58 protein-coding genes (1 of these 58 only partly in view) are annotated in these 53,972 nt (G+C 72.4%); 17 read left to right on the forward strand and 41 right to left on the reverse strand.

What is annotated here, in order from left to right; genetic code table 11:
- Nucleotides 1-21: 21 nt before the first annotated feature.
- On the reverse strand, nucleotides 22-1,518 hold the full coding sequence (gene guaB, locus AB0C78_RS14330) for an IMP dehydrogenase (protein ID WP_360746924.1): 1,497 nt from the start codon (nucleotides 1,516-1,518) through the stop codon (nucleotides 22-24).
- A gap of 275 nt (nucleotides 1,519-1,793) precedes the next feature.
- Here guaB and AB0C78_RS14335 point away from each other — a divergent pair, with 275 nt between their 5' ends.
- Complete coding sequence (locus AB0C78_RS14335) at nucleotides 1,794-2,183, forward strand: DUF5319 domain-containing protein (RefSeq protein WP_151545009.1); 390 nt, start codon at nucleotides 1,794-1,796, stop codon at nucleotides 2,181-2,183.
- Between the two features lie 181 nt (nucleotides 2,184-2,364).
- Here the strand turns inward: AB0C78_RS14335 and AB0C78_RS14340 are convergent, their stop codons facing one another.
- From AB0C78_RS14340 to groES, 4 genes are all read right to left on the reverse strand, one after another.
- The gene (locus tag AB0C78_RS14340) at nucleotides 2,365-3,339 is read right to left on the reverse strand and encodes a hypothetical protein (protein ID WP_360746928.1); all 975 of its coding nucleotides are present in this window, start codon (nucleotides 3,337-3,339) and stop codon (nucleotides 2,365-2,367) included.
- Nucleotides 3,336-3,923 (reverse strand): sigma-70 family RNA polymerase sigma factor, encoded by a 588-nt coding sequence (locus AB0C78_RS14345; protein ID WP_151542703.1) that lies wholly within the window; start codon nucleotides 3,921-3,923, stop codon nucleotides 3,336-3,338. The genes AB0C78_RS14340 and AB0C78_RS14345 overlap by 4 nt, the downstream gene beginning before the upstream one ends.
- A gap of 417 nt (nucleotides 3,924-4,340) precedes the next feature.
- On the reverse strand, nucleotides 4,341-5,966 hold the full coding sequence (gene groL / locus AB0C78_RS14350) for a chaperonin GroEL (protein ID WP_151542704.1): 1,626 nt from the start codon (nucleotides 5,964-5,966) through the stop codon (nucleotides 4,341-4,343).
- A gap of 87 nt (nucleotides 5,967-6,053) precedes the next feature.
- Nucleotides 6,054-6,365, reverse strand: coding sequence for a co-chaperone GroES (groES, locus tag AB0C78_RS14355; RefSeq protein ID WP_208247813.1), 312 nt, complete (start codon nucleotides 6,363-6,365; stop codon nucleotides 6,054-6,056).
- 261 nt (nucleotides 6,366-6,626) lie between these two features.
- Here groES and AB0C78_RS14360 point away from each other — a divergent pair, with 261 nt between their 5' ends.
- The 3 genes from AB0C78_RS14360 (at nucleotide 6,627) to AB0C78_RS14370 (ending at nucleotide 11,435) form a co-directional block, all read left to right on the forward strand.
- Complete coding sequence (locus AB0C78_RS14360) at nucleotides 6,627-7,955, forward strand: SAM-dependent methyltransferase (RefSeq protein ID WP_360746931.1); 1,329 nt, start codon at nucleotides 6,627-6,629, stop codon at nucleotides 7,953-7,955.
- A 611-nt stretch (nucleotides 7,956-8,566) separates the two neighbouring features.
- Nucleotides 8,567-10,216 (forward strand): apolipoprotein A1/A4/E domain-containing protein, encoded by a 1,650-nt coding sequence (locus AB0C78_RS14365; protein WP_151542707.1) that lies wholly within the window; start codon nucleotides 8,567-8,569, stop codon nucleotides 10,214-10,216.
- A gap of 265 nt (nucleotides 10,217-10,481) precedes the next feature.
- Nucleotides 10,482-11,435 carry an aminoglycoside phosphotransferase family protein gene (locus AB0C78_RS14370; protein WP_360746934.1) on the forward strand — a complete coding sequence of 318 codons (954 nt, stop codon included), beginning with the start codon at nucleotides 10,482-10,484 and terminating at the stop codon, nucleotides 11,433-11,435.
- 166 nt (nucleotides 11,436-11,601) lie between these two features.
- Here AB0C78_RS14370 and tsaD read toward each other — a convergent pair whose 3' ends face one another.
- The 8 genes from tsaD to AB0C78_RS14410 all read right to left on the reverse strand — a co-directional run bounded on the left by tsaD (nucleotide 11,602) and on the right by AB0C78_RS14410 (nucleotide 19,999).
- Nucleotides 11,602-12,636, reverse strand: coding sequence for a tRNA (adenosine(37)-N6)-threonylcarbamoyltransferase complex transferase subunit TsaD (tsaD, locus tag AB0C78_RS14375; RefSeq protein ID WP_360746937.1), 1,035 nt, complete (start codon nucleotides 12,634-12,636; stop codon nucleotides 11,602-11,604).
- Nucleotides 12,636-13,127: a ribosomal protein S18-alanine N-acetyltransferase gene (rimI, locus tag AB0C78_RS14380; protein WP_360747068.1), complete on the reverse strand. Its 492-nt coding sequence runs from the start codon at nucleotides 13,125-13,127 to the stop codon at nucleotides 12,636-12,638. The genes tsaD and rimI overlap by 1 nt, the downstream gene beginning before the upstream one ends.
- A 5-nt stretch (nucleotides 13,128-13,132) precedes the next feature.
- Nucleotides 13,133-13,813: a tRNA (adenosine(37)-N6)-threonylcarbamoyltransferase complex dimerization subunit type 1 TsaB gene (gene tsaB, locus AB0C78_RS14385; protein ID WP_360746940.1), complete on the reverse strand. Its 681-nt coding sequence runs from the start codon at nucleotides 13,811-13,813 to the stop codon at nucleotides 13,133-13,135.
- A 105-nt stretch (nucleotides 13,814-13,918) separates the two neighbouring features.
- Complete coding sequence (locus tag AB0C78_RS14390; RefSeq protein ID WP_360746943.1) at nucleotides 13,919-15,412, reverse strand: hypothetical protein; 1,494 nt, start codon at nucleotides 15,410-15,412, stop codon at nucleotides 13,919-13,921.
- 134 nt (nucleotides 15,413-15,546) lie between these two features.
- A complete protein-coding gene (gene tsaE, locus AB0C78_RS14395; RefSeq protein ID WP_151542735.1) occupies nucleotides 15,547-16,008 on the reverse strand; it encodes a tRNA (adenosine(37)-N6)-threonylcarbamoyltransferase complex ATPase subunit type 1 TsaE in 462 nt (153 codons plus the stop codon).
- Nucleotides 16,009-16,013: 5 nt separating this feature from the next.
- Complete coding sequence (locus tag AB0C78_RS14400) at nucleotides 16,014-17,096, reverse strand: alpha/beta hydrolase (protein ID WP_360746946.1); 1,083 nt, start codon at nucleotides 17,094-17,096, stop codon at nucleotides 16,014-16,016.
- 2 nt (nucleotides 17,097-17,098) lie between these two features.
- Nucleotides 17,099-18,226, reverse strand: coding sequence for an alanine racemase (alr, locus tag AB0C78_RS14405; RefSeq protein ID WP_360746949.1), 1,128 nt, complete (start codon nucleotides 18,224-18,226; stop codon nucleotides 17,099-17,101).
- Nucleotides 18,227-18,526: 300 nt separating this feature from the next.
- Nucleotides 18,527-19,999: an NAD(P)H-hydrate dehydratase gene (locus tag AB0C78_RS14410; RefSeq protein ID WP_360746952.1), complete on the reverse strand. Its 1,473-nt coding sequence runs from the start codon at nucleotides 19,997-19,999 to the stop codon at nucleotides 18,527-18,529.
- A gap of 330 nt (nucleotides 20,000-20,329) precedes the next feature.
- Between AB0C78_RS14410 and AB0C78_RS14415 the strand changes: the two genes are divergently transcribed.
- From AB0C78_RS14415 to AB0C78_RS14425, 3 genes are all read left to right on the forward strand, one after another.
- Nucleotides 20,330-21,193 carry a helix-turn-helix transcriptional regulator gene (locus tag AB0C78_RS14415; protein WP_151542714.1) on the forward strand — a complete coding sequence of 288 codons (864 nt, stop codon included), beginning with the start codon at nucleotides 20,330-20,332 and terminating at the stop codon, nucleotides 21,191-21,193.
- Nucleotides 21,194-21,251: 58 nt separating this feature from the next.
- A complete protein-coding gene (locus AB0C78_RS14420; RefSeq protein WP_360746955.1) occupies nucleotides 21,252-21,494 on the forward strand; it encodes a DUF397 domain-containing protein in 243 nt (80 codons plus the stop codon).
- Nucleotides 21,495-21,690: 196 nt separating this feature from the next.
- A complete protein-coding gene (locus AB0C78_RS14425) occupies nucleotides 21,691-21,897 on the forward strand; it encodes a DUF397 domain-containing protein (RefSeq protein WP_360746958.1) in 207 nt (68 codons plus the stop codon).
- 126 nt (nucleotides 21,898-22,023) lie between these two features.
- Here AB0C78_RS14425 and glmS read toward each other — a convergent pair whose 3' ends face one another.
- Nucleotides 22,024-23,883 carry a glutamine--fructose-6-phosphate transaminase (isomerizing) gene (gene glmS, locus AB0C78_RS14430; protein ID WP_151542717.1) on the reverse strand — a complete coding sequence of 620 codons (1,860 nt, stop codon included), beginning with the start codon at nucleotides 23,881-23,883 and terminating at the stop codon, nucleotides 22,024-22,026.
- A 124-nt stretch (nucleotides 23,884-24,007) separates the two neighbouring features.
- On the opposite strand from glmS, the gene coaA reads away from it, so the two are divergent.
- Nucleotides 24,008-24,949 (forward strand): type I pantothenate kinase, encoded by a 942-nt coding sequence (gene coaA / locus AB0C78_RS14435; RefSeq protein ID WP_151542718.1) that lies wholly within the window; start codon nucleotides 24,008-24,010, stop codon nucleotides 24,947-24,949.
- On the opposite strand, the gene AB0C78_RS14440 is transcribed toward coaA, so the two are convergent.
- The gene (locus tag AB0C78_RS14440; RefSeq protein WP_360747072.1) at nucleotides 24,935-25,648 is read right to left on the reverse strand and encodes a DUF4328 domain-containing protein; all 714 of its coding nucleotides are present in this window, start codon (nucleotides 25,646-25,648) and stop codon (nucleotides 24,935-24,937) included. The genes coaA and AB0C78_RS14440 overlap by 15 nt on opposite strands.
- Here AB0C78_RS14440 and AB0C78_RS14445 point away from each other — a divergent pair.
- A complete protein-coding gene (locus tag AB0C78_RS14445) occupies nucleotides 25,529-26,113 on the forward strand; it encodes a cadmium resistance transporter (RefSeq protein ID WP_360746963.1) in 585 nt (194 codons plus the stop codon). The two genes, AB0C78_RS14440 and AB0C78_RS14445, sit on opposite strands and share 120 nt — an antisense overlap.
- Before the next feature lie 110 nt (nucleotides 26,114-26,223).
- On the forward strand, nucleotides 26,224-27,336 hold the full coding sequence (locus AB0C78_RS14450) for a polysaccharide pyruvyl transferase family protein (protein WP_360746966.1): 1,113 nt from the start codon (nucleotides 26,224-26,226) through the stop codon (nucleotides 27,334-27,336).
- A 46-nt stretch (nucleotides 27,337-27,382) separates the two neighbouring features.
- Here the strand turns inward: AB0C78_RS14450 and AB0C78_RS14455 are convergent, their stop codons facing one another.
- The 5 genes from AB0C78_RS14455 to AB0C78_RS14475 form a co-directional block, all read right to left on the reverse strand.
- Nucleotides 27,383-28,099 carry an ABC transporter permease gene (locus tag AB0C78_RS14455; RefSeq protein WP_360746969.1) on the reverse strand — a complete coding sequence of 239 codons (717 nt, stop codon included), beginning with the start codon at nucleotides 28,097-28,099 and terminating at the stop codon, nucleotides 27,383-27,385.
- A complete protein-coding gene (locus tag AB0C78_RS14460) occupies nucleotides 28,096-29,007 on the reverse strand; it encodes an ABC transporter ATP-binding protein (RefSeq protein ID WP_360746972.1) in 912 nt (303 codons plus the stop codon). The genes AB0C78_RS14455 and AB0C78_RS14460 overlap by 4 nt, the downstream gene beginning before the upstream one ends.
- A gap of 52 nt (nucleotides 29,008-29,059) precedes the next feature.
- The gene (locus tag AB0C78_RS14465) at nucleotides 29,060-29,938 is read right to left on the reverse strand and encodes an ABC transporter permease (protein WP_360746975.1); all 879 of its coding nucleotides are present in this window, start codon (nucleotides 29,936-29,938) and stop codon (nucleotides 29,060-29,062) included.
- On the reverse strand, nucleotides 29,935-30,993 hold the full coding sequence (locus AB0C78_RS14470; RefSeq protein WP_360746978.1) for an ABC transporter ATP-binding protein: 1,059 nt from the start codon (nucleotides 30,991-30,993) through the stop codon (nucleotides 29,935-29,937). Before AB0C78_RS14470 ends, AB0C78_RS14465 begins: the two co-directional genes overlap by 4 nt.
- 63 nt (nucleotides 30,994-31,056) lie before the next feature.
- Complete coding sequence (locus AB0C78_RS14475) at nucleotides 31,057-32,013, reverse strand: DUF389 domain-containing protein (protein ID WP_360746981.1); 957 nt, start codon at nucleotides 32,011-32,013, stop codon at nucleotides 31,057-31,059.
- A gap of 119 nt (nucleotides 32,014-32,132) precedes the next feature.
- Between AB0C78_RS14475 and AB0C78_RS14480 the strand changes: the two genes are divergently transcribed.
- Nucleotides 32,133-32,981, forward strand: coding sequence for an HNH endonuclease family protein (locus tag AB0C78_RS14480; RefSeq protein WP_360746984.1), 849 nt, complete (start codon nucleotides 32,133-32,135; stop codon nucleotides 32,979-32,981).
- A gap of 28 nt (nucleotides 32,982-33,009) precedes the next feature.
- A complete protein-coding gene (locus AB0C78_RS14485) occupies nucleotides 33,010-33,366 on the forward strand; it encodes a hypothetical protein (protein WP_360746987.1) in 357 nt (118 codons plus the stop codon).
- A 78-nt stretch (nucleotides 33,367-33,444) separates the two neighbouring features.
- Here AB0C78_RS14485 and glmM read toward each other — a convergent pair whose 3' ends face one another.
- The 3 genes from glmM to rplM form a co-directional block, all read right to left on the reverse strand.
- Nucleotides 33,445-34,788, reverse strand: a complete 1,344-nt coding sequence (gene glmM, locus AB0C78_RS14490; RefSeq protein WP_151542728.1) for a phosphoglucosamine mutase — start codon at nucleotides 34,786-34,788, stop codon at nucleotides 33,445-33,447.
- Nucleotides 34,789-34,975: 187 nt separating this feature from the next.
- Nucleotides 34,976-35,488 carry a 30S ribosomal protein S9 gene (gene rpsI, locus AB0C78_RS14495; protein ID WP_151542729.1) on the reverse strand — a complete coding sequence of 171 codons (513 nt, stop codon included), beginning with the start codon at nucleotides 35,486-35,488 and terminating at the stop codon, nucleotides 34,976-34,978.
- Between the two features lie 91 nt (nucleotides 35,489-35,579).
- Entirely contained in the window at nucleotides 35,580-36,032 is a 453-nt protein-coding gene (gene rplM / locus AB0C78_RS14500; protein ID WP_151542730.1) for a 50S ribosomal protein L13, read from the reverse strand.
- A gap of 652 nt (nucleotides 36,033-36,684) precedes the next feature.
- On the opposite strand from rplM, the gene AB0C78_RS14505 reads away from it, so the two are divergent.
- From AB0C78_RS14505 to AB0C78_RS14515, 3 genes are all read left to right on the forward strand, one after another.
- Nucleotides 36,685-37,419, forward strand: a complete 735-nt coding sequence (locus AB0C78_RS14505) for a CAP domain-containing protein (protein WP_360746992.1) — start codon at nucleotides 36,685-36,687, stop codon at nucleotides 37,417-37,419.
- Between the two features lie 117 nt (nucleotides 37,420-37,536).
- On the forward strand, nucleotides 37,537-38,904 hold the full coding sequence (locus tag AB0C78_RS14510; protein ID WP_360746995.1) for a hypothetical protein: 1,368 nt from the start codon (nucleotides 37,537-37,539) through the stop codon (nucleotides 38,902-38,904).
- A 24-nt stretch (nucleotides 38,905-38,928) separates the two neighbouring features.
- Entirely contained in the window at nucleotides 38,929-40,728 is a 1,800-nt protein-coding gene (locus tag AB0C78_RS14515) for a hypothetical protein (protein WP_360746998.1), read from the forward strand.
- A gap of 94 nt (nucleotides 40,729-40,822) precedes the next feature.
- Here the strand turns inward: AB0C78_RS14515 and truA are convergent, their stop codons facing one another.
- From truA to infA, 8 genes are all read right to left on the reverse strand, one after another.
- The gene (gene truA, locus AB0C78_RS14520; protein WP_360747001.1) at nucleotides 40,823-41,770 is read right to left on the reverse strand and encodes a tRNA pseudouridine(38-40) synthase TruA; all 948 of its coding nucleotides are present in this window, start codon (nucleotides 41,768-41,770) and stop codon (nucleotides 40,823-40,825) included.
- A 203-nt stretch (nucleotides 41,771-41,973) separates the two neighbouring features.
- The gene (gene rplQ, locus AB0C78_RS14525) at nucleotides 41,974-42,483 is read right to left on the reverse strand and encodes a 50S ribosomal protein L17 (RefSeq protein WP_360747004.1); all 510 of its coding nucleotides are present in this window, start codon (nucleotides 42,481-42,483) and stop codon (nucleotides 41,974-41,976) included.
- 94 nt (nucleotides 42,484-42,577) lie between these two features.
- Nucleotides 42,578-43,591 carry a DNA-directed RNA polymerase subunit alpha gene (locus AB0C78_RS14530; protein ID WP_131741171.1) on the reverse strand — a complete coding sequence of 338 codons (1,014 nt, stop codon included), beginning with the start codon at nucleotides 43,589-43,591 and terminating at the stop codon, nucleotides 42,578-42,580.
- Between the two features lie 128 nt (nucleotides 43,592-43,719).
- Nucleotides 43,720-44,346 carry a 30S ribosomal protein S4 gene (gene rpsD / locus AB0C78_RS14535; RefSeq protein WP_151545520.1) on the reverse strand — a complete coding sequence of 209 codons (627 nt, stop codon included), beginning with the start codon at nucleotides 44,344-44,346 and terminating at the stop codon, nucleotides 43,720-43,722.
- A gap of 23 nt (nucleotides 44,347-44,369) precedes the next feature.
- Nucleotides 44,370-44,771 (reverse strand): 30S ribosomal protein S11, encoded by a 402-nt coding sequence (gene rpsK, locus AB0C78_RS14540; RefSeq protein ID WP_021596710.1) that lies wholly within the window; start codon nucleotides 44,769-44,771, stop codon nucleotides 44,370-44,372.
- Between the two features lie 48 nt (nucleotides 44,772-44,819).
- Nucleotides 44,820-45,200, reverse strand: a complete 381-nt coding sequence (gene rpsM / locus AB0C78_RS14545; protein ID WP_151545521.1) for a 30S ribosomal protein S13 — start codon at nucleotides 45,198-45,200, stop codon at nucleotides 44,820-44,822.
- Nucleotides 45,201-45,402: 202 nt separating this feature from the next.
- The gene (rpmJ, locus tag AB0C78_RS14550) at nucleotides 45,403-45,516 is read right to left on the reverse strand and encodes a 50S ribosomal protein L36 (RefSeq protein WP_021596712.1); all 114 of its coding nucleotides are present in this window, start codon (nucleotides 45,514-45,516) and stop codon (nucleotides 45,403-45,405) included.
- A gap of 65 nt (nucleotides 45,517-45,581) precedes the next feature.
- Nucleotides 45,582-45,803: a translation initiation factor IF-1 gene (gene infA, locus AB0C78_RS14555; RefSeq protein ID WP_018657567.1), complete on the reverse strand. Its 222-nt coding sequence runs from the start codon at nucleotides 45,801-45,803 to the stop codon at nucleotides 45,582-45,584.
- 261 nt (nucleotides 45,804-46,064) lie between these two features.
- Here infA and AB0C78_RS14560 point away from each other — a divergent pair, with 261 nt between their 5' ends.
- Nucleotides 46,065-46,622, forward strand: a complete 558-nt coding sequence (locus tag AB0C78_RS14560) for a hypothetical protein (RefSeq protein WP_151545522.1) — start codon at nucleotides 46,065-46,067, stop codon at nucleotides 46,620-46,622.
- A 19-nt stretch (nucleotides 46,623-46,641) separates the two neighbouring features.
- Here the strand turns inward: AB0C78_RS14560 and AB0C78_RS14565 are convergent, their stop codons facing one another.
- Nucleotides 46,642-47,334, reverse strand: coding sequence for a GNAT family protein (locus tag AB0C78_RS14565; protein ID WP_360747010.1), 693 nt, complete (start codon nucleotides 47,332-47,334; stop codon nucleotides 46,642-46,644).
- Between the two features lie 167 nt (nucleotides 47,335-47,501).
- Between AB0C78_RS14565 and AB0C78_RS14570 the strand changes: the two genes are divergently transcribed.
- Nucleotides 47,502-48,317 carry a phosphodiesterase gene (locus AB0C78_RS14570; RefSeq protein ID WP_151545523.1) on the forward strand — a complete coding sequence of 272 codons (816 nt, stop codon included), beginning with the start codon at nucleotides 47,502-47,504 and terminating at the stop codon, nucleotides 48,315-48,317.
- Nucleotides 48,318-48,327: 10 nt separating this feature from the next.
- On the opposite strand, the gene AB0C78_RS14575 is transcribed toward AB0C78_RS14570, so the two are convergent.
- The 9 genes from AB0C78_RS14575 to rplF all read right to left on the reverse strand — a co-directional run.
- Nucleotides 48,328-48,774: a DUF1707 domain-containing protein gene (locus AB0C78_RS14575; RefSeq protein WP_151545524.1), complete on the reverse strand. Its 447-nt coding sequence runs from the start codon at nucleotides 48,772-48,774 to the stop codon at nucleotides 48,328-48,330.
- A gap of 39 nt (nucleotides 48,775-48,813) precedes the next feature.
- A complete protein-coding gene (gene map, locus AB0C78_RS14580) occupies nucleotides 48,814-49,626 on the reverse strand; it encodes a type I methionyl aminopeptidase (RefSeq protein ID WP_360747014.1) in 813 nt (270 codons plus the stop codon).
- Nucleotides 49,627-49,743: 117 nt separating this feature from the next.
- Nucleotides 49,744-50,397, reverse strand: coding sequence for an adenylate kinase (locus tag AB0C78_RS14585; protein ID WP_151545526.1), 654 nt, complete (start codon nucleotides 50,395-50,397; stop codon nucleotides 49,744-49,746).
- Nucleotides 50,397-51,692 (reverse strand): preprotein translocase subunit SecY, encoded by a 1,296-nt coding sequence (gene secY / locus AB0C78_RS14590; RefSeq protein ID WP_360747075.1) that lies wholly within the window; start codon nucleotides 51,690-51,692, stop codon nucleotides 50,397-50,399. Before secY ends, AB0C78_RS14585 begins: the two co-directional genes overlap by 1 nt.
- Nucleotides 51,693-51,908: 216 nt before the next feature.
- Entirely contained in the window at nucleotides 51,909-52,376 is a 468-nt protein-coding gene (gene rplO, locus AB0C78_RS14595; RefSeq protein ID WP_151545527.1) for a 50S ribosomal protein L15, read from the reverse strand.
- A gap of 1 nt (nucleotide 52,377) precedes the next feature.
- The gene (rpmD, locus tag AB0C78_RS14600; protein WP_021596720.1) at nucleotides 52,378-52,560 is read right to left on the reverse strand and encodes a 50S ribosomal protein L30; all 183 of its coding nucleotides are present in this window, start codon (nucleotides 52,558-52,560) and stop codon (nucleotides 52,378-52,380) included.
- Nucleotides 52,557-53,183, reverse strand: a complete 627-nt coding sequence (rpsE, locus tag AB0C78_RS14605; RefSeq protein WP_151545537.1) for a 30S ribosomal protein S5 — start codon at nucleotides 53,181-53,183, stop codon at nucleotides 52,557-52,559. Before rpsE ends, rpmD begins: the two co-directional genes overlap by 4 nt.
- A gap of 31 nt (nucleotides 53,184-53,214) precedes the next feature.
- Nucleotides 53,215-53,601 carry a 50S ribosomal protein L18 gene (gene rplR / locus AB0C78_RS14610; protein ID WP_151545528.1) on the reverse strand — a complete coding sequence of 129 codons (387 nt, stop codon included), beginning with the start codon at nucleotides 53,599-53,601 and terminating at the stop codon, nucleotides 53,215-53,217.
- 2 nt (nucleotides 53,602-53,603) lie between these two features.
- A protein-coding gene (gene rplF, locus AB0C78_RS14615; protein WP_151545529.1) for a 50S ribosomal protein L6 crosses the window boundary here: on the reverse strand, nucleotides 53,604-53,972 show its 3' portion. Its footprint extends 168 nt past the window's final position; only the last 369 of its 537 coding nucleotides appear in the window; the start codon falls outside the window, past its right edge; the stop codon is at nucleotides 53,604-53,606.

A 53,972-nucleotide genomic window follows, 5' to 3' on the forward strand; every position in this document is an offset into this window, starting at 1 on the left:
GTGCGGTGGGGTGGGTGGGGGTTAGCGGCCCTGGTAGTTGGGGGCTTCTACGGTCATCTGGATGTCGTGGGGGTGGCTCTCGCGCAGGCCGGCGGGGCTGATGCGCATGAGCTGGCCGCGTTCCTGCAGCTCCGGGATGGTGCGGGTGCCCGCATACCACATCGACTGGTGCAGGCCGCCGACGAGCTGGTGCGCGACGTTGGCGAGCGGGCCGCGGTAGGGCACCTGGCCCTCGACGCCCTCGGGGATCAGCTTCTCCTCGGCGGAGACGTCGGCCTGGGCGTAGCGGTCCTTGGAGTAGGACGCGCCGCGCTCGCGGTTGCGCATCGCGCCGAGCGAGCCCATCCCGCGGTACGACTTGTACTGCTTGCCGTGCACGAAGATCAGCTCGCCGGGGGACTCCTCGACGCCGGCGAGGAGGCTGCCGAGCATCACGGTGTCGGCGCCCGCGACGAGGGCCTTGGCGATGTCGCCGGAGTACTGCAGGCCGCCGTCGCCGATCACCGGTACGCCGGCCTCCTTGGCGGCGCGGGCCGCCTCGAAGATCGCGGTGAGCTGCGGGACGCCGACGCCGGCCACGATCCGGGTGGTGCAGATCGAGCCGGGCCCGACGCCGACCTTGATCGCGTCCGCGCCCGCGTCGACCAGCAGCTTCGCGCCCGCGTACGTCGCGACGTTCCCGCCGACGACCTGGACGGACGCGTTCGACTTGATCGCGGCGATGGTGTCGGCGACGCCCTTGGAGTGGCCGTGCGCCGTGTCCACGATGATCACGTCGGTGCCGGCGTCGATGAGGGCCTGCGCCCGCTTGATCGCGTCCTCGCCGACGCCGACCGCGGCGGCGACGAGCAGGCGGCCGTCCGCGTCCTTGGTGGAGTCGGGGTACTGCTCGCTCTTGGTGAAGTCCTTGGTGGTGATCAGGCCCTTGAGCCGGCCCTCCGCGTCCACCAGCGGGAGCTTCTCCACCTTGTTGCCCGCCAGCAGCCGGAACGCCTCGTCCTTCGACACGTCCACCGGCGCGGTGACCAGCGGCATCGGGGTCATGACCTCGCGCACCGGACGGGACAGGTCGGACTCGAAGCGCATGTCGCGGTTCGTCACAATGCCGACCAGGACGCCCCGTACGTCCGTCACCGGGACGCCGGAGATCCGGTACCGGGCGCACAGCTCCTCGACGTCGGCAAGGGTCGCGTCGGGCAGGCACGTCACCGGGTTGGTGATCATTCCGGCCTCGGAGCGCTTCACCCGGTCGGCCTGGCCGGCCTGCTCCTCGATCGACATGTTGCGGTGCAGCACGCCGATGCCGCCCTGCCGCGCCATCGCGACCGCCGTGCGGGCCTCGGTCACCGTGTCCATCGCCGCCGACACCAGCGGGATCCGCAGCGAGATCTCGCGGGTCAGCCGGGTCGTGGTGTCGGCCTCCCCCGGCTGCAGGTCCGAGTAGCCCGGAAGCAGCAGCACGTCGTCGAAGGTCAGGCCCTGCGGGAGGAATTTGGCGGGCTCGGCGGCGGGGTTCATGGTTGCCTTCCGTAGTGGTGGCGGTATCCGGCCAGGTCACGGCGACCCTGTCCCCATGTTAGGCCGTCGTCCCGCGCCGGGACGGGCTGTTGCGGACACCGGGCACGTGGCCTTGATGACACCCCGTAACGCGCGCCGGACGCGCCCGCATTCCCTGCGGGGCGGGCGCTGAGGGCCTCCGCGCGGACCTCGCCACGGACACGCAGAGTGATTGTTCGCGCACAGAGGAGACCGGGGGGTGCACCTGGCAGGGCGGCGCGCAGTAGCGTAAGAGTGTGCACGACGATGCCCCGCTCGACCCGTTCGCCGGAGACCCGGAGGATCCGGCGGCGTCGCTCGGCGACCCCGGCGAGGACGCCGCGCCGCTGAGCGTCGCCGAGCGCGAGGACGTGCTGGCCGACCTCGCCGACCTCGAGGTCTTCCGGGCGCTGCTGGAACCGCTCGGGGTCCGCGGCCTCACCGTCGACTGCGCCGACTGCGGCAAGCTGCACTACATCGACTGGGAGCTGCTGCACGGCAACCTGCGGCACCTGCTCGACCAGGGCCTGCCGCGCGTGCACGAGCCCGCCCTCTCCCCCGACCCCGTCGACTACGTGAGCTGGGAGTACGCGCGCGGGTACGTCGACGGCGTGATCGACAGCGAAGAGGGCCGCGACGAGAACTGACCGCCGACCGGAGCGATCCCAGCGCGAAGCAGGGTGAAGCGGGGTGGGGCCGTTGCGGGGGCCTGCGTTAGGGACCTTGCTGAGGTTCCGTGGACCTTGCTGAGGTTCCGTGGTCGACCGCGGAAACGGCACGCGGGGCGGTGGTCGGTCGGCTGCGTCCAGACGTCCGGGGTGCGGCGGGTCAGCCCGGGTCGGGGGTCTCGTACTGGTCGAGGCGCTGCTGGGTGCGCTTGCGGATGTCGTCGATGGTGCGGCGGGTGTCGTCGTCGGGCGGGGCCGACGGGAGGCCCGGGCGGATCGCCGGGGCCGAGCGCGGCGTGTCGGGCCGGCGCGGCGCGGGCCGGTGGGGGCGGTCGGCTTCGCGGATGAGCTGCTCCAGGCGGCGCTTGATGCGGTCGTAGTCCTGGCGTCCGGGGTCCTCGGTGGCGGGGGCCTTGGCGGCGGGACGGGCCGGGACGGGCGCGGGCGCCGCCGGAGCGGCGGGCGATGTGCGCGGGCCCGCGTGGGTGCCCGCGTCGGTGTCCTTGGCGCGCGGTTCGGCGGGGCCGGACACGCCGGCGCCGGCGGGCGGGGACGCCGCGGCGCGCTCGGTGATGCCGCTGCCGGCGGCGGCGACGCCGGTGCTGGCCAGCACGGCGCCGGCGACGCCGAGCGCGACGATGGTGCGGGGGCCGCGGCGGCGCGGGCCGGGTCCGGGGGCGGACGGGGGCGTGCCGGGGCCGGGGTCGGGCGGGCCGGCGGCGTCGCGTCCGGCGTCCTGGTCGTCGACGTCGGCGATCAGCGCGCGCAGCAGCCGGACGGCGGGGTCGGCCGCGCCCTCGTCACCGTCGGCGCCGCGCGCGCACTCACCGGCACCGGCACCGGCACCAGCGGCAGAGCGGTCGGCGGCGGGGCCGGGGCGGTCGGTCGCCGAGCGGTCGGTCGCCGGACGGTCGGCGGCCATCCGGTCGGTGGCGCGGTCAGCCGCGGGGCGGGTGGTGGAGCCGGCAGCGCGCCGCGCCGCCAGCGCGTCGATGATCGCGTCGGTACGGCGCACCGCGCCGAGGTCGGCGAGCAGGGTGACCGCCGGGGCCAGCGGCCGGCTCCCCGGCTCGCGGGTCGCGCCGGAGTTCGAAGGCCCGACCGGATCCGGGGCGCCAGGGCTCCGCTCCGTCAAGCGATCGACTCCTCTCTGGCCATCGCGCGGAGCCGGGCCAGGGCCCGGTGCTGCGCGACCCGTACCGCCCCCGCGGACATGCCCAGCACATTACCGGTCTCCTCCGCCGACAGGCCCGCCACCACGCGCAGCAGCACCAGCTCGCGCTGGTGGTCGGGAAGCCGCGTGAGCAGGTCGCGGGCGCGCTGCGCCTCGATGTAGCGGACCACGGTCTCCTCGGGTCCCGGACGGTCGTCCGGGCCGTCGGGCAGGTCCTCGGTGGGCACGGCCGCGCGGACCGCGCTGCGCAGCGCGTCGGCGATCTTGTGCGACGCGATGCCGAAGACGAAGGACGCGAAGGGGCGTCCCATGTCGCGGTAGCGGGGCAGCGCCGACAGCACCGCGATGCAGACCTCCTGGGCCACGTCGTCGGCGATGTGGTACTGCCCGGAGACCCGGCCGAGACGGGCGCGGCAGTAGCGCACGATCATCGGGCGGACCTCGCCGATGAGCACCTCGATCGCGCCCGGGTCGCCCTGGACGGCGAGGTTGGCGAGTTCCCGGAGGTCGCCGTCGCCCTCGTTCGCCGCGCGGAGCACGCGCATGCGGCGGCCGGTGTCGTGGCGCGGCGGAGGGGCCGGTCCCCCCGAGGGTTCGACAGCGCGCGCGGTCATGGTCCCGGCGTAGCTTCCCTCGGTCACGTCAAGCATGATGCCCAGCACCGCCGGGCGTGTCGCCACTGTCGTCGGCAACGGAATGGTCACAGTGCGAGGACGACCCCGGAAATACCACGCATTGCTGTCATCTGAGTGCCCAGAGTGCCGGTCCGGTCCTCCCGGAGCCGCGGAATCGGCGGAACGGCGAACCCCCAGAGCGGCGGGACGGCGAAACAGCGAAGACCCCCGCCCGGTGTCGGGCGGGGGGCTCGGTGGTCTCCACGGCGGAGGCCCCCGCCCGGTGAGGGGCGGGGGCCTCGGTGATCTCCGCGGCGGGCGAGCCGCTCGCCCGCCGAGACCGGATGATCAGTGGCCGTGACCGTGGCCGTGCCCGTGGCCGCCGGCCGCCGGCTCCTCCTCCTCGGGCTTGTCCACGACGAGCGCCTCGGTGGTGAGCAGCATGCCCGCGATCGACGCGGCGTTGGTGACGGCGGAACGGGTCACCTTGACCGGGTCGATGACGCCCTGGGCGATCAGGTCGCCGTACTCGCCGGTGGCGGCGTTGTAGCCGTGCCCGGCCTGCAGGTCCTGGACCTTGGAGACGACGACGTAGCCCTCCTGGCCGGCGTTCTCGGAGATCCAGCGCAGCGGCTCGACCAGCGCGCGGCGCACCGCGTCCGCGCCGGTGGCCTCGTCGCCGGACAGGCCGAGGGTGTCGAAGCCCTCCTTGGCCACGTGCACCAGCGCGCTGCCGCCGCCGGACACGATGCCCTCCTCGATCGCCGCGCGGGTCGCCGAGATGGCGTCCTCCAGGCGGTGCTTCTTCTCCTTCAGCTCCACCTCGGTGGCGGCGCCGACGCGCAGCACGCAGACCCCGCCGGCCAGCTTGGCCAGGCGCTCCTGCAGCTTCTCGCGGTCCCAGTCGGAGTCGGAGTTCTCGATCTCGACCTTGATCTGGTTGACCCGCGCGGTGATCTCGTCCGCGGAGCCCTCACCGTCGACGATGGTGGTGGCGTCCTTGGTGACGGTGATGCGGCGGGCGCGGCCGAGGTCCTCCAGCCCGATCGAGTCGAGCTTGAGGCCGATGGCCTCGCTGACGACCTGGCCGCCGGTGAGGGTGGCCATGTCGCCCAGCATCGCCTTGCGGCGGTCGCCGAAGCCCGGCGCCTTGACGGCGACGGAGGTGAAGGTGCCGCGGATCTTGTTGGCGACGAGCAGCGCGAGGGCCTCGCCCTCGACGTCCTCGGCGACGACCAGCAGCGGCTTCTTGGTCTGGGCGACCTTCTCCGCCAGCGGCAGGAACTCCTGCACGTTGGAGATCTTGCCGTCCACGATGAGCACGTAGGCGTCCTCGAGGACGGCCTCCATGCGCTCGGGGTCGGTGACCATGTGCGGCGACAGGTAGCCCTTGTCGAACTGGAGGCCCTCGGTGAACTCCAGCTCGAGGCCCATGGTGTGGGCCTCCTCGACGGTGATGACGCCGTCCTTGCCGACCTTGTCGAACGCCTCGGCGATCAGCTCGCCGATCTGCGCGTCCTGGGCGGAGATGGTGGCGACGTGCGCGATCTCGCCCTTCTCGTCGACCTCGCGGGCCGACTTCAGGAGCTGGTCGGACACGTACTGGGCGGCCGCGTCGATGCCGCGCTTGAGGCCGAGCGGCGAGGCGCCGGCGGCCACGTTGCGGATGCCCTCGCGGACCAGGGCCTGGGCGAGGACGGTCGCCGTGGTGGTGCCGTCGCCCGCGATGTCGTTGGTCTTGGTCGCCACTTCCTTGGCGAGCTGGGCCCCGAGGTTCTCGTAGGGGTCCTCCAGCTCCACCTCGCGGGCGATGGTGACGCCGTCGTTGGTGATGGTCGGCGCGCCGAACTTCTTGTCGATGACGACGTTGCGGCCGCGCGGGCCGATCGTCACCTTGACGGCGTCCGCGAGAGCGTTGACGCCGCGCTCAAGAGCCCGGCGAGCGTCCTCCTCGAACTCCAGGATCTTCGCCATGGGGTTATCTCCTATGTCACGCGATCCGCCCCGGCCGCCCCGCCGGTGGGCGGCGCGGGCCGGGGCGGGCGCATCACGTCTCGGTGATTACTTCTCGATGACCGCGAGCACGTCGCGGGCCGAGAGGACGAGGTAGTCCTCGCCGTTGTACTTGACCTCGGTGCCGCCGTACTTGCTGTAGAGCACGACCTCGCCGACCTTGACGTCGACGGGGACGCGGTCGCCCTTGTCGTCGACGCGGCCCGGGCCGACGGCCAGGACGGTGCCCTCCTGCGGCTTCTCCTTGGCGGTGTCCGGGATCACCAGGCCGGAGGCGGTGGTGGTCTCGGCCTCAAGCGGCTGGACGACGATGCGGTCCTCGAGCGGCTTGAGAACAACCTTGGTGGCGGTCGTCACGATCTGACCTCCCCTTCGATTGGTCCTCGGCGGCCATGGCCGGCCGCCGGCACATGTGACAGAGAGGCGACCCTGGACCGGCCTGTCGTCGCGGGTGCCAGACCGACCTTGTCGCTGTGTTGGCACTCTCGCGGGGAGAGTGCCAGTCAGTGAGACTATGCCGTGCCCGTTGGCCCGTCAACACGGACACGGAGGCACGGCCCGCGCCGTTCCCGCCCGTTCACCCGCGGATCACCGGCGCGCCGCGGTCGGTACGGTCCAGGCATGGACATCGCGTCGTTCCGGGAGCTGCTCACCCCCGCCGGCCAGGCACTTCTCGCGGAGGCGGGCGAAGCGGACATCTCGGAGGCCGGGTTGCTGGGGACGGCGTCGCGGTTGCGCGAGCGGTACGGGGCGGACCTGGTGGCGGCGGCACTGACGCAAGTGCGGTTGCGGCGGCGCGGCGAGACGAAATTCGGTTCCGACGCGAGCCGCATGTACTTCACCCAGGCGGGCTTGGAGCAGTCGACGCGTGCGAGCGTGGCGGCGCATCGCGCGCGACGCTTCGCCTCCGGGCTTTCCGCGGGCGCGCGTGTACTGGAACTGGGGTGCGGCATCGGTGCCGACCTTATGGCGCGTTCACGGATGGGTCTGACGGGCGACGGCGTCGAACGCGATCCGCTGACGGCCGAGGTGGCGAAAGCCAATGTGACCGCGTTCGGGTTGGACGACCTCGCGCGCGTGCGCGTAGGCGACGCCCTGGAGGAGGACCCGGACGGATACGCCGCCGTGTTCGCCGACCCCGGACGCCGGACGGCACGGGGCCGCGTCTTCGACCCGCGCTCCTACGAGCCGCCGCTCGACGCCGTCCTCGCACTCGCCGGACGGGCACCGGCCGCGTGCGTGAAGGTCGCGCCCGGCATCCCGCACGAGGCCGTGCCGGAAGGCGCGGAGGCGGAGTGGGTGTCGGTCGCCGGCGACGTGAAGGAGGCCGCGCTGTGGCTCGGCGATCTCGCCGGTGACGTCGGACGCCGCGCCACCCTCCTGCCGCCCGGCGGCGCGTCCGGCGGCCCCGGCGGCGCGTCCGGCGAACCGGGTGGCGGGCACGGGCACGGCGGGGAGGCGGTCACGTTGGTGCCCGGCGGGCTGGGCGACCCGGACGTCCGCCCCTGGGGCCGCTACCTCTACGAACCGGACGGGGCGGTGATCCGAGCGCATCTCGTCGCGGAGGTCGCGGACCTGGTCGGCGGCGGGCTCGCGGACCCGCACATCGCCTACGTCACGTCCGACGAGCTGCGCCCGACGCCGTTCGCGTCCGCCTACGAGATCGACGGGGTGCTGCCGTTCTCGGTGAAGCGGCTCAAGGCCGAGCTGCGGCGCCTCGGGACCGGCGTGTTGACGATCAAGAAGCGGGGGTCGGCGGTCGACGTGGACCGGCTCCGCCGCGACCTCGGCTTCGGCGGGCGGCGGGCCGGGTTCGGCGCCGCCGAGACCACGGTGGTGGTGACGCGGGTCGGCCGGGACCCGGTCGCGCTGCTCGCCCGCCCCGTCCCGCGCCCCGAGCGGCGGGGCGAGGCGGACGCCGACCCGCCCACGGCGGGCCGCGCCCGTTAAACGGTCCAAAGATCTTCCGCGCGGCGCCGCAACGCCAAGGACGTCCGCGCGACGCACCATGGCCGTGCAAATCATTCGCGCTTTCCGGCATTGCGTTCACCAGGGATTCCGGGCGCCCGGCAAGGCGGGCGCGGCGGCCGGTGAATCGGCGCGGCGAGATCAACGGGCGGCGAAACACCAAGGCAGGTTCAGCGATCGGGTTCCGGCCTCCCACGAATGCCGGTCCGGAATGGCGGCGGGCCGGGCGGGGGCGCGGCCGACGGAGCCGCCGGCCGCCTGGGCGCCGCGCCGGAGGGCCGGCTCGGGAACTGCCGATGTTGGACGAGATGTACGGACAGAGTCCCCGCCGCGGGGGCTCCGGCGGCGTCCGGGCGCCGGCCCGGCGGCGGAACCGACCGCCACAATCGCCCCAGATCCCTCGAATCACGGAAATCACCTTATGGACGGTGATCATCGTCAATTCGAACCATCGGGATAACAGGCGCATTCCGCAGAACCCGCGACGTTCCCTGCTACCCGTTATAGCGGCGCTTCACACGCACTACAGTGGCGACTTCACGATTCATTGCCGTGCGCCATTTCGACGCGTCCGGCACACGAAGGAGCATCGGGTGGAAACGAATCACAACTTCCTGCAGACGGGGGGTCAACCGGTCTCGGATCGGATGCGGGAGTTGCTCGCCCGTGCGGCGCAGGACCACGTCTATGAACAGCGCTCACAGGGTCAGGTCCTGGACGAGATCCGCCAGCGGCTGGAGGGTATGGAGTGGCTGCTCCGCGAGGTCCGCGAGCGCGAGCTCAGCGGGCTGACCGGGCAGCTCGACAGCGTGCGGGGCCAGGTCGACGAGCTGGTCGGCAAGCCCCCCGAATGGGCCGAGGGGCTGGCCGAGCACATCGACGGCCTCGGCGAGCGGGTCAAGCCGGTCGCCGAGCTGCCCGCGCTGTGGGCCGACGTCGGCGTCGTCGCCGAGAACGTCGACGAGGGCCTGACCCGCATCCAGGCCGTCCTCGACTCCGCGCAGCACATCACCGACGCCACCCAGCAGGCGTCGCAGCGCATGGAGGAGATGACCAAGCGGCTGGACAAGCTCCAGGGCAGCATGGAGGCCGCGTCCGTCCGCTTCAACCGGCTGGACAAGTCGCTGGCCGAGCTCGGGCACCGGTCCGAGCGGCTGGAGCACTCGATCAACGGCGTCACAGCGCGGGTCGACCAGGCGCTCGGCGAGATGGCCGAGCGGATGGAGCAGGGGCTTGAGGCGGTCAACGGCCGGGTCGAGGGCGTCGGCGGCCGCCTCGACGGGCTGGACGGCCGGCTGGACGGGGTCGACGGGCGCCTCGAGGGCCTGTCGGGCAAGCTGGAGGGCCTGGACGGCCGCTTCGAGAGCATCGAGGGCCGCATCGACGGCGTGGGCGAGCGGATCGGCCGGCTCCCGGCCACGCTGGAGATCGCCGAGATGCACCGGGTGCTGGGCGAGCTGGCGCGGCGGCCGCCGGTGGACCACAGCGACCGGTTCGACGCGCTGGAGAAGCACCTGGCCGACGCGGTCGACCCGCTGATCGAGGAGCTGCGCGCCCGGCCGGACCGCGACGAGGTCAAGGCCACGATGTCGCAGATCGCCGAGACGGCCTACAGCGACGTCGCCAGGCGCATGGACGAGTTCTCCCGCCGGTTCGAGGACGTGCACGAGGACGTCAGCAAGCGGATCGAGGGCATCCACGAGGAGGTCGCCAAGCGCGTCGACGTGGCGCTGGAGGAGTTCACCGCGCAGATCGACCTCGTGTCCCGCCGGGTGGAGTCGGTGCACACCGACGTCACCAAGCAGGTCGAGTCCGTGCACAGCGAGGTGGCGCGGCAGGTCAGCGGGGTGCACGACGACTTCGGCAAGCGGATCGGGGACATCCACGAGGACGTCAGCCGGCAGGTCGGCGCCATCCACGAGGGCGTCGCCAAGCAGGTCGCCGGGATGCAGGAGGACGTGGCGCGGCAGGTCGGCGGTGCGCAGGAGGAGTTCGGGCGCCGGGTGGACGGGGTGCAGGACGAGGTGACGCGCCGGGCGGAGGCGGTGCAGGCCGAGTTCGCCAAGCGGTTCTCCCGCGTGGAGGACGAGGTCGGCCGGAAGGTCGACGGCGTCCACGACGATGTGTCCAAGCAGGTCAACGCGGTGCACGAGGACGTGCTGAAGCGGCTGTCCACGCTGGAGGAGACGATGCTCGCGCTGGCGGAGGCGCTGCTGCGCCCGCGCCGGGACGGCAAGGACTAGCGGCGGGGCGCGGGCTCCGGGGAAGCGGGGCGGGTGGGGTCGCGGCGCGGCCCCACCCTGCGCCCGTGCGACCTCCGCCCCCTCCCCTGCCGCCCCTGCCGCCGCTCGGCACCGCACGCTCCGGATACCCAACTGGATCCATTGAGTTTGTCCCGGTAACCGGCGCGATGACCGGAGAGCCTCCGCCAAGACCCCGCGATGACGTGCATTTTGTTACGTTCCGTCTTCGCAAAATCACTCCCAATACCCTTCGGAATCCGTTTTCATGGATCTCGTGACTCGCACACCGGCTCCCTGCCTGCCGACCGGCGCCCCACCCGGCCACGCCACCCTGCGCTGGGTCGAGGGCTGCCTCGGCACGGGCGCCGAGGTGCGGATGGTGCGGCCGCTGCCCGGCGGCACCGCGCACGCCAACCACGCGCTCGTCGTCGAGACGCCGTCCGGCAGCGCGCACCGGCTCGTGCTGCGCCGCTGGACCGGCCGCGACAGCGGCCTCGACGCGGGCCCCGGCCGCCGCTCCTACGGCGACACCGAGTTCTCCCCCGAACGCGAGATCGCCGCGCTCGCGCTGCTCGCCGGCTGCGAGATCCCGACCCCCGAGCTCGTCGCCGCCGACCCGTCCGGCGCGCACTGCGACGTCCCCGCGCTGCTGATCACCCGGCTGGTCGGGCACCCGCCCCGCCCGTCCCCCGACGACCTGCCCGAGTACCTCATCCAGCTGGCCGCCGCCCTGCTGCCGGTGCACGCGCTGAACGGCGCGTCCACGATGCCGCCGTACGTCCCCTACAACCGGCTCGACCAGCGGCTCCCGCCCAAGTACGCGCTCCGCCCGCAGCTGTGGGAACGCGCCTTCGAGGTCGCCGCCGGGCCCGCCCCCGAGGCGCCCGCCCGCTTCGTCCACCGCGACTACCACCCCGACAACACGCTGTGGTCCTACGGCAAGCTGACCGGCGTCGTCGACTGGTCGGACGCGTCGTCCGGGCCCGTCGCCGTCGACGTCGCCCGGATGCGCCGCGGCCTCGCGCTCCGCTACGGCGTGCCCGTCGCCGACCGCTTCCTCGCCGCGTTCGACCAGGTCTCCGGCGGCCACGAGCACCACCCGTACTGGGACGTCCGCTGCCTGCTCGACCTGCTCCCCGAGGACGACGGCCGCATCGTCGACGAGGCCAAGGTCCCCCTCTTCGAGGACTACCTCGAAGCTCTCCTCAGCCGCTGCTGACCGGCCCCGCCCGCGGCGTTGCGATCGCGAGCGAAGCCGAGTTCGAGCCTGCGAGAACTCGATCGCGCAGCGAGCCCTCCAGGGCGGGTCGGAGCGATGCAGCGATCGCCGCAGTGCCCGTTGAAGGAAGGCGCCCCAGCGCCTGACGCCGAGGGCGCTGCAATGACTACAGCGTGATCGACTCGATGGGGAGGCTGGAGTCGGCGGGGAGGTCCAGGTCGGACGGGTCGAGGCCGGCGGCGACGAGTTCGGAGCCGAGCGCGGCGACCATCGCGCCGTTGTCGGTGCACAGCTTCGGGCGCGGCACGCGCAGCCGGACGCCCGCGGCCTCGCAGCGCTCGGCGGCCAGGGCCCGCAGCCGGGAGTTCGCCGCGACGCCGCCGCCGATCAGCAGGTCGTGCACGCCGTTGTCCTTGCAGACCTTGAGGGCCTTCTGGGTGAGGACGTCCACCACGGCCTCCTGGAAGGACGCGGCGACGTCGGCGACCGGCACGGCCTCGCCCGCGCGCTCCTTCGCCTCCACCCAGCGGGCCACGGCCGTCTTCAGGCCGGAGAACGAGAAGTCGTAGGTGCCGTCGTTGTACTTGCCGCGCGGGAACGCGATCGCGGCGGGGTCGCCCTCGCGGGCCATCCGGTCGATCACCGGGCCGCCGGGGAAGCCGAGGCCGAGGACCCGCGCGACCTTGTCGAACGCCTCGCCCGCCGCGTCGTCGACGGTGCTGCCGAGCGAGCGGACGTCGCCCGCCACGTCCGGGACCAGCAGCAGCGAGGAGTGCCCGCCGGACACCAGCATCGCGACACACGGCTTCGGCAGCGGCCCGTGCTCCAGCTGGTCGACGCAGACGTGCGCGGCGAGGTGGTTGACGCCGTACAGCGGCTTGCCGAGCGACAGCGCGTACGCCTTGGCGGCGGCGACGCCGACCATCAGCGCGCCGGGCAGGCCGGGGCCGGCGGTGACGGCGAACGCGTCGATGTCGGTGAACGCCACGCCCGCCTCGTCCAGCGCCCGCTCGACGGTCGGGCCCATCGCCTCCAGGTGCGCGCGGGACGCGACCTCGGGCACCACGCCGCCGAACCGGGCGTGCTGCTCGACGCTGGAGGCGATCGCGTCGGCGAGCAGCGTGTGCCCGCGGACGACGCCGACGCCCGTCTCGTCGCACGAGGTCTCGATGCCGAGGACGAGCGGCTCTTCGCGGATCATCAGTTCCCCCTGGTGAAGCCCACCGGGCGGCGCTCCAGGCGGCGGCACATCACGACCGCGTCCACGTCGGCGGGCTGGTAGTAGCGCTTGCGGACGCCGACCTCGAAGAACCCGAACCGCTCGTAGAGCCGGCGCGCGGCCGGGTTGTCGGCGCGGACCTCCAGGAACACCGCCTCGGCGTTGCGCCGGGACGCCTCGTCGATCAGCTCGGTGAGCAGCGCCGCGCCGATCCCGGCGCCGCGGCGGTCGGCGCGGACACCGATCGTCTGCACGTCGGCCTGACCGCCCGCGGCGGCGAGGCCCGCGTAGCCGACGATGTCGCCGCCGGGCTCCTCGGCGACGACGTAGTGGCGGGTGCCGGGCTGCCCGGCGAGCTCGTCGGCGAGCATCTGCGGGCTCCACGCGTCGTCGGGGAACAGCGTCTGCTCCAGCAGGTGGACGTCCGCGAGGTCCTCCGGGGTCATCCCGCGGAGCACGACGCCGGTCGCCATGCCGGTCACCGGGGCGTCACCTTCTTGCGCGGGCCGGGCTCCTGGGCGTCGGGCCTGCGCAGGTAGAGCGGTTCGGGCGGGAGCAGGTCGGGGCCCTTCTCGCCGGCGAGGCGCGCGACGGCGAGCTCGGCGACGGCGGACGCGGTGGGCAGCAGCGGCTCGTGCCCGGATTCCCCGAGCACCTCCGGGTACAGGGCGGCGCCCTCGCCGATGACGGGGAGGCCGTCCGGCGCACCGTCGAGGACGTCGGCCGCGGGGCCGACGGCGGGCTCGGTGACGCGCGCGCGAGACGAGGCGTACCGCGCCCAGTACACCTCCTTGCGGCGGGCGTCCGTGGCGACGGCGAACGGCTCGTCGCGTCCGGAGGCCCAGGCGATGGCGTCGAGGGTGCAGACGCCGTGCACCGGGACGCCCAGGGACGCGCCCATGGCGCGGGCCGTGACCAGCCCGACCCGCAGGCCCGTGTACGGGCCGGGGCCGACGCCGACGGCGATCGCGCTGAGGGTGTCGGGGGCCGCGCCGGCCTCCGCCAGCACCGCCTTGATGGAGGGGGTGAGCAGCTCGGTGTGCCGGCGCCGGTCGACGGCCTCGGCGTGGCCGCGGCGCCGCGCGCCCTCGCCGGGGATCCACTCATGAAGCGCCACCGTGATCGCGGCGGTCGCGGTGTCGAAAGCCAAGACCAGCACGGGTTGTAAGCCTAGTCCAGACTCCGCCCTGCACGGTGCCTCATCTGGGATGGGGCCACCTCGGGGCAAGGGCGGCCGGGCGGGGGCGGGGCGCGGCCCGGGCGGTCAGGCCTTGTCGAGCGCCTGCAGGACGGTCTTGGCCGCCTCGGTCGCGCCGTCGCCGGCGTCCTTGGACGACAGCGGGTCGCCGCCGTCGGAACCCGAGTAGTGGATCGTGACCAGGACGTTCGCGAGCCGCACGTTGGTGATCGCCTCGCCGGAGCCCTGCCCCTTGTCGACGCTGTAGACCAGGTAGCCCTCGTCGCCGACGCCCTGGAGGGCGCTCTTCTCGGTCAGCTCCTGGCCGGCGAGCAGCGACTTGCCGGACTCGTCGGCGCTGCGCTCGGAGGCGATGGTGCTCTGCGCGACGGCGGTCGGGGTCTGCGAGGCGGTCCCGGCGATCGCGCGCAGCTCGACGGTGAGCTGGCGCTTGTTGTCGCCCGCGTAGGCGCCCCAGACGCAGCCGTTCTGCTGCTCGTTGTTCTGGTAGTTGTCGGCCGGGTTCTGCTCGGCGCCGGGGGCGAGCCGGTTGATCAGGTCGCCGCCGACGACGGAGCAGGAGTCGGGCACCTCGGTGCGCTCGCCGCTGGCGGTCGGGGAGCTGTCGGCGGCGCCGCTGCCGACGGCCTGGCCGGTCCCGTGCTCGGATCCGCCGCCGACGCCGTGCAGGATGACGAACACGGCGAGGGCGCAGGCCGCCACGGCGCCGCCCGCGGCCAGGAAGATCGCGCCGCGCCGTCCGCCGCGGCGTTCGCGGGCGACCCGGTGGCTGCCGCTGCCGGCCCGGTAACCGCCGCTGCCCGTCCGGTGGCCGCCGCTGCCGGACGGGTATCCCCCGCTGCCGGACGCGTAGCCGCCACTGCCGGACGCGTAGCCGCCACTGCCCGAGCGCTGACCCGCGCTCTCCGAGCGGTGGTCGCCGCTGCCGAACCGGTAGTCGCCGCTGTCGGACTCGTACCGGTCCCGCCGGGAGTAGCCGCCGCTGTCGGCCGGGTAGTTGCCGCTGCCGGTCCCGGTCTCGTAGCTGCCGCCCGTCCGGTAGTCGCCGATCGGGTAGCTCCCGCTCTCGGACGGATAGCCGCCGGAGGGGGCGCTGCCGGAAGGGGCGCCGCCGGAGGGGTAGCGGCCACTTTCGGACGGGTACGCACCGCCCGCGGTCGAGTACCGTCCGCTTTCGGACGGCGAACCGCCGCCCTGCGCCGGGTAGCCGCCGGTCGAGTAGCGGCCGCTCTCGCCGGACCGGCCGCCGTCTTGCACGGGGTAACCGCCGGTGGAGTAACCGCCGGTCGGGTAGCCGCCGGTGGAGTACTGGCCGGTGGAGTACTGGCCGGTCGGGTAGCCGCCCGTGGAGTAGCCGCCGGACGCCTGTCCTCCGCCTTCGGACGAGGGTACGCCGCCGGAGCCGGGCGCGGTCGGGTAGCCGCCGGTGCCGCTCTCACGGCCTCCGGCGCTCGCCTGGTGGCCGCCCGTGCCCGAGGCACGGCGGCCGTCCTGTCCCGGGTACGGCCCGTACTCGCCGTCCCCCGTGCGGTTCTCGCCGCTGCGATGGCTGCCACTCACCGGATCCCACTCCTGCTGTGAGGAAATCTCTGATATGTCGCGAAGGTGAGGTTCGTTCCGGCAAAGAGTACGACATCTCACAGCAAAGTGGTCCGGAGGCACTTACGAAATTCGGAGAAGATCTCCGATCCTTCTCAGTCCAGGTCGGCGGGCAGGTCGCGCCAGCGATCACCCACGCCTTCGATCCTTACTTCGCGCGTCTCGCCCGGCCCGTCCCCGCGCGAAATGATCACTTCCAGCCGGTCGTCGGCGAGGCCCTCCGCGAGCCCTTCTCCCCATTCCACGATCGTCACCGATTCCGCCACCGAGGCGTCGAGATCGAGATCGTCCAACTCGGCGAAACCGCCCAGCCGGTAGGCGTCCACGTGCACCAGCGGCGGCCCGCCCGCCAGCGACGGATGCACCCGCGCGATCACGAACGTCGGCGAGGTGATCGGGCCGCGGACCTTCAGGCCCTCCCCGATCCCCTGCGTCAGCGTCGTCTTGCCCGCGCCGAGCCGACCCGTCATCACCAGCAGGTCCCCGGCCCGCAGCAGCCCGGCCAGCCGGACCCCCAGCTCGCGCATGTCCCGGTCGGTCGGGACGGTCACCGTCATGGCGTTCACGCCGTGCGCTCCTCCTCGTCCTTCTCGCAGCCGGGACGGACGCGCTCGACCAGCCGGCGCAGCCCGCCGGTGACCACGCCCGGGTACTCCAGCGGCAGCACGTGCCCGGCCTCCTCCACCTCTACCAGCTCGGCGTCCGGCAGCGCCGCCGCGATGCGGCGGCCGTGCTCCGGCGGGGTCAGCCGGTCCCGGCCGCCCACCAGCACCAGCGCCGGCACCCGGCCCAGCGTCTCCAGCGCGTCCAGCTTGTCGTGCACCATCAGCGCCGGATAGAACTCCGCGATCACGTCGATCGGGGTCGCCCTGATCATCTGCTCCAGGAAGTCCACCACCGTCGGGCTGACGTGCTTGTCGGCGAACGCCATCCGCCGCGTCACGACGAACGCCAGGTCGGCGCCCAGCCCGCGGGCCCGGTCCACCAGGTCGGCGCGCCGCCCGAGGCCCCGCAGCGTCCGCGGCGCCAGCGGCCGGACGGCCTTCGCCAGCAGCAGCGGCAGCCCCAGCGTCATCTCCGCCAGATCGCCGCACGAGGTGTTCACCAGCGCGACGCCGGCGACCCGCGGCCCGAACAGCTCCGGGTGCGCGTCCGCCAGCGCCATGATCGACATGCCGCCCATCGAGTGCCCGACGAGCACCACCGGCCCCCGCGGGGCCGTCGCCTCCAGCACCGCGTACAGGTCCTCGCCGGTCTGCTCGATCGTCGCGCTCGCCGGGTCGCTGCGCCCCGACCGGCCGTGGCTGCGCTGGTCCCAGAACACCGTCCGCAGCCGTCCCCGCAGGTCACGGCGCTGGTAGTGCCACGAGTCGCGGTTCAGGCAGTAGCCGTGGCAGAACACGACCGTGAGGTCGGCGTCGTCCGGGCCGTCCACCTCGGCGTGCAGCTCCAGGCCGTCGGACGCGCGGACGGTCAGCTCCCGTCCGCGCAGCTCGCCGAACGGCTCGTCCGCGTCCGGGTCCGGACGCAGCCGCACCCGGCCCACCGCCAGGTGCCGCAGGCCCACCGCCGCGCCGACCCCGGCCGCGCCGACGCCCGCGACGACCCCGGCGACGCCGATCCGCCGCCTGTTCCTAGCGTCCATGCTCACGCCCCCTGCCGCCCCCGGTACGTCCTCGGCACCCGGGCCCCGATGCGGGTGACGATCTCATACGAGATCGTGCCGAGCGCGTCCGCCCACTCCTGCGCGGTCGGCTCGCCCCGGTCACCCGGCCCGAACAGCACGATCTCCTCCCCCGCCGCCAGCTCGTCGTCGCCGAGGTCGATCACGAACTGGTCCATGCAGACCCGCCCGGCGATCGTCCGGCGGCGCCCGGCCGCGAGGACCTCCAGCACGTTCGACCCGTGCCGCGGGATGCCGTCCCCGTACCCGGCGGGCACCACCGCGAGGTTCGTCTCCCGCGCCGTGAAGTACGTGTGCCCGTAGGACACGCCGCTGCCCGCCGGGACCCGCTTGACCAGCGCCGCGTCCGCGACCAGCGTCATCGCGGGCCGCAGTCCGAAGGTACCGAGCGACGGCACCGGCGTGAGCCCGTACGTCGCGATCCCCGGCCGGACGACGTCGAAGCGCGCCTCCGGCAGCGTCAGCGCGGCCGCCGAGTTCGCCAGATGCCGGACCTCCAGCCGCGCGCCCGCCTTCTCCGCGTGCTCCACCATCTCGGTGAACGCCCCGATCTGGGTGCCGATCGACGGATGGCCCGGCTCGTCCGCGCAGGCGAAGTGCGACATCGCCCCCACCACCCGCAGATGCCCGGCCGCCTCCGCCTTCAGCGCCGCGTCCACCAGGTCGTGCCAGTCCTGCCCGCGCGCGCCGCCCCGCGTCATGCCCGTGTCGGCCTTCAGGTGCACCCGCGCCGGGCGGCCCGCCTTCTCCGCCGCGTGGACCAGCTCGTCCACCAGCCACAGCGCGCCCACGGTGACGTCGACGTCGCGCGCCACGGCCTGCTCGTACGGCTCGCCGGGCACGCCCAGGCACACCAGCGTCCGGGCGTCCACGCCCGCGTCCCGCAGCGCCAGCGCCTCCGCCAGCTTCGCCACGCCGAGCCACGTCGCGCCGCCGGCCAGCGCCGCGCGCCCCGCCTCCACCAGGCCGTGCCCGTACGCCTCGGCCTTCACCATGGCCATCACCTCGGCGCCGCCCGCCTTCTCGCGCAGCAGCCCGACGTTCCCGGCAATGGCGTCCAGATCGACGCGCGCCTCCGCAGGAACCCTCATGGTTACCCAGTGTGCCGTTCCCCAGGCCGTGCCCGAAGCATCGCGGACAGGCCCCGTCCCCCGCAGGGCCCACCCCCGTGCGCCCTTTGCCTGATATGACGCACCTTCCCCGCACCCGGTTCAGCCCCGCCCGACCCCGCCCTTGATCAAAACCCTCACCCCGCACGCGAGCGCGTTATCTGACCGATGGGGGCGACGCCGAAGGCGAGCCCCCATCGGGAAGCTCGCGAAGCGAGGTCGCGCTCGCCCAAGACCGGTCAGCGGGCGAGCCGCTAGGCGAGCCCGCTGGGCCGGGGTTGCCTAAACACTGCGGAAGGCTTCGGGGAGGGCGGTGATGACGTCGTAGGCGCTGATGGGGGCGTCGGCGGCGGACGGGTGCGGGGCGGAGGCGAGACGGGCGGCGAGGCCGTGCAGGTAGGCGCCGGAGGCGGCCGCGTCCAGGGCCGACATCCCGCCGGCGAGCAGGGCGCCGATCAGGCCGGACAGCACGTCGCCGGTGCCGGCGGTGGCGAGCCGCGGGGTGCCGGTCGGGTTCACCCGCACGGGGCGGTCCTGCTCGGCGATCAGCGTCGTCGAGCCCTTGAGCAGGACGGTCGCGGACAGTTCGGCGGCGGCGCGGCGGGCGTGCTCAAGCCGGCGGGCCTCGATGTCCTCGCGGGGGACGCCGAGGAGCCGGGACAGCTCGCCCGCGTGCGGGGTGAGGACGGTCGGCGCGGGGCGCAGCAGCAGGTCGCGGCGGCGGGCGAGGACGGTGAGGCCGTCGGCGTCGACGAGGACGGGCAGGTCGGTGGCCAGGACGGCCGCCAGCAGCGACTCGGCGGCGTCGCCGGTGCCGAGGCCGGGCCCGGCGACCCACGCCTGGACGCGGCCGACGCGTTCGAGGACCTTCGGGTCGTGCGGGCCGGGCTCGATCACGGTGGTGACGACCTCGGGCCAGCGCTGCCGGACGAGCTCGACGGGGTGCGCGACGGAGGCGAAGCGGACCATCCCGGCGCCGCCGTGCACGGCGCCGCCGGTGCTGAGCACGGCCGCGCCGGTGAACTCGTCGCCGCCGGCGAGGATGCCGACGACGCCGCGCCGGTACTTGTCGGACTCGGGGCCGGGCTCGGGCGGGCGGACGTCGGCGGGCCGGGCTGCGACGACGTCGGGGTCCGGGAGGTCGTCGCCGAGGCCGATGTCGACGAGTTCGACGACGCCGCAGCGGGCGGCGCCGGGGTCGATGAGCAGGCCGGGCTTGTGGGTGCCGAAGGTGACGGTGATGTCGGCGTGGACGGCCTCGCCCTCGACGCGTCCGGTGCCGGCGTCGACGCCGCTCGGGACGTCGCAGGCGACGACGATCCCGGTCGCTTCGGAGGCGAGGGCGGCGAGGCGCGCGTGCGGGTCGCGGAGCGCGCCGGTGCCGCCGATGCCGGTGAGGCCGTCCACGATGAGGTCGGCGCCCGCGATCGCCTCGGCGGGGTCGCCGTCGAGGAGCCGGCCGCCGGCGTCGCGCAGCGCGGCGAGCCCGCCTTCATGGATCTTGGAGCCGGCCTGGACGGCGCGCACCCGCGCGCCGCGCCGCGCGAGCCGGGCGCCCGCGTACAGGGCGTCGCCGCCGTTGTCGCCGCCGCCGACCAGCAGGACGACGCGGGCCCCGTAGACGGCGGGCAGGACGCGGGCGCAGACGGACGCGAGCCCGGCGGCGGCGCGCTGCATCAGCGCGCCGTCGGGCAGCCGCGCCATGAGCGCCCGCTCCGCCGCCCGGACCTTGCCGACCTCGTGCGCGTACCTCATCCGCTGCTCCCCTTGCGCGCCGTCCCGACGATCACAAGCCTTACCCTGCCACGCCCCGCCCTCCCGTAACCGGCCGGAGCCGTTGTGCAATCGGCGCCGCAATGGCGCGGCGGCCCGCTCGGGGCCCGGTTCATGGTGCGCTGTACGAAAGGTGGGTTAGCGTGTGATTTCACGGAAGTTGCAGTGCGGCGCGAGCGCGGAAAAACCCGTAAAATGATCAGCCAACGTGCAGCGCCGGACGGTCCCGATGCGGCACACTGCGACGGGGCCGCTCCCCGGACGAGAAGGGGGTCGGAAACGGTGGTCGCGTCTCGCGGTGCGTCCGGGGACATGAGCCCGTTCCGAGGCCCGACCGTCCGGCAGCGCCGGCTCGCCGCCGAACTCCGGCGGCTCAGGGAACAGAAGGGACTCACCGGAGACGATGTCGCCGAGCGGCTGGCCTGGTCGACCGCCAAGGTGAGCCGGCTGGAGAACGCGCGTACCGGCGCGAAGATCGACGACATCCACGCGCTCATCGACCTCTACGATATCGCCGAATCCCACCGATCCGAGCTGATCGCCCTTGCACACGATGCCGCGGAGAAGGGCTGGTGGGAGGGTTACCGGGAGCTTCCCGGCGGCTACTCCGCACTGATCGCACTGGAAGACGAAGCGAACAAGATCACGCAATGGGAGACCTACATCGTTCCGGGTCTCCTGCAAACCGAGGCGTACGCGCGCGCGACGATCTCCGGGCTGCATCTTTTCGACACCGTCCCGCCGCGGGAGATCGACCGCAGGGTCGAGGTGCGGATGCGTCGCCAGGGAATCCTGCACAGAGCAGAACCTGTCGAATACACCGTCCTGCTGGACGAGTCCGTGCTGCAGCGCCTCGTCGGCGACCACGCGGTGATGCGAGCGCAGCTCGACCATCTCCGCTCGGTCGCGGAACTGCCGAACGTGACTCTGCGCGTCCTGCGGCTGGGGGTCGCCCATCCTCTGATGGAGGCGTCGTTCCAGTTGCTGGAGTTCGACCCGGTGCACGACGTCGTCTTTCCGGACATCGTTCACACGGAAAGTCTCACCGTCAGCCAGTTCATCGACGAGAAGATCACGCACATGTATCGGCTCGCCTTCGAGGGAATGGCCCGGGTCGCTCTCGACAGCGCCGAGTCCATCGAATTCATTGCGCGAGCACGGGCCGTCTGGCGATAGCACCGCCCACCGCGGCGGTGCATATACCAGGAAAGGCCAACACGTGTCCTCGTTCGAAATGTCGCCTGACATCATCGCGCCCGCCTACGGCGCGCCCGGAAAAGGCGTGACCGGCTGGCGGAAGAGCGCGCGCTGCGCGGGCAACGGCGCCTGCGTCGAAATCGGGAGCCTGCGCGGCGGCGCGGTCGCCGCACGGGACGCCTTCGATGGCGGCACCGGGCCCGTGCTGACGTTCTCGGCCGCCGAGTGGCGGGCGTTCGCGTCCGCCGCCAAGGCCGGCCGGTTCGATCTGGACCGCTGACCCGGGATCTGCGGGTGAAGCGGTGACCGAGGGCCCGCGCCGGCGTCCGCCGGGGCGGGCCGCTCTTGCGCCCCACGGGCCGCAGCGGTACCGGCACCCCCATTGATCATCGGCATTTCCGGCAACTCTTGTTACCTTGTTCCTGGCATCGGCAGCGCCGCCGTGAGCAGAATGCGTCTCCGATTCGGGAGCCAGGATGAGTTTCCATGCCACACCACCCCAGCGCTGGAGGAAGAGCACCCGCTGCGGGGCGAGCACAACCTGTGTCGAGGTGGCCGGGCACGACGACGGAATCGTCTCCGTACGCGACGGAGCGGCCGACGATACGTGCTTGGAGTTCGCTCCGGGGGAATGGCGGCGGTTCGTCGTCGCCGCCCGGCGAGGGGCCTTCGACTTGCACTGAAACTTGCATTTACTGAGATTCTCAGAAACGGCTGAGAATAGCGCGCTCGTCCCGCCCCCCGCCGGCGAGCGCGCACACAAAAGGGCGGAGGAGGCGATCGGCTCCTCCGCCCTGGGGTGTGTGGGGTTACTCGACCGTGACGGACTTCGCCAGGTTGCGGGGCTGGTCGACGTCGTGGCCCTTCGCGGTGGCCAGCTCGCAGGCGAACACCTGCAGCGGGACGGTCGTCACCAGCGGCTGCAGCAGCGTCGGGACGGCCGGGACGCTGATCAGCGTGTCCGCGTACGGCTCCACCGACGCGTCGCCCTCCTCGGCGATCACGATGGTGCGGGCGCCGCGGGCGCGGATCTCCTGGATGTTCGAGACGATCTTGTCGTGCAGGACGTCCCGCGCGCGCGGCGGCACCACCACCACGACCGGGAGGCCCTGCTCGATCAGCGCGATCGGGCCGTGCTTCAGCTCGCCCGCCGCGAACCCCTCGGCGTGCATGTACGCCAGCTCCTTGAGCTTCAGCGCGCCCTCCAGCGCCACCGGGAAGCCCACGTGCCGGCCGAGGAACAGCACGCACCGCTCGTCCGCCAGGGACCGGGCCAGCTCGCGGACCGGCTCCATCGTCTCCAGGACCTTGTCGACCTTCTCCGGCATCCGCTCCAGCAGCTGCACCATCGCGAACACCTCGTCGCCCCACTTGGTGCCGCGCACCTGCGCGATGTAGAGGGCGATCAGGTACACCGCGACGAGCTGGGTCAGGAACGCCTTGGTCGAGGCGACCGCGATCTCCGGGCCGGCGTGCGTGTAGAGGACGCCGTCGCACTCGCGCGGCAGCGTCGAGCCGTTGACGTTGCAGATGCCGAGCAGCTTGGCCCGCTGCTCGCGGGCGTGCCGGACGGCCATCAGCGCGTCCATCGTCTCCCCGGACTGGGAGATCGCGATGACCAGCGTCGTCGGCGACAGGATCGAGTCCCGGTAGCGGAACTCGCTGGCCAGCTCCACCTCGCAGGGCAGCCCCGCCCAGTGCTCGATCGCGTACTTGGCGATCAGCCCGGCGTGGTACGAGGTGCCGCACGCCACGATGATGATCTTGTCGACCTCGCGGAGCTCCCGGTCCGAGATGCGCATCTCGTCCAGGTGCAGCCGGCCGTCGGCGCCGATCCGGCCGAGCAGCGTGTCGGCGACCGCGCGCGGCTGCTCGGCGATCTCCTTGAGCATGAAGTAGTCGTAGCCGCCCTTCTCCGCGGCCGACACGTCCCAGTCGACGTGGTACTCCTTCACCTCGGCGGGACGGCCCTCGAAGTCGGTGACCGTCACCCCGCCCGACCGCAGCTCCACGACCTGGTCCTGGCCGAGCTCGATCGCGTCCCGGGTGTGCTCGATGAACGCCGCGACGTCGCTGGCGAGGAAGTTCTCGCCCTGCCCGACCCCGACCACCAGCGGCGAGTTCCGGCGCGCCCCGACCACCAGGTCGTCGTCGCCGCCGTGCACCGCGACCAGCGTGAACGCGCCCTCCAGCCGGCGGCATACCCGGCGCATCGCCTCGGCGAGGCCGTCCCGGGCGTTGCCGTCCACCGCCGCGAGCTCGTCCTCCAGCAGGTGCGCGACGGCCTCGGTGTCGGTGTCGGACTTCAGCTTGTGGCCGCCGTCCTCCAGCTCCGCGCGCAGCTCGGCGAAGTTCTCGATGATCCCGTTGTGGATCACCGCGACGGAGCCGGTGCAGTCGGTGTGCGGGTGCGCGTTCCGGTCGTTCGGCGCGCCGTGCGTCGCCCACCGCGTGTGCCCCATGCCGAGCGTCCCGGCGGGCGGCGGCTCCTCCGCGAGCGCCTCCCGCAGGTTCACCAGCTTGCCCGCCCGCTTCGCCGTCGCCAGCCGCCCGTCGGCCAGCACGGCCACCCCGGCCGAGTCGTAGCCGCGGTACTCCAGCCTCGCCAGCCCGTCGACCACGACGTCGAGCGCGGGCCGGCCGCCTACGTACCCCACGATTCCGCACATGGCGGCCACTCTATTCGGTGCGCCCCACCGGACCTACCTGCAAGGGGCGTAGACGGGTGGCGCTAGGTTGGACGCCCGGTGAAAACCCGGAGACCGGCCTGAACGAACGATTACCGTTCAGCCCATGACGAGCGGATGGGACAGCGTGCCGACCCCTTACGTGGAACTCTCCCGCGAGGCCTGGCGGGCCCTGCGCGAGAACACCCCGCTGCCCCTCACCCCCGGTGAGCTGGACGCCCTGCGCGGCCTGCGGGACCCGATCGACATCACCGAGGTCGAGGAGGTCTACCTGCCGCTGTCGCGGCTGCTGAACCTGTTCTTCCAGTCCGACGGGCGGCTGCGCGACACCGTCAGCGGCTTCCTCGGCGGCGAGGTCGCCCCCACCCCGTTCATCATCGGCGTCGCCGGCAGCGTCGCGGTCGGCAAGTCCACCACGTCGCGGCTGCTGCGCACCCTGCTGGCCCGCTGGCCGGAGCATCCGAGCGTGGAGCTCGTCACGACCGACAGTTTCCTGTATCCGAACGCGATCCTTACCGAGCGCGGGATCATGGAAAGGAAGGGTTTCCCCGAGTCCTACGACCGCCGCGCGCTGGTCCGGTTCGTCTCGTCGATCAAGGCGGGGGCGGCGTCGGCGGACATCCCGGTCTACTCGCATCTGGAGTACGACATCGTCCCGGACGCGACGCAGACCGTCCGGCGGCCCGACATTCTGATCGTCGAGGGGCTGAACGTGCTGCAGGCCCCGCCGCCCGGCACCCTCGGCGTGTCCGACTTCTTCGACTTCTCCATCTATGTGGACGCCCGGGTCGAGGACATCATGCAGTGGTACGTCGAGCGGCTGTTCGCGCTGCGCCGCACCGCGTTCACCGACCCGCGCTCCTACTTCCACAAGTACGCCCACGAGCTGGACGAGGACGAGACCGCCGCGTTCGCCAAGCGGGTCTGGCGGGACGTCAACGAGATCAACCTCGTGTCCAACATCCTGCCGACGCGCGCCCGCGCCACCCTCGTCCTGCACAAGGACCGCGACCACGCCGTCCAGCGCGTCCGGCTACGCCGGATCTGACACCGCGGGCCCCGGCGCCACCGGCGGCCGGCGAGCGGCCTCGGCCAGGCGGACGGCCTGGGCCTCCTGGGCGCGGGTGAGGCGCCGCACGACGAGCGCGCCGAGGACGGCGGCCGCGGCCCCGTCCGCCGCGACGGGCAGGTAGAGCGTGAGCTGGTTCGCGATGTGCGCGCTCGTGCCGGTGAGGTCGAGCCGCGCGAGCCGCGTACCGACCAGGTAGACGACCCATGTGGCCCACCATGCGTTGACCAGCCGGAGCGACGCGTCCGGAGCGCTGGTGCGCCACACGGACCCGACGATCGCGCGCGGCACCCGGAAGTTCATGATCGGAACGAGCCAGCCGAAGATCACCCATGGCCGGCCCCAGCCGCCGGGCAGGTCGATGACGTCGGCGTTCGCGCGCGCCTGCCAGAGCCAGACGATCACGGCGACGGCGGTCAGCAGGGTCAGCCCGAACTCGGCGGTGGATCCGAAAATCGAAACTTGATCTTTTCGGATGGCGCCGCTGCGCGGAAGCGCCCGGTGATCACAACACGGTGACGACCTCCGCCGAGCGGCGGGGCGGTAGGTTCGTCCGCTATGGGAGCGACCATCGGGGCGGCGATCGGGATGTTCGCCGGGACGAACGTCGACGACATCATCGTCCTGACCGTCCTCTTCCTGACCGCGCGGACCGGCGGGGCGCCCCGGACCCGGCAGATCTGGGCCGGGCAGTACGCGGGCGTCGGCGTCCTCGTCCTGGTCTCGGTGGTCGCGGCGCTGGGCCTGACCGTCGTGCCGGACGCGTGGATCGGGCTCCTCGGCCTCGTCCCGTTCGCGCTCGGCGTCCGCGGCCTGGTCGGGGCGCTGCGGTCCGGCGACGACGACCCGCCGCCCGTGGCGTCCGGCACCGCGGCGGTGGCCGCCGTCACGATCGCCAACGGCGCCGACAACATCGCGGTCTACACGCCCGTGTTCCGCACCATCGGCCCCGGCGCGACGGCCGTGACGGTCGCGGTGTTCGCCGCCGGGGTGGCGCTGTGGTGCCTCGCCGGGTCGTGGCTCGGCTCCCACAAGAAGGTCATCGAGATCGTCGAGCGCTACGGACGCTGGCTCGTCCCGTGCGTCTTCATGGCGATCGGCGCGGTGATCGTCGTCGGCTCCGGCGTCCTGTCCCGGCTCTGATCGGGGCCGTGACGTGCGGGTAATCCGCCGAGAGGCGGCGAGCGTCCCCTGTTGGGCGAGCCTCCCCGCGCCGGCCGGCGCGGCGGGCCGCGGACATGCTCTGGAGTGAAATGATCTATCTCGTCGGCACGACCGGGTACCCGAACTACGGCGATGAGCTGATCGCCGCGGCCTGGCTGCGGTACCTGGCCGCGGTCGCCCCGGACACCGACGTCTGGCTGGACTGCCCGCACCCCGGCCCGGCGCAGATGCTGCTCGACGGGATCCACCCGCGGGCCCGGTTCACCGACACGTTCTGGCGGCTGTGCTGGGAGGCGCCCGGCGACGGGCCGTGGGAGAAGGCCGGCTGGGTGCGCCGCGCGATGCACCGCCCCGCGATGGCCTGCCGCTGGGTGGCCGGCATCGAGCTGGCCGCGCGGGCGCGGACCGTCCACCTCATCGGCGGCGGGTACGTCAACGGGGTCTGGCCGAAGCACTACGGGCTGCTCGCCGCCGCCGTGGGCGCGGTCGAGCGGTCCGGCGGGCGGGCCGTCATGACCGGGCAGGGGCTCTGGCCCGCGCCGGACGACGCGGTGCCGCTGATCCGGGAGCTGGCCGCGTGCTTCGAGCTCGCCGACGTGCGGGACGAGCCGTCCGAGCGCCTGCTCGGCGGCGCGGCGGCGGTCGGCCGCACGGGCGACGACCTGCTCCTCGGCCTCGGCCCGCACCTGTGCCGGCCGCCCGGCGAGGAGCTGCGGGAGGTGATGCTGTGCCTGCAGTCGGACCTGCTGGAGATGCCGCGTCCCGCCCTGGCGTCCTTCGTGACGGCCACCATGCGGGCGTGGGGCGTCACCGGCGACCGGATCGGGGTCGTCGAGGGCATCCCCGGCGTCGACCGGGCGATCTTCGACCTGGTCGAGCCGTACCTGCCCGGCATGCGCTTCTACCCGTTCGCCGGCATCTGGGCGAACGGGCTGCCCGCCGGGCCGGAGCAGGTCTGGCTCTCCACCCGGTTCCACCCGCACCTGGTCGCCGCCGCCGCGGGCGCGGCCGGGGTGGCGGTGCCGGTCAACCCGGACTACTACTCGACCAAGCACCGCTCCCTCGTCGACGCGGGCAGCGGCTGGGCCCTCGCCGAGCCCCCGGCGGTGCCGGAGCGCCCGTCCGGGAACGGCTTCGACCCGGCGGCGCTGCACGCGCTCCAGCAGGGCAAGGCCGCGCTGGCCGCGAAGATCTACTCCTGACGCCCGGCCGTCCGGCGCTCAGCCGTCCCGCGCCGGGGCGGCCGGGTCATTCGGCGCTGGCTATGGTCAGGGAGCGCAGCCGGAACGCGGCCAGGAACGCGGCGCCCACCGTGACGGCGATGAGCAGCGGGATCGCGACGCCGAGGTCGACGGACGAGCTGACCGGCGACGCCGGGGTCAGCGCGTCGGTGACCGACAGCGCCCACTGCTGGATGGACGCCGACTTGGCGCCCGGCGCGAAGCTGCCGAGCAGCGTCTCCCACACCAGCGCGTACAGCAGCCCGATCGTGACCGCGTTGCGGCTCAGCACCGCCAGCGCCACGAACACCGCGCTGTAGGCGACGCCGCCGACCAGCACGCCGACGGTGAAGGCGGGCACGAGCTGCGCGGTCGTCCCGGTCAGCAGCAGCCCGGCCAGCAGGGTCGGGACGACCGAGAACGCCGCGACCAGCACGATCGCGACCGCCAGCTTCGTCAGCACGATCACCTGCCGCGGGATCGGCTTGGTCAGCACGTACATGATCTGGCCGTCGTCGATCTCCGGGCCGATCACGCCGGTGCCGGCGATCAGCGCGAGCAGCGGCAGCAGCGTCGCGAGGCCGAACTTCTGCAGCACGTTCGCCGATATGTCCAGGTCGTTGTTGCCGGTCCAGCGCAGCACGACCGCCAGGACGACCAGCAGCGCGGGCAGGGCGAGCAGGAGCAGCGCGCGCCGCCGGCCGAGCATCGCCCGGAAGGTGATCATCGCAATGGTCGCGTTCATCGGGCCACCAGGTAGGAGAAGACGCTTTCGAGGGACTCGTCGGCCGGGGAGACCTCCCACAGCCGGACGCCGGCGTCCCGGGACACCTGCGGGAGCAGCCAGGTGAAGCGCTGGAAGTCGACCGCCTCGACGCGCAGGCCCTTGTCGGTGAGCTGGACGCTGCGGGCCGAGCCGTCGGCGATGACGGCGGCGGCGAGGCCCCGGTCGTCGGACGAGCGGACGAGGAAGATGTGCGGCCGGTCGGTCATCAGCCGGCGGATCTTGCGGAAGTCGCCGGACGCGGCGTGCCGGCCCGCGACGATCACCTCGATGTGCCCGGCGAGCCGCTCGACCTCCTCCAGGATGTGCGAGGAGAACAGGATCGTGCGGCCCTCGTCCGCCATCCGGGTGATCAGGTCCATCAGCTGGAGGCGCTGGCGCGGGTCCATCCCGTTGAACGGCTCGTCCAGCAGCAGGACGGGCGGGTCGTGCACGAGCGCGGACGCCATCTTGATCCGCTGCTTCATGCCCTTGGAGTAGGTGCCGATCGTCCGGTTCGCGGCGTACGCCATCTCGACCCGGTCGACGGCCTGGCGCGCGGCGGCCTTCGGGTCGGGCAGCTTGTGCAGCTTCGCCATGGACAGCACGAACTGCTCGCCGGTCAGGAAGTCGTAGGCGCTCTCGCGTTCGGGGACGAGCCCGAGCCGCCGGTAGATGCCGGGGTTCTGCCAGATCGGCTCGCCGTCCAGGGTGATCGTCCCGGACGAGGGGGCGAGGAACCCGCCCATCATGTGGATGAGCGTGGACTTCCCGGCGCCGTTCGGGCCGAGCAGCCCGGTGACGCCGGGGCCGATCGTCATCGACACGCCGTTGACGGCGACGACGTTGCCGTACCAGCGCGACACCTTCTCCAGCCTGATCTCGCTCATGCCCTGCTCCTTCGAGGGGGGACGACCCCCCACGCCCCCCGGTTCGCTGCGCTCACGAGAGTCCCGCCTTCCGGAACCGGCGGTACAGGACCGCGACCGAGCCGGCGACGATCAGCGCGCACAGCGCGAGCGCGACGACGCCGCTGACCGTGCCGGACGGCACGTCCACCGCGGACTTCGCCTGCCCGAGCAGCCGCACCTGGACGATGTCGATCAGGTTGAACGGGGCGAGGATCCCGATCCAGCCGGCCAGCGTGAAGTTGGTCTGGTGCTCGGCGATGCCCTGGATGATCAGCGTGAACGTGCTGGTGATCATGTAGACGGCGATGACGGCGGCGACGCCGAGGCCGCGGCGCGGGGTGAACGCGGCGACGACCGTCCCGATCGCGGCGAGCACCAGCGCGAACAGCACGCAGCCGGCGAGGCCCGCGAGGTAGTGCAGGAACTGGTGCCAGGAGTCCGGCACCTTCGTCACGAGGCCGCCGATGTACAGCACGGTGACGGGCACCGCCATCAGCGCGAACAGCGCGGTGGCGAGCGCGCCGAGCTTCGCCAGCACGAAGTCGAGGTGGCCGACCGGGCGGGAGAAGTACAGCGGGACGACGTGGAAGCGGATCTCCCGGGACGCCAGCACCGGCGCCTGCGTGGCCAGGAAGATCGCGATGATGACCTGGAGGGTGACCGCGTACGAGGAGTAGCGCATCAGCGCCTCGGGCCGCTTGGCGACCGCGACGACCGCGACCGACCCGGCGGCCGGCAGCAGCATGATCGCGGCGAGCAGGAACGGCATCACCTTCGCGCGGGCGGGCCGTCCGAGGCCGAACGCGGCGCGCAGGTTGTGCACGTACAGCGACCGCATCACGTACGCGCGGCCGCTGCGGCGGCCCTCGTAGTGGCGATAGCCGATGTCGTGGATGGTGCTGGTGCTCATCGCGGGCCTCCCTGCGGCGGGCCGGGCGGCGCCGGGACGGGCGGGGCACCGGGGACGGGCGGGGCGCCCGGCGGCGCGGGCGGCGGAACACCCGGCGGACCTCCCGGTGCTCCGGGCGGTCCGGGCGGTCCGGGCGGTCCGGGCGGGACGGTCGCGGCCGGGGCGGTCTGGAAGACCTCCTCGATGTGGTGGCGGCGCTGCTCCATCCGGATCAGCCGCAGCCCGAGGTCGGCGACGCCGTCCCGGACGAGGTCGTAGGTGGTCTCCCCGGCGATGTCGATGACCAGGAACCGGCCCTCGGGGTGCACGGCGACGCCCTGGTCGTACAGGTGCCGCCCGAGCCGGTCGCGGCCCTCGTCCACCTCGACGGTGAGCACGCCGCTCTCGGCGGTGTAGGCCTCGACGGCCTGGGAGCGCAGCAGCTTCCCGCCGTCGATGATGACCACGTGGTCGCAGACCCGTTCCAGCTCGCCGAGCAGGTGCGAGGTGACCAGCACGCTGATGCCGAACTCGGCACCGATGCGCCGGATCAGGTCGAGCATCTCGTCGCGGCCGGCCGGGTCGAGGCCGTTGGTGGGCTCGTCTAGGAAGACGAGCTTCGGGTCGTGCACGAGGGCCTGCGCCAGCTTCACCCGCTGCCGCATGCCGGTCGAGTAGCCGCCGATGGGGCGGTAGCGCTCCTCGTACAGCCCGACGTGGCGGAGGGTGTCGGCGGCGCGCTCGCGCGCGGCGGTCGGCGGCAGCCCGCACATCCGCGCCATGTGCACGACGAACTCCGTCGCGGACACGTCCGGCGGGAGGCACTCGTACTCGGGCATGAACCCGACGTTCTCCCGGATCCGGACGCCCTCGCGGGCGATGTCCATGCCCAGCACGGTCGCGGTGCCGGCGGACGGGGGCTGCAGACCGAGCAGGATCTTGATCAGCGTCGACTTGCCGGCGCCGTTGGCGCCGACCAGCCCGACGACGCCGGGCTCGACGGCCACCGTCAGGTCGTCCAGGGCGGTCACCCGGGGGAACCTCATCGTCAGGCCCTGGGTGGCGATAATCGGCATGTCCCCGAACCTAGCGGCTGGGCGGAGCCGCGGCGTCACCCTTAGGTGCTAGGCGGATGCGCCTTAAGTCGACCGTTTGGCCGCCGATCGGCCCCTCTGGCGGAGGACGGCGTTCCACACGGCCCGCTGGACGAACAGGGTCACCGTCCCCGAGATGATCATCCCGAGGAAGTTGACGGCGAGCTGCTCCAGCGACCCGGTGATCTCGGAGCCGTGCCGGAGCGCCATCGCGACCGCGAGGTTCCCGGCGGCCGGGACGGTGGTGACCGAGATGAAGACGCCGACCAGCGCCGACGACTTCCCGGCCGTCAGCGACAGCACCCCGGCGGCGCCCGCGAGCAGCGCGACGATGAACGACCAGCGGTCCGGGCTGTAGATGAACGCGGTGAGCGGCCGGTTCGCGGGCAGCCGGTCGGTCTCGATGACGCCGATCCACTTGCTGACCAGCGCGCACACGTAGGTGATGACGATCGCGGAGACGAACCCGATGAGCAGCGCCCGGACCGCCTGCCAGATCCGCGCCGGCTGCCGCCGGAAGATCCCGTAGCAGATCGCGGCGACCGCGGCGAACTCCGGGCCGAGCACCATCGCGCCGACCACCAGGACCGGCGAGTCGATCAGCGCGGCGATCCCGGCGAGCTGCGTCGCCAGCGCGAGGAACGCGATGAACGACCAGGTCAGGATGGTCCCCTCGGTGACCTGCCGGTCGAACTCGTCCCACACGACGGCGTCGTCGCCGTGGCCGGGCGCGCGCCGCTCGGCGCGCTCGGCGGCCTCCGACACCGACAGGTCGATCTTCTCCATCGCGATGGAGCCGTCCTTGTCGATGCCGAGCCGGCGCAGCGCGGCGAGGACCTCGTTGGCGGACTCGCGCGCCACGTCGATCTGGACGAGGTCGCCGCGCGGGCTGCGCGCGGCTCCGGGGAGGACGACGACGTTCGTGGCGCCGGCGCACTCCGTCATCGCCGCGCAGACGGCTTCGGTGCGGTCCGGCGGGACGATCGCTCTGAGGTGCAGCACCCGCCACATGCTGCCCTAAAAGCCCGCTGGACGTGGCGCCGACGCGAGTCCGTACGATTTGATCGTTTATTTACCTGCATCTGGGTGAAAGACGACAGAAAACTCCGGGTGGTGAGGGCATGACGCGGCGCAAGGGGCTGCGACGGGATCGCGCGCTTCGACGGGAACGGGACCGGGACCGGGGCCTGGGTCGCAAGGCCCTCGCGGCGACGGCGGCGCTGGCGCTGACGGTGCCGCTCGCGGCGTCCGGCTGCAAGACGGACGCGGGCGCGACCGGATCGGACGGGTCGTCGGGCGGGTCGGGCGGCGGGTCCGGGCCGTCCCGCAGCGACGGGCACTCGGTCAGCCCCCTCGACAACCCCAAGGGCACCAAGCCGGGCCTCGCCGCCATCACCTCCGACGGCGACCGGGCCAAGGCCCGCGCGCTCATCAAGAAGGTCGCCACCAAGGGACGCGGCCCGAAGACCGGCTACGAGCGCGACGAGTTCGGCTACGCCTGGATGGACAACGCGCCCGACGTCCCGTTCGCCCGCAACGGCTGCGACACCCGCAACGACCTGCTGAAGCGCGACGGGCAGGACGTGAAGTACCGGTCCGGCTCGAACTGCGTGATCGTCTCCCTCACGCTCGACGACCCCTACTCCGGCAAGACCATCCACTGGACGAAGTCGCACGCGACCGCCATCCAGATCGACCACGTCATGCCGCTGTCGTACGACTGGCAGATGGGCGCGTCGCGGTGGACGAAGGACAAGCGCGAGTCCATCGCCAACGACCCGCTGAACCTCATCCCGGTGGACGGCCCGCTGAACGGCGCCAAGAGCGACTCCGGCCCGGCGTCGTGGCTGCCGCCGAACAAGCGCGTCCGCTGCTCCTACAGCGTCCGCATCGCGCAGGTGTCGCTGAAGTACGACCTGCCCGTGACGTCCGCGGACAAGCAGAAGATGCTCGAACTGTGCGGCGGCTGACCGCGGGCCGCCCGAATATGCTCGGCGGATGAGCAACGAACCCGACGACAGGCCGGACGCCGAGAACGCCGAGGGCACCGGGAACGGCGAGGGCACCGGGAACGGCGGTGCCGCCGAGCGGCCCCGCGTCCGCACCGAGCGCGGGGTCGGCGCCCGCGCCACCGGCGCCGAGGTGACCGGCGCGTCCGCCACCGGCCTCACACTGCGCCTCGGCAACGGCCTCGGCTCCCTCGCCATCGGCTCCATGGCGCTCGGCGCGCTCGCCATCGGCGCCGTCGCGATCGGCAAGCTCGTGGTGAAGCGGGCGATCGTCGACCACCTGGAGGCCGGCACCGTCGAGATCAAGCACCTCAAGGTCGGCCGCCTGGAGATCGACGAACCCTGACCTGCCGGCGCCCGGCCCGCCGAGGGCCGGGCGCATCGCGGACGCCCCGGCTAGCCGAGCAGGTCGCGGACGCCCCGGTTAGCCGAGCAGGTCGCGGACGGTCCCGGCCAGGCGCTCGGCGACGGCCTGCGCCTGGTCGTGCGACGCCGCCTCCACCATCACCCGCACCATCGGCTCGGTGCCGCTCGGCCGGATCAGCACCCGGCCCGTCTCGCCCAGCTCCGCCTCGGCCTCCGCCACCGCCGACGCCAGGCCCGGGTCGGTCTTCGCGCGGCCCTTGTCGACGTCCCTGACGTTGATCAGCACCTGCGGCAGCCGCGTCATCACCTTCGCCAGCTCGTCCAGCGGACGGCCGCGCCGCACCATCGCCGCCAGCAGGTGCAGGCCGGTCAGCACGCCGTCGCCGGTCGTCGCGTGGTCCAGCATGATCACGTGGCCGGACTGCTCGCCGCCGAAGACGAACCCGCGCTCCTTCATCGCCTCCAGTACGTACCGGTCGCCGACCGCGGTCTCCACCACCGCGATCCCGGCCTCCCGCATCGCCAGCTTGAACCCGAGGTTCGACATCACGGTCGCGACCACCGTGTCCGCCGCGAGCGCGCCCGCCTCCCGCAGGTCCAGCGCCAGGATCGCCATGATCTGGTCGCCGTCCACCACCTCGCCCGACGCGGTCACCGCGAGGCACCGGTCGGCGTCGCCGTCGTTGGCGATGCCCGCGTCCGCGCCGTGCTCGCGCACCGCCGCGCACAGCGCGTCCAGATGCGTGGACCCGCAGCCGGAGTTGATGTTCAGCCCGTCCGGCGCCGTCCCGATGGTGATCACCTCGGCGCCGGCGCGGCGCAGCGCCTCCGGCGCCACCTCGCTGGACGCGCCGTTCGCGCAGTCGACCACCACCCGCAGCCCGTCCAGCGACACCGGCACCGTCGCCAGCAGGTGCGCGACGTACTGCTCGACCGCGCCGTGCGCCTCCCGGACCCGGCCGACGCCCGCGCCCGTCGGCGGCTCCCACGCCTCGCCGAGCCGCGCCTCGATCCGGTCCTCGATCTCGTCCGGCAGCTTGTAGCCGCTGCGGTCGAAGAACTTGATCCCGTTGTCCGGCGCCGGGTTGTGCGACGCCGACAGCATCACCCCGAGGTCCGCGGCCAGCTCGTGCGTCAGGTGCGCGACCGCCGGCGTCGGCAGCACCCCGAGCCGCAGCACGTCCACGCCCGAGCTCGCCAGCCCGGCCACCACCGCCGCCTCCAGGAACTCGCCCGAGGCCCGCGGGTCGCGCCCGACCACCGCCATCGGCCGGTGCCCCCGGAACGCGCCCTGCTCGCCGAGGACCCGCGCCGCCGCGACGGACAGGTCCATGGCCAGCGGGGCGGTCAGGTCGCGGTTGGCGAGCCCTCGCACGCCGTCGGTCCCGAACAGACGAGCCACAGTTCAACTCCCGGAAAGACGAAAAGACCGCGCGGGCGGTCCGGAACGGGTGCGCGTCCCGGCCGCCCCTGCGGTCAAATCTAGTGGGCCAGGCCCCCAGAACACGGACGAGCCGCCGCACCCGGTGCGCCGCCCGTGCGGGGCGGCCGCGGAAACGTCCACGGGGTGCGGCGGCTCGTGCCGCCGATCAGCGCTTGCTGTACTGCGGAGCCTTGCGGGCCTTCTTGAGACCGGCCTTCTTGCGCTCCGGCACCCGCGCGTCGCGGGTGAGGAACCCGGCCTTCTTCAGCGCCGGGCGGTGCTCGATGTTCGCGAACTGCAGGGCCCGGGAGATCCCGAGGCGCAGCGCGCCGGCCTGGCCGGTGGTGCCGCCGCCGTTGACCCGGGCGAGGACGTCGAACTGGCCCTCCAGGCCGAGCAGCACGAACGGCTCGTTCACGATCTGCTGGTGGACCTTGTTCGGGAAGTACTGGTCCAGGGTGCGGCCGTTGATCTTCCACTGGCCGGAGCCCGGCACGATCCGGACCCGCGCGATGGCCTGCTTGCGGCGGCCGGTGCCCGCGGCCGGGCCGGTGGCGACCGGCTGGCCCAGGTAGCTCTCGCCGGCGGCCTCGGGGGTCTCGGTGCTGTACTCGGACGGAGCGTCCTCGTAGGAGTCGAGGTCGGCGCCCTCGGCGGGCGTCTCGATGGACTCGGTCACGCTTCTCCTCAGGTGTTCTAGCCAGGGCGGCGGGCCCGGTGATCCGGGTGCCCCGGCGGCCTCTGCGGGCGCGCGCGGTCGCGCGGCCGCGTTACTTCGCGGGCTGGCTGATCTGGGTGATCTCGAACGGGACGGGCTTCTGCGCCTGGTGCGGGTGGTCCGGACCGGCGTAGACCTTCACCTTCCCGAACATCTTCCGGCCGAGGGAGTTCTTGGGCAGCATGCCCTTGATCGCCTTCTCGACCGCCCGCTCGGGGTGCTTGGCCAGCAGGTCGCCGTAGGCCACCGAGCGCAGACCGCCCGGGTAGCCCGAGTGCCGGTAGGCCTTCTTCTGCTCCAGCTTGTTGCCCGACAGCGCCACCTTGTCGGCGTTCACGATGACGACGAAGTCACCGGTGTCGAGGTGCGGGGCGTAGATGGGCTTGTGCTTACCCCGAAGCAGCTGCGCGACCTGACTGGCGAGACGGCCCAGCACGACATCGGTCGCGTCGATGACGTACCACTGACGCTGTACGTCAGCGGGCTTAGGGGTGTACGTGCGCACGGTCGTCAGCCTTCGTTTCTCGTCGACTTCACAGCGGATATCCTGCTCGCGCCGATCAGGACACTGGGATCTCCGACCTGGCGCTCCGGGAGGCCGGGGCCCGTAACGCGCGCACCCGTCCCCGGGACGGACACGCTGATGGGGCACACCGACACGTCGTTGCGATTCGTCTCCCGCCCGGACAGGCGTCGACGCATACAACAAACCCGCAGGATACCCGCGCGGACGCACGCGGGTCAAAACGCGGAGCGCTGTGGCAGTCTCCCAGCCGCTCTCCAGTATGCAGCATCGTCCGGGGCGCGGGTCCCGGCGGCCCCGCCCTGGCCGGAGGGCCGTTTCGGACGATCTTGGGGTTCGCTCCCCCTTATAGGGATAAGGTGCCGCCGACCGGTCCACGCCGGCTCCGCCGGCCCGCACCCGGGAGCCCCCGCTGTCCCCTGCCCGCAGATCCCGCCGAAAGCCCGGACGCCATCAGGCCCGGCACTCCGGTGAGCCCGCGGCGCGCGGCCCGTCGCCTTCCCCTCGGCCTTCTGCGCGGCCTCCTGCACGACCTTCTGCGGAGCCCGGCCGGTCGGCGGCCTCTGGACGGCGCCGCGCACGGGGCCGCGCGCGGAAGGGGCGCTCCGGCTCCCGGTCCCTGATCGCGATCGCGGTGACGATCGGCGCGTCGGCTCTCGCCATCGGCACGGGCGTCGCGCTCGACCGGCTCGTGCTGCCCCAGCTGCGGTCGGAGCCGATCGCCGCGTCCGACCGCGGCGACGGGCCGTCCGGCCCCGGCTCGTCGGGCGTACTGGACGACGAGCCCGGCTCCGGGACGGGAAGCGGCGCCGGCCCCGGGCGCGGCGCGCGCACCGCGCCCGCCGACGCGCCCGCCACCGGCGCCGTGACGCCGACGCAGAGCACGGCGCACTCCTCTTCCCCGTCGCCCACGCCGTCGACGGCGAAGACGAAACCGTCCACCGAGGACGACGACCCGCCGGCGGGCGGCTCGACGGAGGCGCCCGCCGCCTCCGGCTCGGCGAACGCCGTCGTCGCGCTCACCAACGCCGAGCGCGCCAAGGCGGGCTGCAGGCCGCTGCGCGCCGACCCGAGGCTCGCCGCCGCGGCCCGCGCGCACTCCGCCGACATGGCCGCCCACGGTTACTTCGATCACGACTCCCTCGACGGCGACAGCCCCTGGATCCGGATGCTGGACGCCGGCTACCCCAGCCCCGGCGCGGAGAACATCGCCAAGGGATACGCCACGGCCGCCGCCGTCGTCGGCGGCTGGATGGACAGCCCCGGCCACCGCGCGAACATCCTCAACTGCGGGCTCCGCGCCATCGGCGTCGGCATGGCCGCGGGCCCGGACGGCCCGCTGTGGACCCAGGACTTCGGCTGGACGTGACGGCCCGGGCCCGCACGGTGACCTTCCGCAAAGCACCGGCGTCCGGTTCGCCCCCATGTCATGGTGGGTGTTCCGAAGGTCCAGAGCCCTGAACGAGGAACGGTAAGGTCCAGAGCCATGGGTTATCCGGGCGATCAAGGCAGGCCCGGCGGCAGGCCATCGGGGCCGTCGCCGCAGGCGCCGTACGGCTCCGGAGCCGAGGCGCCACCGTACGGCAACGACAACGACGAGACCTCCGCCTCGCACGGCGAGGCGTCCGGCGCGCGCCCGTTCGGCGGCGACCTCTTCGGGACCGGGCCGCTGGAGGCCGAGCCCTTCGGCACGGGCCCGCTGGAGGCGGAGCCCTTCGCGCCGCCGTCCGCCCCGGCCGAGCCGCTGGGCGGGCCGGCGGGTTCGACGGCCGTCTGGGGCGAGCCCCCCGGGCCGGGAGGCCAGGACGCGTTCCCGCCGGGCGACTTCGGGCCCGCCGGCCACGACCGCTTCGGGCAGGGCCGGCACGACCAGTTCGGGCACGACCAAGCGGATCAGTTCGGCCAGAGCCAGGCGGATCAGTTCGGTCAAGGCCAGGCGGATCAGTTCGGGCAGGGCCAGAACGAGCAGTTCGGGCAGGAGCAGTTCGGACAGGCGCCCGGCGGCTTCGGCCACGGCGACCCCGGGGACGACCCCTACGGCGCCCCGATGCCCGGCGGCTACCCGCAGGGCGACTTCGACGGCGCGCCCCCCGGACCGTCCGGCGAGGACGGCCCGTCCGGCCGGCGCCGCCTCCCGCTGATCATCGGCGGCGCGGTCGTCGCCGGGCTGGTCCTCATCGGCGGCGGCGTCGGCGCGGCGTCGATGATGAAGGACGACTCCAAGCCCGCGAAGAAGGCGCCGCCCGCCGCCGCGTCCACCAAGCCCGCCGCGCCCGCGACGCCGACCGTCCCGCCCCTGCAGGCGGTGAAGCTGCAGAGCCGCACCACCGACCCCGTGAAGCTGACGCTGTCGGAGGTGTTCGGCAAGGCCTCGTTCAAGGCGGCCGGCCACAAGTACGTGCGGACCGCCGCCAGTTCCACGACGAAGTGCAGCGCCGTCGTCGGCGGCACGGCCCTGGAGAAGGCCCTGAAGAAGGGCGACTGCACCCAGGCGCTCCGCGCGACCTACGCGCTCAGCACCGGCTCGCTCATCGGCACCATCGGGGTGCTCAACCTCAAGTCCGAGGACGCCGCCAAGCTGGCCGTGAAGGCCGCGTCCGCGAAGGACGCGTTCCTGCAGGCCCTGCCGGGCAAGGGCGTCACCAAGAAGGCCGGCAAGGGCCTCGCGTTCGGCACCTCGCAGGCGCGCGGCCACTACCTCGTCATGACCTGGGTGCAGCGCCCGGACGGCAAGGCCATCGCCGCCAAGTACCATAAGGCGGTCAGCGTCTTCGGCGCCGAGCTGTACAAGGGCAGTGACCTCGCCCTCGCCCTGCACTACAGGGAAACAGAAGGCAAACCCCTCAAGAAATGACCGGTTTGAATACCCTGTCTGCTTATGTCTGGACCTAGAGACACCCGGGAGACCGCCGAGGAGGCGGGGACGGCCGCCGCCCCCGCCGCTTCGGCGCCCCCCAGCTTCGGTGCGGTCCCTCCCGCGGGAGGCTCCGCCGCCACCGAGGCCGCTCCCGCCAGCCAGGCCTCGATCGACGAGGCCGCCGCGCCCGCCACCGCCGGCGCGGCCGCCTCCGACGAGGCGCCGTCCGCGTCCTCCCCCCTCCGGCTGCCCGCGTTCGGCCTGCAGACCCCCTGGTGGGCCTCCGAACCCGCCGCCGACACGAGCGACACCGGCGACACCGGGGCCGCCGTCTCCGCCGCTTCCGCGCCCGGCGAGGCCGAGGCGCCCGCCGAAGCGGAGGCGCCGGCCGGGACGGTCCCGCCCGGCACGCTCGTCGCCGGGGTCGGCGTCCCGAGCATCGACTCGCGCCGCGCCGTCCCGTCCGAGCCGCTCCTCAAGCGGCCCCTCGCCTTCGGCGACACCGACCCGGACGGCTTCGCCCCCATCCGTCCCGGCGAGGACGCCGCCCCCGAGCCGGCCCCCTCCGGCACGGACGGCGAGACGGGCGAGGACGCGCCGCGTCCCTCCACGACGACCGGGCCGATGGGCATCGCGCCGCCGCTTCCCGCGAAGGACGACGAGCCCGCCGAGCCCGCCCCCGCGAAGACCGAGCCGGTCGCGAAGGCCGAATCCGCCGCACCGCCGAAGCCCGCCGAGCAGCCGAAGGCCGCCGCACCGCCGAAGGCCGCCGAGCAGCCTCGGCTCGCGCAGGAGCCCCCGTCGCCGCCGCGCGGCGCCGGCGACGGCACGGTGGCGTTCGAGAAGGCCAAGGAGGCCGAGAAGGCGTCCGCGGCCGTCGCCCCCGTGCTGGTCCCCGACGCGATCCTGCCGCCCGGCGTCCTGCCGCCCACCGGCAGCGGACCGTTCCCGCACACCGACGCGAACGGCGCGACCGCCACGGCCGAGCAGCCCGCCATGGCCACCGTGATCACCCCCGTCTACCACGCCGAAGGCGGCGTCCCGCTCGACGAGCCCGGCCCGGCGGGCCCCGGAGGCCCCGGCGGGCCGTCCGCGCCCGGCACCCGGCCGCGCCGGGGCGGCGGCAGGCAGCGCCTCGTGCTCGTCGGCGGCGGCGCGGGCCTCGTGCTCGCCGCGCTCGCCGCGCTGTTCGTCCTCGGCGGGACGGGCTCGAAGGGCGACGGCGCCACCCGCAAGGACGCCGAGCCCACCCGCGCCGCGTCGGCCCCGCCGAAGGCGAGCACGCCGCCGAAGCCGCAGCCGGTCGACATCAACAGCGAGAAGACCGATCCGAAGGACCTGTCGTTCACCGAGGCCTTCCCGGAGACGCCCGTCAGCCTCGGCGGCCGCGTCTTCGACCGCGACCGCTGGTCCATCAACAAGGACCTCGGCTACGCGGCGCGCGGCTCGATGCTGAAGGCGCTCCAGCGGGAGAACTGCCGCAAGGTCGTCCGCGCGACCTTCATCAACAAGATGAAGACATGGGCGGTGACGACCGGGATCGCGGTCATGCCGAACCGGGCGTCGGCGCTGCGGGTGAGCCGCGCCGGCGACCCCGCCAAGTACGAGTGGTTCCGCGGCATGTCCGGCAGCCAGGCCAAGGACATCGACCGCGCCGGCGGGTACGCGGCCGTCACCGTCCGCGGCCGGTACGTCATCTACGCCTACGTCCAGGACCCGAGCGGCCACCAGGTCAAGCCCGGCGACAAGCAGGCCAAGCAGATCGCCCAGGAGTTCCTCGGCTACGACGCCCGGCCGATCGAGGCCCGCGCGCACGGCTGACCGGGCCCCGCGCGCACCAGGCGCGACGAGAACGGCGGCGGCCGGGGCGGCGCCGCGCCCCCCCCGCCCCCCCCCCGGACCCGTTTCGTCCGAGCTAGGACGCGGTGCCGGGCTGCTCCGCCCCGGCCGCGCCGGCCGCACCCGCGGCGCCCGCCGCACCCGCGGCGTTCGCGGCGTTCGCGGCGTTCGCGGCGTGCTCCGCGGCCGCCGCCGCGGCGTTCAGCGTCCGGACCCGCCGCGTCTCCTGCGCGCGCCTGGCGAGGCTGTCGTCGTCCGGGTACCGGATCTCCTCCAGCGACAGGCCGTGCGCCGGCGCCACGTTCACGCCGGAGTCCCGGACCCGCGCCGCCAGCACCTGCGCGGGCCACTCCACGTCACGGCGCCCGTCCCCCACCATCAGCAGCGCGCCGACCAGCGCCCGCACCATCGAATGGCAGAACGCGTCCGCCTCGACCGTCGCGAGCGCCAGATGCGGGTCCCGGTCGTCGCGCGCCCACTCGTAGCGCAGCAGCTCCCGGATCGTCGTCGCGCCCTCCCGCTTGCGGCAGTACGCGGCGAAGTCGTTCTCCCCCACCAGCAGCCGCGCGGCCTCGTTCATCCGGTCCAGGTTCAGCGGACGCGGATGCCACAGCACGTCGTGGCGGCGCAGCGGCTCCACGCCCACCGGGTTGTCGCACACCCGGTACACGTAGCGGCGCGCCAGCGCCGAGAACCGGGCGTCGAACCCCTCCGGCGCCACCGACACGCGCCACACCCGCACGTCCGGCGGCAGCAGCCCCGCCAGCCGGCGCGGCATCGTCCCGTTGATCGCCGAATAGGCCGCGACCGGCACCACCAGGTGCGCCACCTGCGCGCGCGCGTGGACGCCCGCGTCGGTGCGTCCCGCGACCGTCAGCATCGGCGGCGGATCCAGCCGCAGCATCCGCGCCAGGGCGTCCTCGATCACCCCCTGGACGGTGCGCTGGTTCGGCTGCCGGGCCCAGCCCGCGAAGTCCGTCCCGTCGTATCCGATGTCGAGGCGGAGTCGTACCAGTGCGGTCATGTCAGGTGGACTGTCCTTCGCCACAGCTGCCCGTCCGTTCCCCCCGATGAGCCGGTCGTTTCATCGGGTCTTCCATCGACACGCTCTCCCGCCGTCCGCAGCCGCCTGACCTGACCATGCCGCCAAGTCTGACAAAGATCAGGCCCACCGTCGCGCTCCCGACGGTGGGCCTGCTCATGTCTTGCGACCTGCGGTATCAGGCGTTACTTTTCGTCGCCCTCGGCCTTGGCCTCGGTGGCCTCCGCCTCCTCCGCGCCGGTGGCCTCGGCCGTCGCCGGGGCCTCGGTCTCCTCGGCCGCCGCCGGGGCCTCCTGCGCCGCCGGAGCCGCCTGCGCGGCCGCCGGAGCGCCGGACAGCTGCTCCTGCACCAGCTCGATCACGGCCATCGGGGCGTTGTCGCCCTTGCGCGGCCCGATCTTGGTGATGCGGGTGTAGCCGCCGGGACGGTTCTCGAAACGCGGCGCGATCTCGGTGAAGAGCTCGTGCACGACGCCCTTGTCGCGGATCGTCCGGGCCACCAGGCGACGGTTGTGCAGGTCGCCCTTCTTGGCCTTGGTGATCAGCTTCTCCGCCAGCGGGCGCACCCGCCGGGCCTTGGCCTCGGTGGTGGTGATGCGGCCGTGCTCGAACAGCGACGTCGCCAGGTTCGCCAGGATCAGCTTCTGGTGCGCGGCGCTGCCGCCGAGGCGGGGGCCCTTGGTGGGCTTCGGCATGGTTCTTCCTTCCTGCACCGGCCGTGTCAGGTACCGGTGTCAGCTGGTTCCGGCACGGCCGGGGAACGCGCCCCCGGCCGCCCGGAATCGGGTTCTAGTACTGCTCGGTCTCGGCGTAGCTCTGGTCGTCGTCGCCGTAGTTGTCGGCCGCCGCGCTCGGGTCGAACCCGGGCGGGGAGTCCTTCAGCGACAGGCCCATGTCGTTGAGCTTCTGCTTGACCTCTTCGATCGACTTGGCGCCGAAATTCCTTATGTCGAGGAGGTCCTGCTCGCTGCGGGCCACCAGCTCGCCCACCGAGTGGATGCCCTCGCGCTTGAGGCAGTTGTAGGAGCGGACCGTCAGGTTCAGCTCCTCGATCGGCAGGGCCAGGTCCGCGGCGAGCGCGGCGTCCGTCGGGGACGGGCCCATGTCGATGCCCTCGGCCTCGACGTTGAGCTCCCGGGCCAGCCCGAACAGCTCGACGAGGGTCTTGCCGGCGGACGCGACCGCGTCGCGCGGCAGCATCGCCTGCTTGGTCTCCACGTCCAGGATCAGGCGGTCGAAGTCGGTGCGCTGCTCGACCCGGGTCGCCTCGACCTTGTAGGTGACCTTCAGCACGGGCGAGTAGATGGAGTCGATCGGGATCCGGCCGATCTCCTGGCCCGGCTGCTTGTTCTGCGCGGCGGAGACGTAGCCGCGGCCGCGCTCGACCGTCAGCTCCATCTCCAGCTTGGCCTTGTTGTTCAGGGTGGCGATGTGCAGGTCCGGGTTGTGGACCTCGACGCCCGCCGGCGGCGCGATGTCGGCCGCGGTGACCTCGCCCGGGCCCTGCTTGCGCAGGTACATCACCACGGGCTCGTCGTGCTCGGAGGAGACCACCAGCTCCTTGAGGTTCAGGATGATGTCGGTGACATCCTCCTTGACCCCGGGGACGGTGGAGAACTCGTGGAGCACGCCCTCGATCCGGATGCTGGTGACGGCCGCACCGGGGATCGAGGAGAGCAGCGTACGGCGCAGCGAGTTGCCGATCGTGTAGCCGAAGCCCGGCTCCAGCGGCTCGATGGTGAACCGCGACCGGTACTCGTCGACCTGCTCTTCGGTGAGAGTTGGACGCTGAGCGATGAGCATGTTGGTGCCTTCTTCCCGCGGTGCCCGCTATTTGACGACCGCGTTTCGGAATGTTCCCCGTCCCACCAGGATGCCACGCCGAGCGCGGCATCCCGGTGGAACGCGGGGTCCTGCTTGTTGCGGAGCTCCTACTTGGAGTAGAGCTCGACGATCAGCTGCTCCTGGACGGGAGCGTCGATCTGCTGCCGCACGGGCAGCGCGTGCACGAGGATCCGCATCTTCTCGCCGTCGATCCCGAGCCACGCCGGGACCTGGCGCTCGCCGACCTCGGCCTTGGCGACCTGGAACGGCGTCATCTCGAGCGACTTGCTCTTGACGTCGACGATGTCGGCCTCGCTCACCAGGAAGGACGGGATGTTGACCTTCTTGCCGTTGACCCGGATGTGGCCGTGGCGGATGAGCTGGCGGGCCATGTCGCGGGACTTGGCGAAGCCCGCGCGATAGACCACGTTGTCGAGCCGGCGCTCGAGCAGGCGCAGCAGGTTCTCACCCGTCTTGCCGCCCTGGCGGTTCGCCTCGACGTAGTAGTTGCTGAACTGCCGCTCCAGCACGCCGTAGATGCGCTTGGCCTTCTGCTTCTCGCGCAGCTGCAGCAGGTACTCGGTCTCCTTCGGCCGACCGCGTCCGTGCTCACCCGGCGGGTAGGGACGGATCTCGATCGGGCACTTCGGGCCCTCGCACTTGCTGCCCTTGAGGAACAGCTTCATCTTCTCGCGGCGGCAGAGCTTGCAGTCCGCACCGGTGTAACGAGCCATTTTCTGTGATCTCCCCTACGGCCTCAGACGCGGCGGCGCTTGGGCGGCCGGCAGCCGTTGTGCGGAACGGGCGTGACGTCCTGGATGGAGCCCACCTCCAGGCCGGTGGCCTGGAGGGAGCGGATCGCGGTCTCGCGACCGGAGCCGGGGCCCTTGACGAAGACGTCGACCTTGCGCATGCCGTGCTCCATCGCGCGCCGGGCGGCGGCCTCGGCGGCCTGCTGCGCGGCGAACGGGGTCGACTTGCGCGAGCCCTTGAAGCCCACGTGGCCCGAGGAGGCCCAGGAGATCACGTTGCCGTTGGGGTCGGTGATCGAGACGATCGTGTTGTTGAACGTGCTCTTGATGTGGGCGTGCCCGTGAGCGACGTTCTTCTTCTCCTTGCGGCGCACCTTCTTGGCGCCGACACGGCTCTTAGGAGGCATCTGCTCTCTCTACTCTCGAGGTCATCGATCCGGAGGACCGACTCCGGACTACTTCTTGCCGGCCTTCTTCTTGCCGGCCACGGTCTTCTTCTTGCCCTTGCGGGTGCGCGCGTTGGTCTGGGTGCGCTGGCCGTGGACGGGCAGACCGCGGCGGTGCCGGATGCCCTGGTAGCACCCGATCTCGATCTTCCGGCGGATGTTCCCCTGGATCTCGCGGCGCAGGTCGCCCTCGATCTGGTAGTTCTTCTCGATCCAGTCGCGGAGCTTGACCAGCTCGTCGTCGCCGAGCTGGTGCACCCGCAGGTCACCGCTGATGCCGGTGCCCTCCAGGGTCGCCAGGGCCCGGGTCCGGCCGATGCCGAAGATGTAGGTGAGAGCGACCTCGAGGCGCTTGTCGCGCGGGAGGTCGACGCCGAGGAGGCGTGCCATCGTGGGCAGTTCCCTTCATTGCGCGGAGGTATGGACGCACCGCCTCCGCACACACCCTGCCCGGGTGGCGGCCTCGGCCTCCGTCGTCCGAGGGTGTCCCCTTCACACAGTGGTGCCGTACAACCCGATCATCCGAGTTGTACGGCGACCTGTGCGAAGGCTGCGATGCGCTTGCTGTGGTGAGCGTCCCGGCGGGTGCCGGTCAGCCCTGACGCTGCTTGTGGCGCGGGTCGGAGCAGATGACCATGACCCGGCCGTGCCGGCGGATGACGCGGCACTTGTTGCAGATCTTCTTGACGCTCGGCTTGACCTTCACTGGGTCTCCTAGAGATAAGGGTCACCCCCGCGCCGCCACGCACGGGGAAGGCAACCCCAGTGGGATTACTTGTAGCGGTAGACGATCCGACCGCGCGTGAGGTCGTAGGGGCTCAGCTCCACAACGACGCGGTCGTCCGGCAGGATCCGGATGTAGTGCATCCGCATCTTGCCGCTGATGTGGGCGAGCACCTTGTGCCCGTTGTCGAGCTCCACCCGGAACATGGCGTTCGGGAGGGACTCGATGACGGTGCCCTCGATCTCGATGGCCCCTTCTTTCTTGGGCATGTCCTCCGCGCTTCACTGATCGGCTCATTGGACCCGGTCCGGAGGCCCCGCGAGGGGCACGGCCGCGCCCGTGCCACGACGCGGACGCATCGAGAACAAGGGGAACAGGCGGCCGACAACGGACCGGCACAGCAGTCTACGTCACCGAACCGCCCAATGCGAAATCAACGCATGATATGGGTCCGGAGACTGCTTCCGAGTCAAGCATACCCCGCTCGCGCGTTGTACCTTTCAGGAGAGATACGTCGGAGGAGGGTCAGCATGCCGAGCTATGACTTCGCGCTGATCCTGAGCCGTCCCCTGTACGAGGACGAGCTGGACCCCTTGTTCGACCGGACGCACGGCGCCGTCACCGTGTCCATCATCAGCGAGCCGCAGCACGCCGACCGTCCGGGCAACGCCTCCTGCGCCTGGCAGGGCGCGACCCTCGCCGCCGCCATCATGGAGGTCGTCGAGCACGTCGAGGCCAGCGCGGAGGGCCTGCACGTGCTGCAGGTCGAGGCCGACCCGCTGCTGACGATCCGCGACATCGCCGACCGCGTCGGCCGTTCCGCGGACTCCGTCCGGCACGCGATCACCGGCGCCCGCGGCGCCACCGGCTTCCCCGCGTCCGAGATCTCCACGGCGGGCCACCGGCTGTGGCGCTGGTCCAAGGTCGCCGCCTGGTACGGCGTCGACGACCCGCAGCTCGTGGAGGCCAAGCCGACCGTCCAGGCGATCAACGGCTGGCTCGCCCTGCGCGACGTCGTCCCCGACATCGCCCCCGCCCCCGAGGACGTCACCTCGGCCCTCTCCCTGGTCATCCCCCACGTCGCCTGACCCCGCGCCGCCCAGGGCCCTAGCCTCCGCCCCCGCGGAACGCCTGATCAGGCCCCGCGCCGACCGCCGTCCAGGGCAAGCTGCCCGACCAGTCCCGCCCGCGTCCGGCTGCGCACCGCACGGGAGACGCTTCGGACGACACGTGCCAGACCAGCGCCACCGTCCGCCCATCCTCCAGCGTGATGTCCTCGGGCTCGGCCGCAATGAAGCCGGCATGTTTCATGGCCTCGATGTCCGCTTCATCCTCGGGGTTCACCGCGGAGTGGACCTCAGCGAGACCGAGGTGACCGTGCGCGAGTTCACGCCACGCCTGGGCCAGTTCCGTGAGGAGCCCGGGCTCCCGATAGGCAGGCGCCAGCCAGCCACCGGCATGACCGACGTCCTCGCCCTTGGGCCTGATTCCCAGTGCTCCGGCGAGCCTGGGCCGCTTTCGATCGAGTGCCACGAACATGTCCGGCACGGGGATGGCGGGCGCGCCGTGCGAGGACGGCCGCATCGCCATGCGCCAGCGCAGCGCGCGGCGCCGCCGCCAGGCGGGGACCACCCGGTGTGCGGGCCAGCCCAGATCGCGCTGGGCTTCCGGGTCGCTCCCAGCCGCCAGGAGCGGCAGGGCGTCGGCGAGGGTGGCTGTGCGGACGAAGAGGCTCGGGGTCGCGAACGCGTGGCGGCCTGGGGCGCAGGTGCCGAGGGTTTCCGCAGTCCAGGGCGGCACGAACTTGTCTCCTGGGGCGTTGCCGTAGGGGGTGAGCGGCAGCGTAGCGGCGCCGGTTCGACAGGGAGGCGCTCGGACGCGAAGATCGTCTGCGGCGCGGGGGCCGGGGGGTGTCCGGGAGGCGGGGCCGTGATGTGCTGGGACGTGCCCTGGCGAGGGGAGGATCAATGGCGATCATCGCGCAGCTGAGCGACATCCACCTGGCCGCCGGACGTGACGGCGGGGTGGACGACGGGTCGGGACCGGTGCGGGCCCTGCGCGCGGCGGTGTCCAGCCTGCTGGCGCTGCCGGCGCGGCCGGACGCGGTGGTGCTGACCGGCGACCTCGCCGACGGCGGGCGGCCCGAGGAGTACGCGCGGCTGCACGCGCTGCTGTCGCCGCTGCCGATGGCGGTCTACCCGATGCCCGGCAACCACGACGACCGGGACGCGATGCGCGCCGCGTTCGGCGACCACCCGGCGGTGGTGGGCACCGGGACCGCGCCGCAGGCGCCCGTCCAGTACGCGGTGGACGTGGCGGGCGTGCGGCTGGTGTGCTGCGACACGACCGTGGACGGGCATCCGCACGGGCACATGAGCGAGGAGCGGCTCGCGTGGCTGGACGGGACGCTCGGCGCCGCGCCGGCGACGCCGACGGTGGTCGCGACGCACCATCCGCCGTTCCCGATCGGGATCAGGTTCATCGACGACATGCGGTTCGTCGACCCGGCGGGGTTCGCGAAGGTGATCTCCCGTCATCCGCAGGTGGTGCGGATCATCTCGGGGCACGTGCACCGGGGGTCGGTGGGGTCGCTGGCCGGGACGGTCAGCACGACGTGCCCGAGCACGTACCGGCAGCTGTTCCTGGACCTCACGCATCCGGGACGGGCGGCGGTGACCGGGGAGCCCGCCGGGTTCGCGGTGCACCTGGTGACCGACGAGGGCGCCGCCACGACCCATTTCGTGCCGACGGGCAACTACCGCCCGCTGATGGACGTGGAGTAGCGCCCGGCGGTCAGGGGCGGCGCCGCGGCCCGAACACCGTACCGACGAGCAGGAGCGCGCCCCACGGCCCGGCCACCCAGATCCACCACGGGTACACCAGGTTGCCGGTGACGGCGAGGGCCAGCCACACGGCGAGGTTGATCGCGCTGACGGCCGCCCAGGTCGCCCAGACGGCCCGCCCGCCCTGCCGGTACAGGTCGCCGCCCGAGCGCCGCACGGCCGGGCTCGCGGTGCTGTTGGGGCGCGACGCCGGGATCGGGTACTGGAACAGGTCCTGCTCGGGGAGGTCGGAGGTGATCTCCTGGAGGTCGCCGATGGTCTTGGCGGCGTACGTGGACTCGAGCCGCTCCTGCATCTCGTCCATCGTGATCCGGCCCTCGGCGCAGTGCTCGCGCAGGCTCGCCGCCACCCGGTCGCGATCGGCGTCCGATGCCCGGATGTCAGGGTTCGGCGCCATCGATGCCCTCCCGATCGTCACGACACGGTCGTCCTGGAATCAGCCTACTTCCAGCTTCGCGAACCACTCCCGGCCCTCGTCGAGGGCCGTGAGGACGCGGGGGCCGTCCGGGGTGACGGCGAACGTGTGCTCGAAATGCGCGGACGACCGGCCGTCGGTGGTGATCACCGTCCAGCCGTCCTCCAGCTCCAGGGTCTCCTTGGTGCCGAGGTTGACCATCGGCTCCACCGCGAAGCACATCCCGACCTCCAGCTCCGGGCCGTGCCCGGGGGCGCCGTGGTTCGGGATCAGCGGGTCCATGTGCATCTCGGTGCCGATGCCGTGCCCCCCGTACCCCTCGACGATGCCGTAGGGGCCCTGAGAGCGGATGTAAGACTCGATCGCGTGCGACATGTCCGTGAGGCGGGCCCCGGCCTTTCCGGCCGCCAGACCGTGCCACAGGGACGTCTCGGTGACCTCCAGCAGCCGCCGCAGCTCCCCGGTGACCTCCCCGACCGGGACGGTGATCGCCGCGTCGCCGTGCCAGCCGTCCACGATCGCGCCGCAGTCGAGGGAGATGACGTCGCCGTCCCGAAGGATCTTGTCCGGCCGCGGGATGCCGTGCACGATCTCCTCGTTGATCGACGCGCAGATCGTCCCGGTGAAGCCGTGGTAGCCGAGGAACGACGGGACGCCGCCGTGGTCGCGGATGTGCGCCTCGGCGATCTCGTCGAGGTCCTTGGTGCTGATCCCCGGCTTCACCGCCTCGCGGAGCACCTCCAGCGTGCGGCCGACCAGCAGCCCGGCCGCCCTCATCCGCTCGATCTGCTCGGGCGTCTTCACCTGGATCGCGGGCCTGCGCCGTTTGAACATCTCTCCCCCTAACGAAGATCGCCGGGACCGCTCCGAAGCGGCCCCGGCGTCACAACACCGTCCATACCCGGTCCGGGACCCGTCTTGCACGGCCCGGCCGGTTCCCAGCCCGGTCCCTCAGTCCCGCTCCAGGGGACGCAGCGCGGTGAGGGCGCGCTTGGTGACCTCCTCGACCGGCCCGGTGGCGTCGATCCCGACGAGGATGTTCTCGTCGGCGTAGAACTGCACCAGCGGCGCCGTGTCGTGCCGGTACACCTCCAGGCGGTGCATGACGACCTCTTCCTTGTCGTCGTCGCGCTGGAAGAGCCGCCCGCCGCAGTCGTCGCAGATGTCGTCCTGCTTGTCGTCGAAGTCGACGTGCCAGATCCGGCCGCACTTGTCGCAGGTGCGCCGGCCCGACAGCCGCCGGACGACCTCGTCCTCGTCGACGACCAGTTCCAGGACGATGTCCAGGCGGGTGTCCCACTCGGCGAGGATCTTCTTCAGCGTCTCGGCCTGCGGGACGTTGCGCGGGAACCCGTCGAGCAGGAACCCGTCGCGCGCGTCGTCCTCGGCCAGCCGGTCGCGCACCATCGCGATCGTCACCTCGTCGGGGACGAGGTCGCCGCGGTCCATGTACTCCTTGGCCTGCCGGCCGAGTTCGGTGCCGCCGCTCACGTTGGCGCGGAAGATGTCACCTGTCGAGATCTTCGGGATGGACAGATGAGATGCGATGAACTGGGCCTGCGTCCCCTTGCCCGCTCCAGGGGGGCCCACCAGCACGATACGCACTACCGGAGGAAGCCCTCGTAGTTGCGCTGCTGTAGCTGACTCTCGATCTGCTTCACGGTATCCAGTCCGACGCCGACGACGATGAGGATGCTCGTGCCGCCGAAGGGGAAGTTCTGGGTCGCGTTCAGGAGTGCGAACGCCACCATGGGGATCAGGGCGACGAGCCCCAGGTAAAGCGCACCGGGTGTGGTGATCCGGGTCAGCACGTAGTCGAGGTACTCGGCGGTCGGCCGGCCAGGACGGATACCTGGGATGAATCCACCATACTTCTTCATGTTGTCGGCCACTTCAGTGGGGTTGAACGTGATCGCCACGTAGAAGTAGGTGAAGAAGATGATGAAGACGAAGAAGATCCCCATGTGCCAGGGATTGTCCTGCTGGAGGTAGGGCTGCACCTTCTGCAGCCACTTCGTGTTCGGCCACAGCTGCGTCGCGAGCACCGGCAGGTACAGCAGCGATGAGGCGAAGATCACCGGGATGATGCCCGCCTGGTTCACCTTCAGCGGGATGTAGGTCGACGTGCCGCCGTACATCCGCCGGCCCACCATCCGCTTGGCGTACTGCACCGGGATCCGGCGCTGCGCCTGCTCGACGAAGACCACGCCCGCCATGATCGCCAGACCGACGATGATCACCAGCGCGAAGACGAACCCGTTCTTGGCCTTGTAGATGCTCCAGAACTGGGACGGGAAGACCGCCACCACCTGCGTGAAGATCAGGATCGACATGCCGTTGCCGACGCCGCGGTCGGTCACCAGCTCGCCCAGCCACATGATCACCGTGGTGCCCGCCACCATCGTGATCACCATGGTGATGATCGGGAACACGCCGGTGTCGTACAGGATGTTGTCACTGCCCGACTGGCCCTGGAACAGCTGCCCCGTGCTGGCCATCGCCACCACGCCGGTCGCCTGCAGGATCGCCAGCCCCACCGTCAGGTACCGGGTGTACTGGGTGATCTTCGTCGTGCCGGCCTGGCCCTCCTTCTTCAGGGCCTCCAGCCGCGGGATCACCACCGTCAGCAGCTGCAGGATGATGCTCGCCGTGATGTACGGCATGATCCCCAGCGCGAACACCGACAGCTTCAGCAGCGCCCCGCCGCTGAACAGGTCGACGAGGCCGTACAGCTGGTTGCTCTTCTTCGCCGCGTCCGCGGTCGACTTCAGCACGCTCACGTTCACGTTCGGCGCCGGAAGGGTCGCCCCGATCCGGAACACCAGGATCATGAACAACGTGAACAACAGCTTCTTACGCAGGTCGGGCGTACGGAAAGCCCGAGTGAACGCGGTCAGCACCATTCCTCCTGCGCGACTGGCGAGAACATGGCCGCCGAGGGGCCGGTTACAGGTCCATGGGATCCGGCGGAAACGAAGATCGTGGGGAATCTCACGCGCGTCGCCTCCGCCGGTGTGACTCTAACAGCAGATGAGACCGGGGCCGCCCCGCCCGCCCCGCGGGCCCTACGGCCCGCGGCGCAAGGCGAAGACGGCCCCGGCATCGAAGGTGTCGCCTTACAGCTCGTCGGCGGTCCCGCCGGCGGCGGCGATCTTCTCCTTGGCGGCGCCGGAGAAGGCGTGCGCCTTCACCTGCACGGCCACCGAGATCTCGCCGGTGCCGAGGACCTTCACCGGACGGCCGCGGCGCACCGCGCCCTTGGCCGCGAGGTCCTCCGCGGTGACCTCGCCGCCCTCGGGGTAGAGCGCGGCGAGCTTGTCCAGGTTCACCACCTGGAACTCGACCCGGTTCGGGTTCTTGAAGCCCTTCAGCTTCGGCACCCGGCGGATCAGCGGCATCTGGCCGCCCTCGAACCCGACCGGCACCGTGCTGCGGGCCTTGGTGCCCTTGGTGCCGCGGCCCGCCGTCTTGCCCTTGGACGCCTCGCCGCGACCCTTGCGGATCTTGGCCTTGTTGGCGCCGGGGGCCGGACGCAGGTCGTGGATCTTGAGCGGCGTGCCGTCCTTCTCCAGATCGGCGGCCATGTCAGTCGACCTCCTCGACGGTGACCAGGTGCGCCACCGTCCGGATCATGCCGAGCACCTCGGGGCGGTCCTCGCGGACGACGCTCTGCCCGATCTTCTTCAGGCCGAGGGTGCGCAGCGTGTCACGCTGGTTCTGCTTCTCGCTGATCACGGACTTGGTCTGCGTGATCTTCAGGTTGCTCATGAGGTCGCGGCCTCCGCCCTCGGCTCGCTGCCCGCCGCGCGAGCGCGCAGCATGGCCGCCGGGGCGACGTCCTCGATCGGCAGGCCGCGCTTGGCCGCGATCTCCTCCGGACGCTTCAGCGACTTCAGCCCCGCGATCGTGGCGTGCACGATGTTGATCGCGTTGTCACTGCCCAGCGACTTGCTCAGCACGTCGTGGATGCCCGCGCACTCCAGCACCGCGCGCACCGGGCCACCGGCGATCACGCCGGTACCGGGGGCGGCCGGCCGCAGCAGGACCTCGCCCGCCGCGTCCCGCGCCTGCACCAGGTGCGGGATGGTGCCCTGGATCCGCGGCACCTTGAAGAAGTGCTTCTTGGCCTCCTCGACGCCCTTGGCGATCGCCGCGGGCACCTCCTTGGCCTTGCCGTAGCCGACGCCGACGGTGCCGTTGCCGTCACCGACGATCACCAGGGCGGTGAAGCTGAAGCGCCGTCCACCCTTGACGACCTTGGCGACGCGGTTGATCGCCACGACCTTCTCGATGTACGACTGGCCCTTGTCGGCGCCACCGCGGCGGTCGTCGCGGCGGCCGTCGCGACGGTCGCCACCCTGACCGCCACCACGCCTCTGCGCTGCCATCAGTGGTTCCTCTCGTTTGCCTTGGAAAGGGCCATCAGAGCTCCAGGCCCCCCTCGCGCGCACCGTCCGCGACAGCGGCGATGCGGCCGTGGTACTTGTTGCCGCCGCGGTCGAACACGACCGCGGAGACGCCGGCCTCCTTGGCCCGCCGGGCGACGAGCTCGCCGACCTTGCGGGACTTGGCCGTCTTGTCGCCGGAGTCGGCGCGCAGGTCCGCCTCCATCGTCGACGCGTAGGCCAGCGTGTGGCCCTTGCTGTCGTCGATGACCTGGACGAACACGTGCTTGGTGGAGCGGGTCACGACCAGGCGAGGACGCGCGGCGCTGCCCACGACCTTCTTCCGGACCCGCAGGTGCCGGCGCTTGCGGGACTTGGCCCGCGCCGACGTGGCCTTGGCGGCCAGGGCCTTGGTGCCTGCCATGACTACTTACCAGCCTTTCCGACCTTGCGGCGGATCTGCTCGCCCTCGTACCGCACGCCCTTGCCCTTGTACGGGTCGGGCTTGCGCAGCTTGCGGATGTTCGCGGCGATCTCGCCGACCTTCTGCTTGTCGATGCCCTCGACCGTCAGCTGGGTCGGCCGCTCCACCGTGAAGGTGATGCCCTCCGGGGGCTCGACCGTGATCGGGTGGCTGTAGCCGAGCGAGAACTCGAGATTCTTGCCCTTGGCCACCACACGGTAACCGACGCCCTGGATGACCAGGGTCTTCTTGTAGCCCTCGGTGACACCGACGACCATGTTGTTGATCAGCGAGCGGGTGAGCCCGTGCAGCGCCCGCACCGTGTTGATGTC

The organism is Actinomadura sp. NPDC048394 (assembly GCF_040651755.1).
Classification (GTDB): Bacteria; Actinomycetota; Actinomycetes; order Streptosporangiales; family Streptosporangiaceae; genus Spirillospora; species Spirillospora montaniterrae.

Bases quoted from the DNA above. Each gene is read 5' to 3' on its own strand.
- guaB (WP_360746924.1), bottom strand. From the start codon at position 1,518: ATGAACCCCGCCGCCGAGCCCGCCAAATTCCTCCCGCAGGGCCTGACC.
- AB0C78_RS14345 (WP_151542703.1), bottom strand. From the start codon at position 3,923: ATGCGCGTGCTCCGCGCGGCGAACGAGGGCGACGGCGACCTCCGGGAA.
- groL (WP_151542704.1), bottom strand. From the start codon at position 5,966: ATGGCGAAGATCCTGGAGTTCGAGGAGGACGCTCGCCGGGCTCTTGAG.
- AB0C78_RS14360 (WP_360746931.1), top strand. From the start codon at position 6,627: ATGGACATCGCGTCGTTCCGGGAGCTGCTCACCCCCGCCGGCCAGGCA.
- AB0C78_RS14370 (WP_360746934.1), top strand. From the start codon at position 10,482: ATGGATCTCGTGACTCGCACACCGGCTCCCTGCCTGCCGACCGGCGCC.
- tsaD (WP_360746937.1), bottom strand. From the start codon at position 12,636: ATGATCCGCGAAGAGCCGCTCGTCCTCGGCATCGAGACCTCGTGCGAC.
- rimI (WP_360747068.1), bottom strand. From the start codon at position 13,127: ATGGCGACCGGCGTCGTGCTCCGCGGGATGACCCCGGAGGACCTCGCG.
- tsaE (WP_151542735.1), bottom strand. From the start codon at position 16,008: ATGACGGTGACCGTCCCGACCGACCGGGACATGCGCGAGCTGGGGGTC.
- AB0C78_RS14400 (WP_360746946.1), bottom strand. From the start codon at position 17,096: ATGGACGCTAGGAACAGGCGGCGGATCGGCGTCGCCGGGGTCGTCGCG.
- alr (WP_360746949.1), bottom strand. From the start codon at position 18,226: ATGAGGGTTCCTGCGGAGGCGCGCGTCGATCTGGACGCCATTGCCGGG.
- AB0C78_RS14410 (WP_360746952.1), bottom strand. From the start codon at position 19,999: ATGAGGTACGCGCACGAGGTCGGCAAGGTCCGGGCGGCGGAGCGGGCG.
- AB0C78_RS14415 (WP_151542714.1), top strand. From the start codon at position 20,330: ATGAGCCCGTTCCGAGGCCCGACCGTCCGGCAGCGCCGGCTCGCCGCC.
- AB0C78_RS14420 (WP_360746955.1), top strand. From the start codon at position 21,252: ATGTCGCCTGACATCATCGCGCCCGCCTACGGCGCGCCCGGAAAAGGC.
- AB0C78_RS14425 (WP_360746958.1), top strand. From the start codon at position 21,691: ATGAGTTTCCATGCCACACCACCCCAGCGCTGGAGGAAGAGCACCCGC.
- glmS (WP_151542717.1), bottom strand. From the start codon at position 23,883: ATGTGCGGAATCGTGGGGTACGTAGGCGGCCGGCCCGCGCTCGACGTC.
- coaA (WP_151542718.1), top strand. From the start codon at position 24,008: ATGACGAGCGGATGGGACAGCGTGCCGACCCCTTACGTGGAACTCTCC.
- AB0C78_RS14445 (WP_360746963.1), top strand. From the start codon at position 25,529: ATGGGAGCGACCATCGGGGCGGCGATCGGGATGTTCGCCGGGACGAAC.
- AB0C78_RS14450 (WP_360746966.1), top strand. From the start codon at position 26,224: ATGATCTATCTCGTCGGCACGACCGGGTACCCGAACTACGGCGATGAG.
- AB0C78_RS14455 (WP_360746969.1), bottom strand. From the start codon at position 28,099: ATGAACGCGACCATTGCGATGATCACCTTCCGGGCGATGCTCGGCCGG.
- AB0C78_RS14460 (WP_360746972.1), bottom strand. From the start codon at position 29,007: ATGAGCGAGATCAGGCTGGAGAAGGTGTCGCGCTGGTACGGCAACGTC.
- AB0C78_RS14465 (WP_360746975.1), bottom strand. From the start codon at position 29,938: ATGAGCACCAGCACCATCCACGACATCGGCTATCGCCACTACGAGGGC.
- AB0C78_RS14470 (WP_360746978.1), bottom strand. From the start codon at position 30,993: ATGCCGATTATCGCCACCCAGGGCCTGACGATGAGGTTCCCCCGGGTG.
- AB0C78_RS14480 (WP_360746984.1), top strand. From the start codon at position 32,133: ATGACGCGGCGCAAGGGGCTGCGACGGGATCGCGCGCTTCGACGGGAA.
- AB0C78_RS14485 (WP_360746987.1), top strand. From the start codon at position 33,010: ATGAGCAACGAACCCGACGACAGGCCGGACGCCGAGAACGCCGAGGGC.
- AB0C78_RS14510 (WP_360746995.1), top strand. From the start codon at position 37,537: ATGGGTTATCCGGGCGATCAAGGCAGGCCCGGCGGCAGGCCATCGGGG.
- AB0C78_RS14515 (WP_360746998.1), top strand. From the start codon at position 38,929: ATGTCTGGACCTAGAGACACCCGGGAGACCGCCGAGGAGGCGGGGACG.
- truA (WP_360747001.1), bottom strand. From the start codon at position 41,770: ATGACCGCACTGGTACGACTCCGCCTCGACATCGGATACGACGGGACG.
- rplQ (WP_360747004.1), bottom strand. From the start codon at position 42,483: ATGCCGAAGCCCACCAAGGGCCCCCGCCTCGGCGGCAGCGCCGCGCAC.
- AB0C78_RS14530 (WP_131741171.1), bottom strand. From the start codon at position 43,591: ATGCTCATCGCTCAGCGTCCAACTCTCACCGAAGAGCAGGTCGACGAG.
- rpsD (WP_151545520.1), bottom strand. From the start codon at position 44,346: ATGGCTCGTTACACCGGTGCGGACTGCAAGCTCTGCCGCCGCGAGAAG.
- rpsK (WP_021596710.1), bottom strand. From the start codon at position 44,771: ATGCCTCCTAAGAGCCGTGTCGGCGCCAAGAAGGTGCGCCGCAAGGAG.
- rpsM (WP_151545521.1), bottom strand. From the start codon at position 45,200: ATGGCACGCCTCCTCGGCGTCGACCTCCCGCGCGACAAGCGCCTCGAG.
- infA (WP_018657567.1), bottom strand. From the start codon at position 45,803: ATGCCCAAGAAAGAAGGGGCCATCGAGATCGAGGGCACCGTCATCGAG.
- AB0C78_RS14560 (WP_151545522.1), top strand. From the start codon at position 46,065: ATGCCGAGCTATGACTTCGCGCTGATCCTGAGCCGTCCCCTGTACGAG.
- AB0C78_RS14570 (WP_151545523.1), top strand. From the start codon at position 47,502: ATGGCGATCATCGCGCAGCTGAGCGACATCCACCTGGCCGCCGGACGT.
- AB0C78_RS14575 (WP_151545524.1), bottom strand. From the start codon at position 48,774: ATGGCGCCGAACCCTGACATCCGGGCATCGGACGCCGATCGCGACCGG.
- map (WP_360747014.1), bottom strand. From the start codon at position 49,626: ATGTTCAAACGGCGCAGGCCCGCGATCCAGGTGAAGACGCCCGAGCAG.
- rplO (WP_151545527.1), bottom strand. From the start codon at position 52,376: ATGGCCGCCGATCTGGAGAAGGACGGCACGCCGCTCAAGATCCACGAC.
- rpmD (WP_021596720.1), bottom strand. From the start codon at position 52,560: ATGAGCAACCTGAAGATCACGCAGACCAAGTCCGTGATCAGCGAGAAG.
- rplR (WP_151545528.1), bottom strand. From the start codon at position 53,601: ATGGCAGGCACCAAGGCCCTGGCCGCCAAGGCCACGTCGGCGCGGGCC.